This is a genomic window from Bradyrhizobium erythrophlei, assembly GCF_042430365.1.
GTDB classification, from domain to species: Bacteria; Pseudomonadota; Alphaproteobacteria; order Rhizobiales; family Xanthobacteraceae; genus Bradyrhizobium; species Bradyrhizobium erythrophlei.
Genome location: NZ_JBHMET010000208.1, coordinates 1 through 51,425, shown reverse-complemented (window position 1 = coordinate 51,425; position 51,425 = coordinate 1). Strand labels below are relative to the sequence as shown.

Here is a 51,425-nt window from a genome sequence, read left to right as displayed (position 1 = left end):
ACCACCTGCCCAAACACACAGCAATGCTTCAATTTCTGGGTTTTTCAGCAGACTGCTAGGTCGTAAGACCGTATGTCCGCCTCTCTGGGGGCTGATTTCATGCGCGATGATGTTCGTCTCGACGCCGTCCCAGTTCTATGTGATGCGCTTCCTGCTGGGAGCGGCCGAGGCAGGACTTTTCCCAGGCGTCATCTTCTATCTGACCTACTGGTTTCCGGCGAGCCGGCGCGGCCGGGTGACCGGTTATTTCATGATGGGCGCCGCATTCGCGGGCATCATCGGCGGCCCGGTTGCAACCTGGATCATGGTTCATCTGGCAGACCTGTTGAGCTTGAAGGGATGGCAATGGCTGTTCCTCATCGAAGGAATCCCTGCTGTTGTGCTGGGCATCACCGCCTACTTCTACCTGAGCGATGACCCCAAACAGGCAGGCTGGCTGTCAGACAGGGAGAAGGGAATTGTTCAAGCCGCTCTGGCCGCTGAAGACGACGGACGTTCGACGAGCCATGACCACGGACTGCGCGACGCGTTCGCCAATCCAAAGTTGTATGTCGGCATTCTGAGCTATTTCACGGTTGTGGTGTCGTTCAACGCAATTGCGTTCTGGACACCGACAATCTTCAAGGATGTCGGCGTCAAGTACCTGTCCGACGTCGGGCTGTATTCCAGCCTCGTCTTTTTCTCGGGCGCGCTCGGCAACTATTTCATCGGATTCAGCTCTGACCGTTACCTCGAGCGCCGGTGGCATTTTGCGGTGTGTGCCGCCGTAATCGCAGCCTGCTTCGCTCTGCTACCGCTGGCGGCGCACAATGTCGCTTCCGTGCTTGGACTGTTGATGATTGCGGCGGCCGCGTCTTATGGCGGATTCGTGGTGTTCTGGACGATGCCGCCCAGCTTTCTGAGCCAGGCTTCCAAGGCTGGCGGAATCGCGCTGATCACGGCACTCGGCGGGTTTGGAAAATTCGTCAGCCCGACCGTCATCGGATGGACCAAATCCGTGACGGGCAGCATCTATCTCGGCTTTACCATTCTCGGACTCATTTCCATCATTGGCGCGGCCATCATTGTTCTCGGCATTGCGCCGACGATTGCCGGCGAAAGAAGGAAGAGCCGAAGCAACGCGTATGGCCGCGAAGACTCCCGAAAGCCGAGTGAGGACGGGCACTATTGCTTTGCCACTGCGCTAGGCTAGACCGATCTATCCTCTGCCAACGCCGCAATAGCCGCGTCCGGACCCAAGATGCCGCGCTACAGCGCTGATAGGAAATCGCGCGCCATTTAGAACAAAATTCCGAACGTTTATGCAATTGAAATTGCTAGATAATTATCGATTTCCGGTTCAGAGGACTACATGCGCGCGACGCGCGAGTGTTCCCGCCGCGCCGCCTTCGACGGCGAGTTGCATGACACGCTCAGAACGGCGCCCTCCGCTAGGCGCTCATGCCGAGGTCGCTTTCTTGTAGGTTTTGTTCCGCTATATTCCTTGTATGGAAAGAAGCATCGGGATGCAGGACGCGTCTGCGGGGATGTCGTTCGGCGGCGCCGAGCGGCGACACCTTTCGGTGGTATTTTGCGACCTGGTCGGCTCGACCGCCTTGTCCACCCAGCTCGATCCCGAAGAACTGGCGGATCTGATCGGCCAGTATCAGCGCGTCTGCACCGACGCGATCCAGAGCTTTGAGGGCTTCGTCGCGCGCTATCTTGGCGATGGCGTGCTGGCCTATTTCGGCTATCCGCGGGCCCATGAAGACGACTCGGAGCGAGCCGTCCATGCGGCGCTGGAGGTCATCGAGGCCGTGGGCAAGCTGGTGTCGCGGGGCAAGCCGCTGCAGGTGCGCGTCGGGATCGCGAGCGGCCAGGTCGTCGTCGGGCAGATCGGCCGCCAATCGCACGACGTCACCGGTGAAACCGCCAATCTCGCAGCACGGCTCCAGAGCGTCGCCCGCCACAATCAGGTGATCATCTCCGAGGCGACCCATCTGCTGGTAGGCAATTCGTTCGAGTGCGCGGCGCTCGACCCGGTCGAGCTCGCGGGCTTTCCGCGCGCCGTCAACACTTGGCGGGTGATCGGCCGCCGCGAACATCTCGACCGGTTCGACCTGCGCCGCGCTGCCGGGCTCACGCCCTATGTCAATCATGTTCCCGAACTCGAGGCGCTCGAGCAGGCGTGGCGCCGGACCGAGGCGCATCAGGGCCAGGTCGTGGTGCTATCGGGCGAGGCCGGCATCGGGAAATCGCGGCTGTTGCAGGAATTCAACGAAAGGATCGCGAGCGCGACCGCCGTTCGCATCCGCTGGCATGGCTCGCCCTATCTGCAGAACAGCCCGTTGTGGCCGGTGATCCAATATTTCCAGTCCGCTGCGGGCTTCAAGCCGGACGATGATGCGCCAGTCAAGCGCGAGAAACTCGACGCGCTGCTGGCAAGTGGTCCTGCATTGCCGGCCATGTCGGCAGCGGCGATCGCAGCCACACTGTCGCTGCCGCCTGCCGACACCGATCCGCCGCTCGATCCCGATCCGCAACAGCGCAAGCGCGCCACCTTCGCCGCGAAGGCCGACTGGATCACGCAGCACTGCGCGCGAGCCCCCGTGGTGCTGGCCTGCGAGGACCTGCATTGGTTCGACCCGACCACCCGCGAGTTGCTCGACCAGTTGATCGCGCAGGCCACCAGCCTGCCGCTGATGCTGATCCTGACCCAGCGTCCGGAGTCCGAACCGCCGCGGGGAGACGACCCCCATGTCACCCGGATCAATCTCGGACGACTGCGCCAAGACGAGTCGCTGGCGATCGCCGAGCATCTGGTGGCTCATCAGCAGATGCCGGCGGAATTGCTGCACCGGATCGTTGCCCGTGGCGACGGCATTCCACTGTTCATCGAGGAACTGACCAAGACGGCGTCGGAGGCCGGCTTTGCCGAGCGCACGACATCGGCGACCATCCCTGTGACGCTTCAGGATTCCCTCGTCGCGCGATTGGATCGCCTGCCCGGAGCGAAGGAAGTCGCCCAGGTCGGGGCCGCCATCGGCCGCGAATTCTCGTTGACCCTGCTCCACGCCGTGCTGGGGCAGCCCTCGCAGGAAGAAGTGCGCGGCAGACTCGAACAATTGGTCAGGGCCGACCTGCTGCACATGCGCGCCGAGCAGGCCGATCGTATCTTCGTGTTCCGGCACGCGCTGTTGCAGGATGCGGCCTATGAGACGCTGTTGTGGTCGCGCCGTCGCGAAATTCACGAGCGGATCGCCGATGCGTTGGAGCGACTGTTCCCCGACATTCGCGACAACCAGCCCGAAGTGCTGGCGCAGCATTGGGACCGGGCCGGCAGGGCACGGATAGCGATCAGCCACTGGGAGCGCGCGGCCGATCGCGCTATCGAACGTTCGGCCTCCACGGAGGCAAGCGCACATCTGCGCCGCGCGTTGCATCTGATCGAAGGCCTACCCGAGGACGCGGCGCGGGATGCCCTCGAACTGCCGATCGTGCTCAAGCATGGCGCCGTGATGCGGGCGATCCAGGGACCGCACGGCGAAGGGGCGGGACAATCGTTCGAGCGCGCCCGCGAGTTGAGCCGGCGCACCGGCGACAGGCAGGCGCTGATCCAGGCACTCGCCGGGCTGTTCGGCTATCATCTGGTCGGCGCCCGCAACGAGGCCACCGGTGAGATCGCCCGCGAGCTGCTCGCGATGGCCGAAGCAAGCGGTGACCGGTTTTCGCTGATGCTCGGCCATCGCGCGGTCGGAATGCTCGCGTTGCACACCGGCGAGCCGATAAAAGCCCGCGTCCATCTCGAACGCGCCATGAGCCTGTACGACGCCGAGGCGGACGGCCCGCTGGCCTTCGTCTATGGGACAGATCACGGGCAAACTATTTCGAGCTTCCTCGCCGTGACCCTGTGGGTGCTGGGTCTGCCTGATGCAGCAATTGCGCAGGAAGGCTGGGGTGTCGCACAGGGCAGGCGCCTCAATCACCGCTACAGTCAGGCGCAGACCGACATGTTCCGGATCATTCGCTGCGCGTTCGCGCGTGACTGGGACGCTGTGGCCGAGATCGCCAGGCAGACCTACGACGTCGGCATCCGGAATTCGTTCGGGCTTCCGACCTGGATGGCGCAATTCCACCTGGCGTTCTGCAGGACGGTGCATGGAGACAGGGATGCCGAGGTGCTCGACACCATGCAGGCCGTGCTGCAGACCCGCCGCGGCACGAACTATTATCCGCTCTATCTGTTGATGACGGCCGAGGCGCTGGCCACATGCGGCAACCTCGCCGCAGCGATCGAGATGATCGTCAAGGCGAGAGAGGTCGCCGAATCGACGGATGAACGACTGCTCGCGCCGGAGCTGTTGCGGTTCCACGCCACGCTGCTGCGCGACAGCGACATGACCCAGGCCGAAACGCTGCTGCGCGCAGCGCTCGCGGACGCCCGCCAGCAGGGCGCGCGCGGCTGGGAATTGCGCGCCGCCGTCAGCCTTGCCGATCTGCTGGCGGCAACCGGACGCAAAGCGGAGGCGCGCGACACCGTCGCCGCCGTCCGCGCGGCGTTCAATCAGGGCGCCACGACGCCCGACTTGCGGATGGCCGACGAGCTGTTGGCGTCGCTGGACCAGTAGGTGGGCCGTCGTCATCAACCAGCACATCGTGACGGATCAGCCAGTCGAGCAGCGCACGCGCGGTCACCGCGGGCATCATCGAACCCCACTGCGCCAGAATGTCCGGGACGCGATGCGCGTGCTCGATCGACGCGATCGCGCCGGACAGGGCGATGCCTTCGGCAAAGGCGGTGGGCTCGCCCAGCCGCGGATGGGTCAGCGCCGGGCGGCGCCGCACCACGTCACCCTCGATCACGGGATGATCGACCAGATGCGCATCGGGGGATAGCCGCACACGCGACGGCAAGGTTCGGCGGCCGGGCTCGATGCCGGGCGATATCGGGTGCGCGGCGACCCGCTCGCGCCAGAACGGCGAAGCCCTGCTCCCCGCTTCGGCGTAGAAAGCCGCCGATGTCTCGCGATGCCGTGTTGCAATCGCATGTGTCGCTCGGCGATAGAATTCGATGGCGGCCTCGTGATCGCCGCCGGACAGGATCGTATTGGCGACCGCGCTGCCCTGCAAGGCCGACCGAGCCGCGCTCTGCACGCCCTGCGAGGACAAGGGATCCATCGCGACGCAAAGGTCGCCGATCCGAATCATGGTCGGCGTCACGGGCTCGATGGCCACCCGGCAACTCGCATCGCGCGCGTGAACCGGATCGATCAGGACTCCCGCATCGCATCCCGAAAACAGCTTCGCGCCGCGCAAGATCGCGCGGTAGCGCGCCTCGCGCGACGCAGGACTCAAGCCGGTGCAATCGGCCGTCCGCTGGAAAACCTGGACCACCAACGAGCCGTCGGCGAGCGGCGCGCCCCAGAGCCAGGCGTCGGCGGCCGCTTCGATGCGCATTTGAGGCTGTGCCGCGAACGCAACGCCGCGCCAGCGCGCGCACAGCGCGACCGTCGCTGCACCAAGCAGCCGGCTGCCGGCTGCACGGCGCCCTCGTGCGTCGACGAGGAAACGGGCCGCAACCCGCACGACACCCGCACCGGTTTCGACCTCGAGATCCCAGCCCTCGGGCGTTTCGTCTCGGCGACGCAGCCGCGCCGGACACATGACATTGACGCCTGCCTCAGCCGCAATGTCGATGAGCGCTGGATCGAACCGGCCGCGGTCGACCATGACTACGCTGGTCGGCCGTGCCGTCGCGTCGCCATCACCCCATCTCTGCATGATCTCGTCACAGCGCAGCGCGTCCCGCTCGGTGACGGCGGAGTCGAAGCCAAGCTGGTGCAGAAGACGCAGCGTCGTCACCGGCAACGCCTCGCCGACGACCGGATGCAACGGTCCGCGGGCTTCGATCAGACAGGTACGAAAGCCCATCCGGCGGAGCTGCCGCGCAGCGATCGCGCCGGCCGGTCCGCCGCCAATGACGGCAATGTCTGTGCTCAGGCGATCCAGCGTGCGCTTCCCATCCGTGCGAAGAAGTCCGGTCGGCGGTCAGAGATGCGGACATAGGCCTGCAGGCAGAAGGTGAGCCATCCACGGATCAGATCGCAGGCCGGGCGGCCGCGATAGATCACCTCGTGGTGACATCCGCCGCCGCAGAGATACCTGGCCCAGCAGGAGCGACAGGGGTCCTGCCGGTGCACGTGTCGGTCGGCGAGCCAGGCATTCCGCCGGCCGCGGTCGGGTCCGTCGGTGACCGTACCCATGCGGCCTGCGTCATCCTCGACAAAGCGGTGACAGGCGAACAAACCGCCTTCGGCCGAAACACCCATATAGCCGGCGCCCGCACCGCACGGATAGGGCCGGTGGGTCCCGCGATGCAGCTCGCGCAACGCGTCGAGGAGATTGGCGAAGGGATAATGCTCGCCGGCGGCGATCCGGTCTTCGCATCGCTCGCCGCAGTCGATCAATTCATGAAGCAGGGTTTCGAGATCGCCCCGCTGCATCTCGAGCGCCGATGATGGCGAGCTCAGCATCGGCGAGAAGCCGACCATGCCGAATCTCAGGCCGATCAACTCGTCGAGGGTGCGGCGCAGCTCCAGATTGAGCGGCGTCACCGTAACACGCGCCGACATCTGCATGCGGCCCGGCTTCTCCAGAAGCGGCGTGATCCGTTCCAAGATGCGCTCAAAACTGCCGCGGCCACCGCGGAACGGCCGCTGGCGGTCATGCGCTTCGCCGACCCCGTCGAGGCTGACCGTCACCGAAAACGCATGCTCGTCGAATAGGTCACGATCCTCGGTGCCAAGCAGCGTGCCGTTGGTGGTGATCGAGAAGCCCACGCCGACATCGCGCCGTTCAGCTTCCGCAGCGGCAAACCGGGTGGTCTGCGCAATCAGCGGCCGATTAATCAGCGGCTCGCCGCCGAGGAAGGCGATGTTGACCCTGTCGCCTGGCGCTGCCTGATCGAGCAGCCGCAACACGGCGTCGCGAGCGACCGGCCATTCCATGCGTTTTGACGGTGCGCCGAAGCTGCCGCCTTGCGCATAACAATAGCCGCACGCGAGGTTGCAGGTCTGCGTCACGGCCAGCGACAGCGAGCGCAGCGGCGGATCGCTGATCGGTGAAGCGTCGATATGCGGGGGCCCGCCGAGACCGTAACGCGCAAGCAAGGCGTCGATCGCCGTATCGCCGGCGAAAATCGCGCTCGTCAGCTCCGCGTCGAGCCCAGCCGGCAGGTCGTAGATGCGGCTGCCGTCCACCACCAGCAGGTGGGCACCCGAGGCGGTCTCGAAACGCTGAACCGAGGCCGACACGGCGTCAGCTCCGCGGATCGAGGAACGGGATTCCGAGACCTCGCCGTGCGAGTTGCTCGGCGCTCGCCTGCAGCCGCACCATCGCCACACGGGCGTCGGTGATGCCCTTGTCGGCGCCCGGCATGTCGTCGCGCGCTTCCGCGTTGTAGGCACCGGCAAGGCACTGACGAATGGCGTCGAACTCGGCGCGCGCGGCGAGCGTTTGCGGCGTACTCTGACGCGTCACGGAACGCAGATACGGGTATCCGCCGCGCGTATCTCGCGGATATTTGCTCAGGATGCGCTGCACGTTGCAGAAATTCCTGTAGTGTTCGCTGCCTTCGCCGTCGATGCGCAGAGCGATCTCGAAAACGGCGCGCGGATATTGTTCGTCCCTGAGCGTGGCGACGCATTTTTCGTAGACGCCGGTCAGATAGCCGCTCGGACGTTCGAGCTGGATGAAGTCCTTGAGCACATCCGGCGTGAGCGGCGCCAGCCTTGTCGCCCGATCGGCGATCCTGATCCGGTCCGACCAGGTCACGACCGGCGTGTAGCGCCAGCCGCCCGGGTTGATGCCGTGGCGATCGAGCAGCCACAGCATCTGATTGACCCAACGCAAGTGCGTCATCTCGCCGACCGCCACCATCAGGATCGACTGACGGACCGCGCGCAGATCGTCGGCCAGCGAGGGCCACGCCGGATCGATGGCCTCGTCTGGATGCCGCAGCGAGAACAGCGCGTAGAGATATTCGATGGCGAGCGCCATTTCCATCCCCGCGAGTTCGTTCGCCAGTTCCTTGATCAGCCAGGCCGCATCCTGATGGGGCTCGCCCCACTTTGGAAGCGGTGGCCGGTACGGGCGGTCGATTTCATATCCCTCCAGAACGAAGGGCAGCTTCTCCCAGCTCTGATTGATCTCGTAGTGATCGATCTGGTACACGCGATTCTCGGCGATTGTTGCGGAAGCCGAGACTTCCGACGATCCGTCGCGACGGCGTAGCCAGTCGAGGCGCAGCGCAGCGGCCGGATCGCGCACGTCTGAGGGATTGTCGCTCATCAAGTGACCGCCGGTGACCACGTCCGGATGGTTGGAGGCCCAGTAGTGGCAGGCGCAATCCCGAAAATCGTGGGTCCAGGGATTGCACATCGACTGGGTGAACTCGCCGGGCCGGAACGCCTCGTCGAACAGGCCGGCCGCGTTGACATATTGTCGGCGGTAGCCGCTCAGCACGACGACCTGCGCCGGCCCTGGCGCCGGCGGATCGCGCCGCTCAATTCCGATCTCGACGTGGCCGGCTTCGAGCCCACGCACCAGCCGCCAGACCGTATAGCCGTCGAGATAGTTGCCTTGTGTATCGCGCATCGGCATGCGCTTGCCGTTCTGCTCGATCCAGTCGAGATACCAGCGGCCCGACATGAAGGTCGTGGCGAGCGGGCCGCCATATTGATCGAGCAGGTTCTGCACCCACGGCTCGCGGCTCGTTTCCGGCAGCATCGGGTCGAGCAGATAATCGGTATAGAGCAGCCGCGCGCCCTGCTGGTTCGGAATGGCATCGGGCGCCGGGTATTTCGGCGCCACGATGAACTGGAACACGAGCCCGGGAAAGAACCGACAGTCCAGAATACGCACGTCGAACTCGAGTCCGGGAAAACAGTTGGCGACGCCGGATTCCATCATGGTCGTGACCGGATTGCCGATCACCTTGCTGGCCGCCAGGGCCGCACGCGCGGTGAGATTGCGCGGAAAGATCTTGTCTCCACTCATCGCCTGCCTCCCGGGTTGATCGCGCTTGCCTCGCTGCATTCCGGCGGGGCCGTCGACCGCAGATACGCGATCAGGCCGATCAGCAAATGATACTGTCGCCACGACAGCGAGAGCGGCTGCAGGTTGGCGTCGCGCATATAGGGCGGCATCCGCATGTCATGCAGCTGATCGCGGAAGACACGGGGGTCGCGAAAATGCGGATCGGCCTCCGCGTTGGGCTCAACCGGCATTTCGCGCAGCCGGCCGAACGGCGGCCGGATCACGCGCTCGACCGCGTCGGCGCGTCGGCGCAGGAAGTCGACCAGCACGGCTTCATCCTTGAGCGCCGCATGCACGTGCGTGATCACGGCCGTATAGGGTAGCGGCAATTCAGGGCCGGCCCCGCTGAAGCGCGACGGCGCCTGCGGTGCGAGGGTGAGGAGACGATCGACATAGGGCGTGTCCTGCGCGGTCATGCTCTCCCCGCCGGCGCGCGGCTCGTCGCGACCGGGCGGCCCGACATGCTTGCCGAGGCGAACCCGATTTTCCTGCAGCGCGCGGGTGCGGATCGCATCCAGGTTGAACAGGCTCGCCGTCTCGAACGCGCGATGGAAGAGATCGACGATCTCCTCCTTGCTGACGGCGAAAGTCTCGTCGTCTACGGGCGGCAGCGGCAGCAATTCGCGATCGGCGATGTCGTCGGCGATGCTGAAGAACGGCCGGCGATCGGGCGCGAAGTCCGGCGGCGAGGCGAACACCCGCGCGGCGGCGCGGAAGCGTCGGCCATGCACGGCAAGCGTCGCGACGATCAATCCGTCGCTGGTATCGTCCACGCATCCCCATGACTGGAAATTACCGACGGCGGCGCCATCGTAGCCATCCTGCGGTTGCGGGTCCTCGAAGTGGCCGTTCATCATGATGTACTTCGACCACACGGTGTCCGGATTGAGGATGCGCCGCTCCGGCGGCACGATCTCGTGGACGCGGCCGAACTGGATTCCTGCGGCCTCGTAGACGCCGGGCATTACCTGCGGAGCCGGTCCGTTGACGGCCGTGGGCGGGCCGTAGACGAGGCCCGTGGGCGGTGTGAAGCGTACGCGCAGAATGCTGCGGTCGACGCCCCAGCTCTCATCCTTGTTTGGGACCGCCCGTATGACCTGAAAGGTTCCGAGCGGGATCGGGTGCTCCGGCCGCACCAGGGGCTCCTGTCCGGCGGTATGCGGGCTGAACGCCAGCAGTTTGTGCCGTTGGTGATTGTCGCCCGCGACCACGACACGCGCCGAGAAGGCGCAGGCGGGATCGCCCGCCCGGCGGGCGGCCTTGTGGTTGGCGAGCGTGATCTCGTAGGATACGTTGCGCGGCGACGCGCCGAGATGCTTCAGCAGGTCGAGCGTAACCGGGACTTCGACAGTCCCGCCCTCGCGCGACTGCATCTTGGCCCACAATTCGAAAAACGGCGCGACTGGCCTGATCCGGCCATGCTCGTCCTTGAAATCGATCTCGTCGGGCAGATAGGACGCGACCGAGCCGTCTGGCTCGACGCGCAGCGACAATGCGGGCGTGATGATCGTCTCGTTGGCATCATGGCGGGTATTGGCTTCAGCCCAGCAAAAGCTCGCAAGCGGTGCGTCGCTGCTGCCGAGCCGGCCGATCGCCATCGGCGGCAGGAAGAAAAGTTCGAGCATGCTGTCCACGGATTCGCCCCCTTCAATCGATCAAAAAATGCCTGCTGCAAGCATTTCCTTTCCCTGACGCGCGATCCCGTCGGACGTCAGCGACGCCGCGATATCCCGCTTAGTCCGGGTCCGACTCCGACTCGATGCCGTCGAGAAAGCCGGGCAATGTGCTGACCGGATCGGCCGCGGGCCCGGACGGATCGGCGGAAACGCCCTGGACACTGCGGAAGAACGTTCCCGGATCGTATTTGCGCTTGACCGCCAGCAGGTCGTCGAAGGCGTGGCCCCAATAGCGTCGCCGATAATCGGTCTGGGCCAGCCGCGGATAGTTCTGATAGGACTGGCCGTTACAGAAGCGCTCCATGAAGCACATGAAGCGATTGAGGAACGCGACGGCTTCGACACGTTCAGCCTCGTTCATCCAGAACACGTTGAGATAGACGTCCATGTCGACGCGGCGGTGCACGAAGGCCATGTCGTGCTCGCGACGCTCCGCGATCGCGCCGCCGTAGTGCTCCATCGCCAGCATGCTCGAGTTGTTCGGCGTCTCCAGGAATTGCTCAATGATCTCCTGCCAGTCGTCCGGCCCAAGCGGCCGAGCCACATATCCGCTCTGCTTGTCCTCGCGCGCGAGGTCCGGGACCTGCGGCAGGTCGGGCGTCGTGCTGACGAGGTAATGCATCATCTCGGCATAGGAGCCGCTGCGGTCGTTAATCCACTCGGCGCCGGGCACCTCGAGCAACGGCTGCAGTAGCGCCTTGCCACGTTCGGCCGGGCCAACGTACATGCCGCGGATGATCAGATAGGGCATGTCGCCCTGCCAGCCGAGGAAGGTCATGTAGCCGAGCTCTTTGGGCGACTTGCGGGTGAGCTCGCTCTGGATGGTCGACAGCAGTCGCGCCGCGTGGACGGTACCGTCCGAACCCGCGAGCAGCGGCCATTGCAGGCGGAAGGCCCAGACGCTCTTCACCTGGTGCAGGCGGTAGGTGATTTCGAGCAGGATGCCGAAATTGCCGCCGGTGCCGCCGCGTACCGCCCAGAACAGATCACGGTTGACCTTGTCGTCGGCGACGACGATGCGCCCGTCGGCAAGCATGACGCGGATCGCCACCACGTTGTCGCAGTTCATGCCGAAGCAACGCGACGTGTAGCCGAAGCCGCCGCCCTGCATGAAGCCGGCCACGCAAACATCGTGGCAGCTCCCGCCAGGAACGTGCAGATGATAGATGTCGAGCGCGGCGTTGAGATGCCCCATATTGGTGCCGGCGCCGACCACGGCCGTGTGTGCCTTGGGATCGACGATGACGTAGCGCAGCCGGCTGAGGTCGATCACCATGTCGTCGTTGACCGACAGGCCGGCGGTGCTGTGGCCGCCCGAACGCACCGCGACGGTCAGATCGCAGCGCAGCGCAAAGGCAAGGCACTGGCGAATATCGGAAAAGACCTCGCAATAGACGATGAGCTGCGGAAAGCTCTGGAAGGTATTGTTGGCAAGCTGACGGTCCTGCTGGTAGCTGGCATCGGTGGGCAGGACAATGTCGCCCTGGACCTTCATTGTCAGGGCTGCAAGGTCGTCCTTCGTAAATCGGGGGTCCAGAGAGATTCCACTCGCCCAACCCTGGACACGAAGCGTCTTTTCTCTCTCCCTGCGCCCCAGCGATTTCATGACCGCCTCCCCCCGCACCCGCCGACCAGACTACATCATCCGCAAGTCGGCCGGAACAGTGTGAACCGGTTCACATTGTTCAAATGATTTTCGCCGGGCCGCGATGCGGCTACGTCGCGACGATGGGTTTTACGAGCGTCAATGACTTCGTGCGCCTGGCGCCGCCGAAGCCAGTCATTTCTGAGCAAGAAGATTGCTTCCCGCCGGCGGCCTTGCAGTGATCGACGGTCACGACGGCATGGGCCAGGTGCTCGCGGCAAAGGCCGCGGAGGAGGCGGTCCAGCGCGCGAAGGCCCACGGCATCGCCGCGGTCGGCGTGGGCAATTCCGACCATTTCGGGACCGCTCTCTGTTTCACGCTGCCCCGCACGCAGGCTGCATCGGCCTCCTGTCGACGAACGCCAGCCCCGCCATAGCCCCGTGGGGCGGACGGAAGAAGACGGAGGGCACAAATCCCTGGTCCTGGGTAGTCCCGCCGGCTCCCCCGCGCCGATGGAAGCACTGATCGCGCAGATCAAATCCGTGCCGTTGGCTCAGGACGTCAGGCCGCTTCATCCAGGGTGTCGAGATACTCCCGGACGGATCGGGCGTCCTGGCAAGGACGTCCCAGTCCACCTCGTCAGACCCAGCAGCTGCGCGCTGCCTGTTGGCATCGGCGGCGATCAGGCTGGCATCGACGGCAAAGGCGGTCCCGTCAACCAATCCTTCGGTCATGCAGCGCTGGACCACTATCTCAAATAGCTAGCGCAGCAGATCGCAATCGCGGTAGCGGCCGTGCCTGTTCTTGGAGAAGGTCGAGTGGTCCGGCCTCGAGGTGCGCGGTTTACCTTCGATGTGGTTCGGACATCTCGCCGCCCAAGTGCCCATGGCGTCGGATCGGCGGCTGCACTAACATGGCTTAACACTGGCGGCAGGCTGATCAGCACCAAGAGAAGCCTGCACATAAAAAATTTGCCAAGAGTTGCCAAGACCTCAGGGAGGGTTTCGTCGTGACGACAGATCGCCTCTTGGTCCGTTCGAGCGCGCGCGGGTGGGAGTCTCCGGCCGGGGCCGGGCTCTATTGCAGGTCCGGTTCCGGTCGTGGTCCCTGGGGCCGCGCATGAACATCGCCGAAAGTGCCGAGCGCATCACAGCAGTGACCGTCCAGATGTCGGTCGAGAGCGTATCGAAGCGCTTCGGCGGTGTCACTGCTGTCGACGGCGTATCGGTCGACGTTCCCAAGGGACGGATCCTGTCCATCATCGGCCCCAACGGCGCGGGGAAGACCTCGCTCTTGAACATGATCTCGGGCTTCTACAAGCCGGACACAGGGCGCATCACGCTCGAGGGGCGGGACATCACCTCCAAGCGACCCAGCGCGGTAGCGGCGCTGGGCATCGCGCGCACGTTCCAGAACATCGCTCTGTTCAGCGGCTTGAGCGTAATCGACAATCTGATGCTGGGCCGGCATGTACGCATGAGCTCGGGTGTGTTCTCAAGCGTGGTCTACTGGGGTCTTGCCCAGCGCGAGGAGATTCGCCACCGCGAAGCGTGCGAGGAGATAATCGAGTTCTTGAAGTTGCAGGATCTGCGCAAGCAGCCGACGGCGGCGCTGGCCTACGGCCTGCGCAAGCGAGTCGAGCTGGGGCGGGCGTTGGCGCAGGACCCCGAGGTGCTGCTGCTGGACGAGCCGATGGGCGGCATGAACCAGGACGAGAAGGAGGACATGGCGCGCTACGTGCTGGACGTGAATCAGGAGCGCGGCGTGACCGTCGTGTTGATCGAGCACGACATGGGCGTGGTGATGGACATTTCCAACGACGTGGTTGTGCTGGATCGCGGCCGCAAGATCGCGGAAGGGTCGCCGGCGGCGGTGCAAAGCGACCCGGCGGTGATCGCGGCCTACCTTGGCGCGGCAAGGAGGGGCAAAGCATGAAGCTCATCGAGCAAGCTGCAACCAACACACTGCCCAAGCTGCTCGCACGCAATGCGCTGACGCATCCGCGCCAGCCGGGCATCCGCGAGAAGGATCGCGGCATCTGGAAAACCTACAACTGGCGCGACTGCCAGACGCATGTGCAGGCCTTCGCGCTGGGGCTTGCTGCGAACGGATTCGGCCGGGGCGACAAGCTCTCGGTGCTGGGCGACAACCGCGCGCGGCTCTACTGGGCGCAACTGGCCAGCCAGGCCATGGGCGGCATGGCCGTACCGCTGTATCAGGACTCGATTGCCAGCGAGCTGGTCCACGTGCTCGAGCACGCCGACGTATCCGTGGTGGTGGCCGAGGACCAGGAGCAGGTCGATAAGGTGCTGTCCGTGCGCGAACAGCTGCCGAAGCTCCGGCTTATCATCTTCGAGGACACGTTAGGGATGAGCGGTTATCGCGATCCCATGCTCAAGTCGTTCACGGAGATGGAAGGAGCGGGCTGCGCCTTCCAGGAGGCCAACCCCAGGCATTACGAGATGGAATTGGCGAGGGGCAGGGCGGACGATGTGGCGCTGGTGGCCTACACGTCTGGCACAACCGGCCGCTCCAAGGGAGCGCTGCTTTCGCATGGAAACCTGATCGCCGTGTCGGAAAGCTTTGTCGCGGTCGAATCGGTCGAGCGCGGTGACAACTGGCTTTGCTACCTGCCGATGGCCTGGGCGGGCGATTCCATCTTCTCTCTTAGCGCCAGCCTTGTCGCCGTCGCGACGTGCAACTGCCCGGAAGGCCCGGAGACAGTGCAGCGCGACCTGCGCGAGCTTGGCCCCAACGCCCTGCTCGGGCCGCCGCGAATTTGGGAGAACATGCTGACCGCACTGGAAGTGCGGGCTGCCGACGCGTCCCGGCTCAAGCGGACGGTCTACACCTACTTTCGCGATGTCGCCGTGCGGCGTGAGTTGCTGAAGGAGGACGCCAGGGCGATTCCGTTCGGCACCAGGCTCGCCTACCGCATCGGCGAGTTCGTCGTCTACGGCCCGGTGCGTGACCAGCTCGGCCTGCGACGCGCGCGCTGGTGCTTGACGGGCGGCGCTCCCCTGGGCCCCGACACGTTCCGGTTCTTCCGCTCTTTCGGCGTCAATCTGAAGCAGGTCTATGGCGCCACGGAAGCCAGCGTGCTCGTCGCCTGGCAGATCGACGGCGAAGCCGATCCGAATACGGTGGGACGCACGCCGCCGGGCACCGAGGTGCGTATAGGCGACCGCGGCGAGGTGCAGGTACGCGGACCGGGCGTGTTCAAGGGCTACTACAAGCAGGACGAAGCCACGCGCGACACTCTCACTGCCGACGGCTGGCTGAAGACGGGCGATGCGGGGTTCATCGATCCGCGCGGCCATCTCGCCATTATCGACCGGGCCAAGGACGTGGGCAAACTGGCGGACGGCACACCCTTCGCGCCGGCCTTTATCGAGAACAAGCTGAAATTCAGCCCGTTCATCCGCGAGGCGGTGGCGTTCGGCGACCAGCAACCGTTCGTCGCGGCGATGATCGCGATCGACATGAGCACAGTCGGCAAATGGGCCGAGCAGCGTGGATTGCCCTATACCAGCTACATCGATCTCAGCAGCAAGCCCGACGTCGCGATGCTGATCCTTGGCGAGGTGCGCAAGATCAACAGCACTCTACCAGACGCTCTCAGCGTCAGGCGCGTCGTGCTCTTGAACAAGGAGCTGGATGCCGACGACGCCGAAATTACGAGAACGCGCAAGGTGCGCCGCGGCTTCATTGCGGAGAAGTATGCGCCCGTGATCAGCGCATTCTACGACGCCGGCACGCAGGCGCAGCTTACCATGGACATCACCTTCGAGGACGGCCGCAAGAGCAAACTAACCTCGACCTTGCTTGTGCACGACATAGGTCCGTTTGCCGGCGCCCGGCAGGAGGCCGCCTGACGATGGGACGTAGCTGCTCGCATGGTTGGAGGAATTCCCATGTGGGATGAGGCGCAATTCGCGCTGTCGCTGGTCGTGAGCGGGCTTTCGATCGGGCTGATGTACTCGCTGATCGCACTCGGTTTTGTGCTGGTCTACAAGGCGACCGACGCGATCAACTTCGCCCAGGGCGAGTTCGTCATGCTGGCGGGCTTCGTCGCCGCGGTTACGCTCAGCGCCAAGGGCATGCCGGCGATCGCAGCGGTCGCGACAGCAGTCGCCGTCATGGTGCTGTTCAGCTTCGCGCTGGAGCGCATCGTGCTGCGGCCGCTGCTTGGAAGGCCTGTCATCGCTGTGATCATGGCCACCATCGGCCTCGGCGCTATGCTGCGCGGCCTGCCCCCAATCACCGTGGGCGGCGAAACGCGCGCGCTGCCGCTGCCGATCGGGGATACGCCCGTCGCCCTCGGGCCGGCGACCTTGCCGCCGATTCAGATCGCGGGCGTCGTCGTCACCTTCGCGCTGCTAGGCATCTTCTCCTGGTTCTTCCTCAAGAGCCGTATGGGCATTGCCATGCGTGCGGTGGCCGACAACCAACAAGTGGCGATGGCGATGGGCATCAACGTCGAGCGCTACTTTGCGCTGGCCTGGGCGCTGGCCGGCATCGTCTCGGCGCTGGGCGGGGTGATCTGGGGCAGCATGCTGGGCGTCGATGTGCACCTCGCGCTGATCGGCCTCAAGGTGTTCCCGGTGGTGATCCTGGGCGGCCTCGACTCGATTGTCGGCGCCGTGGTGGGCGGTGTCATCATCGGCGTGGTGGAGAGCCTGGCCGCCGGTTACCTCGACCCCTATGTCGGGGGCGGCACCAAGGATTTTGCGCCATACGTGGTGATGATCATCGCCCTGATGTTCAGACCCTACGGCATTTTCGGAACACGGCGGATCGAACGGGTTTGAGCCATGCTGCATCGCGAGTCCGGCGTCTTCAAGACCAGCTATGCCGCCGACATGGCGCTCTATCCGCTGCCCATTGCGCGCTGGACGATCCTGGCGATCATGGTGCTGTTCGCGGTGATCCTGCCGGTGTCGCTGCACGAGTACTACCTGTCGATCATCAACCTGTCTCTGATCGCCATCGTCGGCGCGCTGGGTCTCAACATCCTCGTCGGCTACACCGGCCAGATTTCGGTCGGGCACGCAGCCTTCATGTCGGTGGGCGCCTACACGGCGGCGAATCTGGCGGTGAAGCTCGGGCTGCCGTTCTGGATTACGCTCCCGGCCGGCGGCCTGATGGCGGCGCTGGTCGGGGCGATCGTCGGCATTCCGAGCCTGCGCATCAAGGGTCTTTATCTCGCCATCGCCACGCTGGCAGGCCAGCTCATCATCGAGTGGATCATCAATCACACGCCGGCCATCTCCGGCGGCGCGCAGGCCTCGATCCAGGTGCCGCGGCCCACCCTGTGGGGATATGAGCTCAGATCGCAGGGACAGCTCTATTTCTTCCTGCTGTTCTTCGCGGCCCTGGCCATCGTCGCCACGCTCAACCTGATACGCAGCCGCATCGGTCGCGCCTTCGTCGCCATCCGCGACCAGGATATTGCCGCCGAGATCATCGGTATCAACATCTACCGCTACAAGCTCTTGTCGTTCGCCATCTCGTCGTTCTATGCGGGCGTGTGCGGCGTGCTCTACACGTACTACCTGGGCATCGCCAACTATGAGCAGTTCCAGATCGTGGTGTCGATTGACTACCTGGCGATGATCATCATCGGCGGACTGGGCTCCGTGCTGGGCTCCATTCTGGGCGCCGTCTTCGTGACCATGCTGCCGATCGTGCTCCGTCTGGCGATGGAGCCGCTGGCCGGCCTTTTTTTCAGCCCCGGCGAGATGTCGAGCGTGATCGCCAGCACGCGACTGGTGCTGTTCGGCGGTCTCATCATCTTTTTCCTGGTGGTGGAGCCGGAAGGCCTGAACAGGCTGTGGCGCAACATCCGTAACTACTTTCGCGTTTGGCCGTTTTCATACTGAGCGACTGCAACGACAAACCTGAGGAGGAAGCCCATGAAACATACCCGATGTTGGCTCGGCGCGGCTTTTGCCGCGGGAGCGGTCGCGTTGGCGGCCGGTGCCGCTTTCGCACAGGACAAGGAGGTGGTGTTCGGCCTGCAGTGCGACCGCACCGGCGCCACCCAGACCGTGGGGATTTTCCTTTGCCCCGGCTATCACGACTATATTGCGCTCTTGAACAGCAAGGGCGGGATCGAGGGATACAAGATCCGCGTGGTCGAGATCGACCACGAGTACAAAGTGCCGCCGGCGATGGAGGCGCACGAGCGCTTCAAGTTGGAAGGCGCGATCCTGGAGAGCCTCTACGGCACGCCCCAGACCGCCGCGCTGACCAAGAAGCTGGAGGAGGACAAGCTCCTCGGCACGTCGCCCGGCTTCGGCACCGCCGCCGCCACCGACGGCAAGAAGTTTCCCTACGTCTTCCCGATCGCGGCGAGCTACTGGTCGCAGGGCGCGGCGGCCGTCGCCTTCGCGAAGAACGAGCTGGGCGGCAGCCTCAAGGGCAAGAAGATCGCGTATCTGTTCTATGACAATCCGGCCGGCAAGGAGCCGCTCGTCATTCTCGAGGATCTGGCGAAGAGCGAGGGCTTCGAGCTGAGGACCTTCGCCGTGCCGGCACCGGGCGTCGAAATGGCCGCGCAGATCCTCGACATCACCGGCCGCTACAGGCCAGACTTCGTGATCGCGCACCTGTTCGGCCGCTCGCCGTCGGTGTCGATCAAGGAGCTCAAGGGCAAAGGCTATCCTTTGAGCAAGGTGGTCTCGCTCGTGTGGGGCGCTTCGGAAGCCGACATCAAGGCGGCCGGCGGCTATGCTGTGGCCGAGGGCTACCACACGCTCCAGTTCGCCGGCGTGGGCGGGGACTTCCAGGTAATCAAGGACATCAACGCGATGTACCAGTCCCAGGGCAAGCCGGTGCCGGCCGCGCAGGAGGTCAGCGTGTACTACAATCGCGGCGTTATGATCGCGGCGATCCACGCGGAGGCGACGCGCAACGCCATCAAGGCCAAGGGCGGTGCCAGGCCGACAAGCGAGGACGTGAAGAAGGGCATGGAGTCCGTCAATGGCTTCACGCTGGGCGGCATGGTTCCGCCGATGGAGATTACCGAGGCCGACCACGAGGGTGGCGGTTGGGTGCAGGTATGGACGGTCAAGGGTGGCAAGCTCGTCAAGAACGGCGACTGGTTCCGGGCCTACCGCGACGTGCTCAACAAGCATCTCGCGGCGACCAACTAGAACCGCAACCGAGCCGCCGCGCCAGCCCTCGAGCTTGTCGTAAGGGCTGGCGATCCAGGACTTAAGGGCCGGCTCCCGTCGCCGGCCCCGGTTCGGCGCGCTGGCGCGGGCGCGATGACGGTGGCGAGGACGGGAAGGACTTTGGCATGCTCTCGATCAACAACATCGAGGTCGTCTACGACAACATCATTCTGGTGCTGAAGGGCGTGTCGCTGGAGGTGAAGTCCGGCTCCATCACGACGCTCCTCGGCGGCAACGGAGCCGGCAAGACCACCACGCTGAAGGCGGTGTCCGGCGTGCTGCGCACCGAGCGCGGCACGGTCACCAAGGGCACCATCACGCTGGACGGCAAACGCATCGACCGCATGCCCGCCTTCGACGTGACGAAGCTCGGCATCTCTCAGGTATTCGAGGGCCGGCGCGTCTTCGAGCACCTCACCACGGAGGAGAACCTGATCGCCGGCGCACATATTGAGCGCGACGCGGCGAAGGTGCGCAGCGGGATCGAGCGCGTGTATGCCTACTTCCCCGCCCTGAAGAACCGGCGCGCGCAGGTGTCAGGGTATCTCTCGGGTGGCGAGCAGCAGATGCTGGCGAACGGTCGTGCGCTGATGTCGGAGCCGAAAGTCATCCTGCTGGACGAGCCCTCGCTCGGCCTGGCGCCGATGCTGGTCGAGGAGATCTTCGGCATCGTGCGCCGTCTGGTGAGCGAGGAGAAACTCGCCGTGCTGCTGGTCGAGCAAAATGCCACCATGGCGCTTGAGGTCGCGGATCATGGCTACGTCATGGAGACCGGCCGTATCGTTCTGGAGGGCAGCGCCGAACAGTTGCGTTCGAACTCCGACATTCGTGAATTCTACCTGGGACTGAACGAGGCCGGCTCACGTAAATCCTATCGCGACGTGAAGCGCTACAAGCGGCGCAAGCGCTGGCTCTCCTGATCAGCGTATGCGCAGAACGCCGTTTCTTCACCCACCCCCCGCGAAGCGGCGGGGAGGGTCGACGGACATCGCACAAGCGATGGCCGACGGGTGCGGGGCGCTGAGCTTCAACGCTGGCGCCGCTACCCTTGTGTGTACCGAAATCCTAAACCCGGACGTAGTGATGATGAAGTCCGCCCAGGATGGCGTGTGATTTGATGCTTCCGGTTCGCTGAATTTGGCGAGAGGCCGGCGCATCTTTGTTCAACGATCGGTGCGTTCTGATCCTGTTGTAATAGTCGGCATAGGCTTTCAGAACCCGGCGCAGATGCGCCTCGCCCAAGACAATGATGTGGTCCACACACTCACGCCGGATCGATCCGATCAACCGTTCGGTAAAGCCGTTCTGCCAAGGTGAGGCCGGTGCGGTGGGTTTGTCCCGAATGCCCATGGCGCGCAATCGGCGCGTGACGACGGTGCCATAGATTTGATCCCGATCGCGGACCATGTAACCCGGAGCCCCGTCCCAGGGAAAAGCCTCGGTGATCTGACGTGCAACCCACTCCGCCGTCGGGTTGGCTGTGACGTTGATCCAGACAAGGTCTCTGCGATGCAGCCGAACGATGACGAAGGCATAGAGCAGGTCAAAGCCAATGGCCGGGACAACAAACAAGTCCATGGCGGCAACCTCCGGAGCATGATTACGCAGAAAAGTGCGCCATCCCTGGCTGGGCCGTCCTCGCCGCTTGACCATATACTTGGCAACACTCGATTGAGCGACCTCAAACCCAAGCTTGAGCAGTTCGCCATGAATACGCGGCGCTCCCCATAGCGGATTTTCTAGGCTCATCCGCCGGATCAACCCGCGAAGATCCGTCTCGATTTGTGGCCGCCCGCCTCGCATGTGCGACTTCCAGCGCCAATAACCGCGAAAGCCGGCCCGATGCCAACGCACCAGCGTCTCGGAACGGATAATCGTGAGAACCTGCAGGATTGACGGAAACCAGCGATACAGCTGGATAAAGAACCAGCGGTCGTTGTTCGTGAGCCGGACGCGACCAGGCAGCCTACGCCCCAAGACAATCAACTGATGTCGAAGCACCGCGTTCTCAGCTTCAAGCCGCAACTTCGACTTGAATGGCGAGGCCAGGAGGGCGAGAACGAAACAGAGCAGCCCGATCATTCCGCCAGCTTAGGCGATTCCATCACGTCATCAACTCGGATAAGGTTTTCGGTACACACAGGTGTATTTTGGCGAACCCTATTGCTACCGAGCGCAGGCTGGTTGCTGTCTTCGCGGCTGACGTTGAGGGCTATAGCCGCCTCATGGGGGCTGATGAGGTCGGGACGCTCCAGCGGCTGACGGAGCGCCGTGCGATCCTCGATAAGGCCATTGCGGACCACAGGGGGCGCATAGCAAACACGGCGGGCGATAGCGTCCTTGCGGAGTTCGGCAGCGCCGTTGACGCCGTAGAGTGTGCGGTGGAAGCGCAAACCGTGCTGGCCGAAGCCAACTGCAACCTACCACCAGAGAAACGCATCAATTTTCGCGTTGGCGTTCATGTCGGTGACGTGATGGTGCGCGCGGGTGATCTCTTTGGCGACGTCGTGAACATTGCGGCGCGGTTGCAGACCTTGGCGAAGCCTGGGGGCGTTTGTGTCTCTGGTGCGACGCACGAGCAGGTTAGGAAGGTTCTGCCGCTCGCGTTCACCGACTTAGGTGCTCAGCAGGTCAAGAACATCGAAGAGCCGATCCGTGCATTTGCTGCAACGAGGCTTGGTGACGTTCCTGCCGTTCCGGTGCCTACTGCCGAACTTACAAAGCTGCTACCGCTCCCTGACAAACCGTCGATCGCCGTGCTGCCGTTCCAGAACATGTCGGGTGATGTTGAGCAGGAGTATTTTGCCGACGGACTGGTCGAAGATATCATCACCGCACTGTCGCGCTTCAAGTCGCTATTTGTAATCGCGCGCAATTCAAGCTTTTCCTACAAGGGCAACTCACCGGACGTCCGGCAGGTCGGTCGTGAGCTCGGCGTGCGCTATGTGCTTGAGGGTAGCGTTCGAAAGTCGACGAACCGGGTTCGCATCACCGGACAGCTCGTCGATTCACTCTCCGGTGCTCATCTCTGGGCCGACCACTTCGACGGCACGCTTGAGGATGTTTTCGTGCTGCAGGATCGGGTGACCGAAACTGTCGTCAACGCAATCGCCCCGCGCGTGGAGCAGGCCGAAATTGAGCGCAGCAAGAGCAAGGCAACAGACCGACTTGACGCCTACGATTATTACCTGCGCGGCATTGCGCGGCAGAACCTGATCATGGGTCCTGCTGTCAACCAACCCGAGGTCTCCTTGGCTGGCGCTCGCGAGGCGCGCGCGTTGTTTTTGAAGGCGACTGAACTCGACCCAGACTTTGCGCGTGCCTACGGCAGCGCTGCACAGTGCTGCCTAATTGAAAGCCAGAATGTAGGAGCAACGGCCGATCGCGCGGCCATAGTTGCGGAGACGGTGCGCTTATCTCGACGTGCAGTAGTCGTGGCCAGAGACGATGCCTTGGCCCTTAGCAATGCGGCTCAGGCTCTTGCCTATGTTGCCGGCGAGATAGACGAGGGAACGACCCTGGTCGAACGCGCCATTGCACTCAATCCGAACCTTGCAGTGGCATGGAACTTCGGCGGCTGGATCAAGATTTTTCGGGGCGAACCGGAAGAGGCCATCGAACGTTTTGCGAGGGCCACGCGGCTCAATCCTCTCGATCCTCTCATCTTCCTCCTGCAGTTGGGGACGGCGTGCGGTCATCTCTTCGCGGGCGATGACAATGAAGCGGCAGTTTGGGCGGAGAGGGCGCTTAGAGAACGTCCCAGAGTCATCATTGGGTTGCGCCTAGCGGCTGCGTGCTTCGCCCATGGCGGGCGTGTCGAAGAGGCCAAGAGAGCCGCGGCCCTGTTGCGCGAACTCGCACCCAGCTTTCGCATCGCTCAGGTTCGGACCCTGTTCCCGCTACGCCGACCAGGCGACCTGGAGAAGTACAGCGAAGGTCTCCGGCTTGCAGGCCTTCCCGAATGAGTCCCGAGGCGCCGCCACACAGCGTCCGACTGGTCGAGTCGTCGGAGCAACAATCATGTCTAGAATGCTTCCGCCACTTTGGCGGTTCTACTTTTAGCGCTGAGCAAGCTTCGAAAAGGACGATACACAGGCCGACCTGACGGCCATATCAGGGAGGGCTGACACGATTGGGGACGAATGAGCAAAGCAATACTCCAATCGCTGTGTCGGGGTAGTGGCGACAGCATGTACACAAGGAAAGCGCACGCAACACGGGAGGCCCCAAGGCGTGGTCAGGGATGATAACCGGACGCCCGCGAGGGACAGGCCGGGCGCCGTGGGGATGCGGAGAGGTTCGTAGTACCGCTGAAGTCGAGTAGCGGCGTAGTGTCTTGCCGTCCTCTTCATTGGTATAGCGATAGGACAGCCGCTCGCCGGGGCGGGACAAAGATAGATATCGTCCGCGCCGACATAGACGAAGTCCCGCCCTTCCGACTTGAGTTGGAGGTCATTGGCTTTGGCGGCGTGACCGAGATGCGCGCCCCTTAGCTCGGCATCACGATGAGCCGCCGCAGGCGGACCACCGCTGGCATGCCCCCGCAAACGGTGCGGCGCTAACCCTCATGCCGAAAGCGGAGCAGAAGGGTAAAATCCCCTAGTTCCACACCCGAGGAGCAACAACATGACCCCACACACATCCCCGAGGAATTTTCCACCAGGTTGATCGACTGGAGACCGTTCGTGATCATGGGCAACACGATGCCGCCCCGAGATCCTGATGAGGACGAAGAGGACGAGGACCGCACCGACGAACCGCCGGTCGTGCGCGAGCCGGACCAAGACTAGCTAACGCGCTCTGCCATCGTTCGCGCGCTCTTTAAGAGATTAGAGCGGACCAAGGCGGCTTCCTTGAGCGCGAGATGGGCATGCAGGTAGGTTCGCGTCGTTTCGACCGACTCATGACCGAGCCACAGCGCGATCACCGAGCCGGCCAATCACCGGTCTACTTCGTTATCGGCACAGGATGGCCGGAGTTCTAAAGGTGATTTGCCCGACGGATCCGTCCCGACGAGCAGGGCATCGTTCGGATCTGGCCGCCCCGCCGGCGATGCGTCACACCGGCAGCGGCTCGCCCTGCGGCGCCCCCGTGCCCGAGGCACGGCGCGCCGGATGGACGCCGTTGCGCGCCGTGGACGTCGCGTCGCGATCGAGGATCGCGGCCAGCGCCGCGTTGACCTCCTCGATGCGGCCAAGCTTGGATAGCACCTGCCCCAGACCGCTGAAGGCCTCGGGCAAATCCGGCTGCAGCCTGACCACCTCCCGATAGGCGTTCGCGGCCTCGAAATGGTGACCGAGCGCCTCGCAGGACTGCGCAAGGCAGAGCCACGACTTGTACAGGTCGGGCCTCAGGGTCGTCAGCGTTGTAAACAGGCGCTTCGCCGCCACATGGTCACCTTCGGTCGCGCGCAACTGTCCAAGGCGATGGATCGCGTCGGCGTTCTTCGGCTCGACGTCAAGGATTTGCTTATAACCCAGCGCGGCTTGCGCCAGCTTGTGCGCCTGATGAAGTTCGGTCGCTTCCTTCAGCGCCAGTCCGACCGTTCGTCTATCGATCGTGTTGCCGAGGTTGCGTCCGTCCTTCGTGCCGATCGCGAAGCACCGGATACGGCGTTCCTTTGCGCCGAACGAGTATTTATAGGATTCATTGCCGCGCAGGAAATCGTACTCGGTGAATCCGTTTGCGATCGCGTGCCGTATGGTGTGGGCATGCAGGATCAGGCCGGACGGCGGCCCGTCGAAACTCTCGTCGCGACCGGACATGTAAAACAGCAGCTCCCGCTTGCGGGCGTCGATCAGGATCGCAAGCGCGGCGAGCGGACGGTCGCCCTGCCAGAAGGTCGGCAGATACAGCAAATCGGATTTAAAGCATTGTGTGAGCATCATCCGGTTGGACTTGACCAGCCCGTGGATGTTATCGCCCTTGCGCGGGCCCCACCGCGTTTCCCAGAACTTGAGCAGCGTATCGATATCTCGTTCGATCGTCTCTGACGTTGCTAGGGTGATGCGATACGCGCCATCCGCGTCGACGAGCTTCAACAGGCGCCTGATCTTCTGCCGGGTGTTGGCGCTCAACGTGTCGAGATAGGAATTCCAGTCCGTCGGCAAGGTGACGAACGGACACCGGGCAAGGTCGATGCCGTCATCCTGGACGCGGTTGATTTCCTTGACCTGGAAATTCGCCTTTGAAAAATGCGCCAAGATCAGGCGGAAACGCGCGTCCGAGACACGAAAATTTTCCAGATTCAGGCGCGCCCAATTCATCTGCTTCAGATGACGGGCAAATGCCGGAACCACATGATGTTCCGCCGCGGGGATCGACAGGATGCCGGTGTAGTCAGCGGCGAAATTGCCGGCCATGTTCAGTTCGTTGTGGAAGGGAATATCGCCTGTCTCGAGCCGGATCCGCAGCGGCAGGAAGCCGACATAGGGAGCATCCGCCGCATCAGTCGCCCGGGCCGCCAGGATGATCCACGGCCCCGAGACCTGCACGAGCCAGCCTCGCAGCCATCGCCACGAGAGGAAGAACTGGGCCTCCGGATCCGCGTCATAGACCGCGTTCCAGTTCGCTTCCATCCGCTCGAATGACGGCAATGTCTCAATGACCTCGATACGCACGGCGACCCTCACTCACTGCGTTGGGAATGCGGACGGATCCGATCGCTCCGCCCGGAATCCCTCACCGAAAAAGCCTCATCGCTCGCGGAAAGCCCGCATCATGCTGTCGTGAATCGGCTTCACGATATATTGGAGGAACGTCCGCTCTTGCGTCTTGATGAACACCTCGACGGGCATTCCCGGCGTCGGGCTGAAGTTCGAAATGTTCATCGCCTCGGCCCTGTTGAGCTTGACGCGCACAATGTAAATGTCGGTCGGCCCGACCTGCTGGGACTTGCGCTCGTCGGCGAGCGTGTCCGCCGAGAGGTAGATCACGTCGCCCGAGATCATCGGCGTGACGCGTTGGTTCAGTGCCGTGAGGCGCACCATGGCGTGCTGGCCATGCTTGACGCTGTCGATATCCTGCGGGCGGACCCGCGCCTCGATAATCAACTCCTCCTGGCTCGGCAGAATCTCCATGATGGTCTTGCTGGGTTCGACCACCCCGCCCTGGGTGTGATAGCGCAGCTTGACGACGACGCCTCTGACGGGGGCCGTGATCCGGACGCGATCGAGCACACCCTTTGCGGCCAGAACGCGCTCGCGCACATCGGCCAACTCTCCGCGCACTTCATGCATCTGTTCGACCGCGGTCTTGATTGCAGTCTTGCGTACGCCGTTGATCTGCTCGTTGGAGCGGGCGATACGCTCCTTGGCATCCCCGATCTCGCCGAGGATCCGCCCGACTTCGCCCTCCAGATTGGCCTTGGTCCGCTGCAGCACCAACAACTCCGGCTTGCGGACCAGGCCAGTCTGCAGCAGGTACTTTTTGGTCTGGATCTCGTCGTCGAGCAGCTTGATCTGCTCCCTGACCCCTTCGAGCTGAACCCTGGACCCCTGGATCCGTTCGTTCAACGCGTTGATGCCTTCCACGATGCCGGCAATATCGCTGTTGACGTTGTTCTTGCGGGCAATGAAGGTCAGCCTCTGGCTTTCCAGGATGTCGGCGATCTCCGGATCGCTCGCGGCCTGGAGGATGTCTTCGGGAAAGCGGACCTCCGGCTCTTCGCGCATTTCGGCCTGCAGACGGATGTCCATCGCCGTCAAGCGCGCGCGGCGCAGAATCAACCGGCGCAATTCGGCCTTGGGCGTCGTGTCCTCGAGCTCGACCAACATCTGGCCCGGATCGACGATATCGCCCTCGCGCACAAAGATCGCACGAATCACGCCGCCTTCGAGATGCTGGATGATCTTGTTCTGTCCGGTGGCAACGAACACGCCCGAGGCGACGACCGCGCCCGCAATCGGCGCCATGTTGCCCCACACGCCGAAGCCGGCCACCATGAGCACCATGACGAGAATTCCGGCGATGGTAGGAACGCGCGTCCTGCGCGGAAGCGTTGCGTACCAGGATGCTTCGATCGCTGGTTGCTCCGGCATGACTAGCTGGTTCGACATCGGTGCGTCTCCGCAATTTAACGGGTGGACTCAATCCGAACGGTCGACATCGGCCGCTCCACATTAATTCAGCGCCGGCGGGCCGTCTCCGGACCCGTTCGGCTTGCGGCCGGTGATGAGCGGGATGATCTCGTCGCGCGTCCCGAAGGCCTGGACCGTTCCGCTGTTGATGATCATGATCTTGTCGACGCTCATCAGCAGTGCGGCGCGCTGCGTCACCGTCACGACGGTGATGTGCCGTTCCTTGGCGCGTAACAGCGCCTTGGCCAGCGCGCGCTCGCCATTGGCATCCAGATTGGAATTTGGCTCGTCCAGGACCATCAGCCGCGGATTGCCGTAGAAGGCGCGCGCCAGCCCGATGCGCTGCCGCTGGCCGCCCGACAGCGGGGCCCCGTCCATGCCGACGATGGTCTCATAGCCCTGCGCGAAGCTCGAGATCATCTCGTGGACATCGGCAAGCTCCGCCGCATCGAAGATGTCCTCGTCGCGCGCGCCCTCGCGCATCCGGGCAATATTGGCCTTGATCGAGGCGGGAAAGAGCTGAACGTCCTGGGGGAGGTAGCCGCAGCTTTCGCCGAACTGGCGCGGATCCCAATTCCTGAGATCCATCATGTCGAGCCGTATGCTGCCGGCGGTCGGGATGATCGATCCGACCAGCATGCGCGCCAGCATGGTTTTCCCGGCGCCGGAGTCGCCCACGATCGCAAGTGACTCACCCGGCTGCAGCTGGAAGCTGATGCCGTTCAGGATCACCCTCTTGTTCGGCGGCGGTACGTAGAGAACGCGCTCGACGCTGAGCAGCCCCTGCGGGCGCGGCAGCCGCAACCGTTCGAGGTTCAAGGGCGAGCTCTGCAGCAGCGCCTTCACGCGGCCGTAGGCGGATCGTGCCTGCACGAAATTACGCCAGCCCTCGATGGTGCCTTCGAGGGGGGCGAGCGCGCGGCTGGCCACGATCGAGGCGGCGATGATCATGCCGCCGGTCAGCTGCCCCTCCAGGGCCAACCACGCGCCCCAGCCAAGCATCGCGATCTGGGTCGAGAGACGGAGAAACTTGGACAGGCCGGTCATCAGGATGTTGAGGTCCTGCGCCACGACCTGCTCTTTAAGGGATTCGACGGTTTCGCGGCCCCAGATCTGAACGCCTTCGGGGATCATCCCCATGGCGTTGATCACCTGCGCGTTGCGCGCCATCGCCTCGGCCTGGAGGTTGGCCCGCGTCCCGAACGCGTTCGCCCGCATGAACGGGATCGCCGTGATCTTCTGGTTGAGCAGCGCGACGCCGAACAGCAGCGCGCCGGCTGACAGGACGATCAGGCCAAGGTGTGGATGAATGAGGAAAACGACGGCAAAATAGAGCGGCGCCACCGGCGCATCGAACATCGTGAGCAGCACCGGGCCGGTGATGAAGTTGCGCAGGTTCTGCAGATCCGCGAGCGTCTGGAACTCGCGGCTCGATCCGGCCTGCGCGGCCTTGGCCGCGGCGCTGAGGACCGGGCCGCCCAGCCTCGCTTCGGTGTCGACCGCAACGCGCATCAGGATGATGCGGCGGAGCATGTCCATCACGACATGGGCGGCAATCGCGCCGACCGCGATCATGGTGAGCATCACCAGCGTGTCAGTGCTGCGGCTCGTCAGCACGCGGTCCGACATGTTGAACAGATAGACCGGGATCGCGAGCACCAGCAGGTTGACCATCACCGAGAAAATCCCGACGGTCACCATGTTGCGCCGCGCGCCGGCGAGGCCCTTGTCAAGGACGTCGCGGAATTCGTTGTCACCCGAGCGGCGGTGCAGCGGCTGGGCACCGCCACCGCGTCCGTTGCCACCCCCGCCGCCATTTGGCGCGCCACCGCCACCGCCTCCGCCGGACACGGCGGGTTTGGCCGCACCGTTGCCGGTCGACACCCGACCCGACGCCGGCCGCGCTTCGCTGCGCGGGGCAGGCTGCGTCGTCGTCCTTTCGAGCACGGGCGGTTGGTCCGCCTGCGCGGTGGACACGGTCGCGGAAGCCACAGTCGCCGCACTCGCGGATGCTGTTTCGGGGGGCGCGGGATCCAAAGGTGCGGACCTCCGGCGTTCCTCGGGCGGCGAAGAAGCGACCGATGCACTGCGGTCTTCCGAGCGCTCACGACGGCCTGGGAATGGAAGGACGCTGGCGGACCGGGCTTTGTCGACGTCGTTCTGGATGGCCTGCAGGACCTTGTTGATGCGCTGCTCGTCACCGCCAGTCATCGCCCCGCCCTCCTTCTCAGCCTTTGACCGGCTTGTTCCGCCTAATGCATGACATTCGCCATCGCGTCGTCGTGGTGCAACGGGTGCGCCACCGGATGCGGGTGCGGCTCACCGCTCTGCTTGTCGTCGACGAATGCGATCAACTCGGGCACCAGCGTGTTGGTGTCGTGGACGATCATTTGCTTGCTGTCGGTCGGCAGCAGATTCGCCTGCACCAGGATGGTGTCGTTGTAGGCGTGCCCGCCGACATAGGCCTCGGTAGGGCCCGCAGCCACGATCGCGCCGTAGTTGGTCAGGCTGTTGTGCCCCACCGTCGCCGACAACGTGCCCTTGTCGTTCGGATGAAGCTCGAGCGCCGCATGCGAAGGCGCATGAAGCAGCTGCACGATGAGATTGATGTTCGATACGACGTTGACCTGCCAGAGCGCGTTGATGTCGTAAAAGTCGCCCGTGATGTACAGCACGTTGAATGTGCCGCCCGAGCCCGGGATGAGAGTGCCGTTCGCCGGATCAAGCGACGCATCGCCGTTTCCGAGCGAGCTGACCAGGCCATCCAGCCCCTTGTTCATGGGCAGGAACTTGTCGCCGCCGTAGTCGTGGATCGTCGCCGCATTGAGCAGGGCATTCTGGCCGGCGGCGACGGAATGCGCCGGATCTGTGCCGTACATGTGCTGCGTCACGTCGTTGTAGTTCAGCAGGATGTTGTTCTGGAAAATCACGTTCATGCCGTGATAGGCGCCCGCGACGACGATCAGATCGTAGTGGATCGACCCGTCAAACAGCTGTGCGATGTTTCCCTGCTGGTTCGCCCCGGTGACAATGTCGTAATGATTGTGCCCGCCTTCCTGAACCACGATGTTGTTGTTCATCAGGTAGTTTGTCTGAGTGGCGGTGTGAATGCTGTAGTAATTGCCGTGCACGACATCGACATGCCAGTGCGGGCCGGCGAACGTCGCGTGCACCGAGCTCCAGACGCCGGGATGGTGGATAAAGTCGGCAATGTTGGTGGTGGTGTCGTGACCGACCGCGACATGCGACGCGTGACCGTGCGGGGCGGTGACGTAAGTACCGCCCATTGTCGAGTTGGTCTGGAAGATGGCGTCAGTGTGATAGTAGTTGCCCAGCACGATCATGGTGTGCGCGGACGCGCTGAGATCGACAATCTGGGCGCCGTTGAAGACGTCATTGCTTCCGGCGTCGACCCAAACGCCGAGCCCATGGCCGGTCGCGTGATGGTGCGTCGCTCCCAGGAGCGGATGCGGCGCATCCGGTGCTGGGTTCTGCAGCACGCCGTTCAGGTAATAGCCGGGGGTTACGGAATGCGCAGGAGGCGTCGCCCCCGGCTCGGACTGCTCCTTGTCGAAATGCTGGATGAAGGCGGTGACGCCGGCATTGTCCTGGGGGATCCACCACTGAGTCGGGATCTGGTGATTGGCATTGTCCGCCATCTGCTGGAGCACCAGCTCGGTGTGAACGTTGAGCTGCATCATTTGAGAAGTGACGATCGCGCTAAGATCCGATGTTCCGCAGCCGGCGAGAATGATGTTCGTCTCCGACAGCATGTTCAATTGATGGATCTGGACGAAAGTCTGCTCACCGCCGGGCGCATGGACGACGTCCAGGCGGAAGCCGCCCCCGCCGCCGCCACCGCCGCCCACCGAAATTGGCGGCTGCGGCAGCCTTCCCGCCGCTCCGGAGTCGTCATCGATCGGCGCCGGGAGCAGGGGTTTTACCAGGTGCAGCCTGTCGCCGACGGGATCCTTGACCGCTTCGATCCACGGCGGAGCGATCGGCGCCGTGTGGAATTCGTCGAGATCAGGCGTGACGTCGAAGTTAGGAAGTTTCGTCGCATAGTCGTCCAGCGGCTTCTCATGCGCTGGGTCTTCGTAGACCAGGCGATCCCGGGCAATGTCGTCGATGATGCGGAAATGAGCAACAAAATGCCAAATCAATTCGGTTACGCCGCCGGGTACCATGGGCGCCTCCCGTGCTCAGGGCTCGGAACCGGAAATTAGAACATGCGACTGTTTGCTATCAGAAGTTGCTTACATGTCGGAAAAAACCCGCGCGGCGGAAGCCGCGCGGGTTGATGTCCGGTGTCAACTGCCAAGATTATGGCTGTCGTGGAAATCATGGCCTGCCACATTCATGGTCAGGCTGTTGAACTGGATGTTCGCACCCTGCGTGATGGTCTGATCGAACGCATTCTGGGTCAGGACCGTGTCGGCATGAGCAGCGAGGCCGTTCGCGGTGGTGCCGGCGGTCACGTTGCCCATATGCGAGTCGACCTGCATGTCGCCGCCGTGGGCCTTGGCATCCATCTTGAAGTCGTCACCGCCGCTGCTGAACGAGACGCTCGGATGGTCCACCTTGTTGTCGTTGATCAGATTGTTGATCTGGTTGATGTCGAACGCGTTGCCGCCGCCGTTGATGGTCTGGTAGACCGCCTCGGGGATGACGACCGAACCGGCGACGTTGTGGAGATCATGAAGGTCGATGACCGGACTGCTGAGACCGGTGGCCTTGAGATCGAGATCAACCTTGATGTCGACATTGACCTTGTTGTCGACGACGTTCTCGATCTTGTTGTCGACCTTGTTGTCGACGTCGTTCTTGAGCTTGTTGTCGACCTTGTTCTCGTTCTCGTTCTTGTTCTCGTTGGAGCTCTTGTTGTCATTCCAGTTGCCGTTCCAGTTGCCGTTCTTGTTGTCGTTGTCGCTATTCGACTCGAGCGACTGAACAGCAATCTGGCCTTGCGCCTGGCCTTGGCCTTGGCCCTGACCCTGCAGCTGGCCCTGGAGCTGAGCTTGGAGATTGGCCTGCGCCTGCTTCTGGTCTTGGTCTTGGTCCTGATCTTGGTTCTGATTTTGCTTCGGCTTCCAACCCATGATGCACTCCTGCGACAGTTGAGAGCATCGTCGCCACAGGAGATCGCTGATCTTCTACGTCTGCGATCACCCAAGCTTCCGATGCGGTGAACGTCGGATTTCCCGACTGCGATCCCCCCGCAATTTTTTGCGGGACTCCGCATCATCAGCGTTGCGCGTCTAAAAGTCGCGGACTAGCCACAACTGTGGGTAGCGATCGCCCTTTCTGGATTAACCCGGAATGGCTATTCGGTTGCGGTCGCAACGGCCTTGCTGCGCTGTCCGGTCGGCCACTCCCAATCCTTCCGGCGCGCCTCTCGAACGAGGCAGCTGTTCCCCGACAGGTCGGACATCACGCGTCGCTCGGGGGATGGCACGAAGCCAAATTGGACAGCTTCCCCGCATCGCCGCATAGCAATACAGGAGCTGAGGCAAAACGTGGGAGGCGAGCCAACCATAGGCGAGTTGTCCACCGAAAGCGTAGTCCGGCGCGTCCCGAGGCACGGGCGACTGCAGCGTCCGATCAGCTCGAGGGCTTTTCGATCGAACGCACATGACTTTCGAGCCGGGGCAGGAAATCCCAGATCTCGCGGTTGATGCGCGTCATATCCTTCGTGGCCTTGATCATGCTCTTCAGCCGGGCGTCGTCCATCGGCTTCCTCTCGCCGAACGAAAGGCTGTCCTTGCTTTGAACAATTCGCATCGATTGGGTGTGCGTGATCTGGCCGCTGGCGTCGACGACATACATGCAGTGATTGAACTCGTTGCGGACAACGGTCACTTCGTTGAAGCGGTCGATGATCTTCGAAAGCGCCTTGTCCAGGGCCTTGTCCCTTATCGTGATCTTGGCAAGGCGCTGGATCAGGTCGAGGCGCGCACGCGTCGTGTTGAGGGTCGCAAAGGTGAGCGCCGCGGACTCCACGTCCACTCGCATCAGGATCATGAGGACGTAGATGAACAGGCTTTCATTGTTGGACCAGCTCGAAACCAGGTTTCCGATCAGCGCCAGGATCATCGTCCGGCGGTCGGCCGTCGACGGCGCCAGTGCTGCGATAGCGTCGAAGTCGGGCTTCGGCGGAAGGCGGCTGGGCGGCATGGCTGTGGTCCTGTCTGATTGCGAGGGGCGCGAGGCCTGCCACGCAGCGCTGCGCTCCGACGTGAAGTCACTGACGTGCAAATCGCCTCAAATATACGATCCGGGGAACTAGCCAGCAAGGCGACAAAGCGCTTACATTACGTTGCATTAGCCATCGGCAAGGAATGCCGGCATGTGGCGTTGGGCACGCGAACTGTCGAGGACGCGCAGGGCCCGCAGGGCTGCGGTCGCCGCGATCGCTCCGATCGTGGAAGGAAGTCGGTATCGTCTCGGCGGGATACCCGACCTGGCGTGGTCCGATCCCTACATCATCGGTTTCATCGTGATGCTGATCAGCATCATCGCGCGCGTGGAGAGCGGCAGGATCGCCGGAAACTCGCTAAATCTCGTTCAGCGCGGAGTGTGGGAAGACATCACCGCAATGACGCCCGACGCGATGGCCGAAGACCTGCTCGCGTTCACCGCGGACCGCAATGGGGATTTCGAGCTGGGCTGCCGCAACGCGGCAACCTTCAGCTTAATCCTATTTGGCGCGCAATCCCTCGTCGACGGCGTAGGCATGGATTACGCGGAGCAGGTGCGCGATCCGTTCGAAGCCGACTTCGCACAATCGCACGCGCAACGTGAGGACGTGTCGTCGGCATGGAGGCAATTCTTCGACGCGCATATTTCGGAAAGCTCAAGTCAGGGCGAGCTGCATCAATTCGACTAGCTCTAAATGAGGTAGACACTTGGGCTGAGGCTGCAGGAAGAAATCGGCCGATGCGCGTCGCGCACGCAGCGCTTTCTTATCGTCGACAAATGCGCTGACCGATTGCCATTTGGCGAGACGGTCGCGCGCAGCGTCGACCTCTCCACAAGAGAAGAATATTCTCCAAAGATCAGTATGGGTGGCTGCACACCCAGGTAACACTGCAGCAGAAGGCGCTGCGGGACGGCACCACCAAGACCGCGCGCGTGGTTCAGGTGATCTATCAGTCCCGGAAGGGCTTTGTCGGGCAGGACAGCTTCCACCTATCGCCGCATCTCGGGCGATCCCACCGATCCCGACAACAACCAGGAATACACCATTGCAGTCACCGTCAGCTCGATGGTGAAGAGCGGGGGAGATTTGAGTGCAATTTGTTCCGGCGCCAATAGCCATTCTTCCGTCGACCTTCGACCGATGACAGAAGGAGAATTCCATCATCAGTCAGGGATATGTCGTCCGGGCCGCGTGGCCCCGCGACGTCCGCTCTTCAAGGGATTGTGTTGCAAAACTCGGTGGATTTTGTGGACGAAGGCCAGCCGCGAGTTTTGGCCGTCGCCTTGTGTCCCGCTCCCCAGTAAGGGGAGTTCGGAGCTTTACGCATCGACGGCAGCGCCTGACGCAGAACCTAGCGAAGAACTCATGATGCGCGAAAACCGCCGCGTCAAAATGGCGGTCCAAATCAACGTTCACGAAAAGACCGAAGCGACGACGTGGTTCTTGAATGGAAGAGATGACGTTCGGTCGTCTTACTATATGGAGGACCCTGCGACCGCGTTCGATATTCAGGGCCTGGAGCTCGATTGGGTGGGAGTTTGCTGCGATGCCGATTTTCGGTCGGTCGACGGCAGGTGGCAGTTCTATCGGTTTTCCGGCACGCGCTGGCAGAACGTCAATGACGATAACCGTAGCCATCCAATGGCAAGCTCACGACATCCGCAGCGATGCTGCGTTACGTCACAGCTTTGCTCGGCATCTCCTCGGCTTCTTCTTTCGCTAACAGCAACAGCATCTCAATCCCCATTTCACCTTCCTGAGGTGACCTGATGAATTTGATTTCCTCTGCACGTTCTTGAAGTGCCACAATCACCGCGAGAGCTTGGTTAGCGGTCGGTGCTTCAGTTGCCGAGATGCCCTCTCGTTGGTTCTTCGGTACAAAGCCGATGGTGTAGGACATTGCTCCCTCCCTGCCGAACGTTAGCCCGCTAGTACATCGCAAGAATGCCATGATTTCTACGGCACCCTGCCTTCACCGATACGGCGCAATCTCCCGCGTCTCGGTCAACTGGATCAAGTGCGGCTCGGGCGGCGCGTAACGGCCTTTTGCAGCATGATCGGCATTTCAGGGACGCTCAAGCGAATAGACAACAGCCCGGCCTCTCATAACTTGGTCCCCAAGCCTCCCATCAGTTTTGCCTCGTCAGATGCTTCAGCATGATGTTGCACGCTTCCTCGGCCTCGGTGAACGTTTTGAAGGGCGAGCTGCCGATCTTGATCGCGCCACTAGTCTGATAAAGGGGTCGCCATGACGCCACATAGCCGGGCTGCCCGTGAAAGCCGGCGCCGGCGGGGCTCTCGAAGGTGATCACGAACGAAAGGCCGTCGCTGCTTGTGCTCCAGATTTCCATGTCCTCGACGGCACGGTGGAATTGCAGGGCCATCAGCAAAGGTGCTCCGTAGATCGTTAACCGAACATCAAGGTGTTTCCAAGCGCAACATTCCCCCGGGGGATAGAGATTCCCTTCACGGAGTACTCCGTTTGTATCGGGAAGATCATCCCGACTTAGTTGAAGCTCGTTGTCTCGGGTACGACACGCATCAACGGTCGCCCTGGACATTGTTGCGGCCGAAGTCAACGCCGATCCACGAGCTTGAGCGGCACATGCGGTGCCGGGACCGCTCGGAAGTGCGGGTCTATCCCTACAAGCGCAGCCATCTGGTCGCGCTGCGGACGATAAAGATTTCGGCGAGCGAGCTGGTGGCCGGGTCAGTGGTGAAAGTTCATCCGAAAATACCGCTCTCGCTGTTGCATTCACGCAACCCCCTTTCTCCTCCGCAGCGATAGTCTTCATTCGGATCGGAGGTGGCGCATGTTCGACGTGTACCTAAACCATAAGCGTGATCTGCTGGTCGTGAGACAGGGATCGTCGATACCTCTAAGTGGTACGTCAGGGAGGTGGCGCAAAACAAAGCGCAAGGTGGTCCGCGTCAGCGACGAGATCAGGTCGGCCGTTCAGAGGCAGGGTTATTACATGCGGAAGCTGAGCGAGTTGAAGAAGAATCACCACCCGTCGGTCAAGGGCTACCAACCCGCTCAACGAGCCGTTCCGGCGTTGCTGTGAGCGGCTGCGACCCGATCTCAGGATGGCCCAACAGCAACCATGTGAAGATCCCCGCTACCAGGACTCCTGCACTCGTAAGCAGAACGTCTCGCTTCATGTCGGATTACCTCCCCGCCAACGAAGAGGCCGCTGGCGCTGGGCAGCGGCCTCCCGGCCCGGACTTGAAAATCTCTTCGAGATAAAATCCTGCCCCGGGACCGCTCTTATCAAGCGCCGGCACGATGCCTTTGTGGAGTCGGAATGCTGGTTGCGCTAAAGGGAACAATTATGACGTTGCGGCTGAGCCACAGATGACGTGTGCAGTCAAAGGGACGCGGTTTCTGTCGAGGTACTAAGGTGCGCTGGCGCCAGCAGCGCTGAGGGGCGCCATGTTCAACGAATGGAATATGTGGGATTGGGCCTTCGTGGCGCCTTGCCGTGGCAATCTGGCTCGGCGCGTTGAGCGTCAAGCTCGGAGTCGAGCACTATCGAGCTACGCACGGCGCGACGGAGTTCAGCAGTTCGCAGCGATCCAAATAGCTAAACCTACTTGCGCCTTCCTCCTGCCTCCGCTTGGAGGTTCCCGGCGCGGGAGATGGCAAAGCAGACCTCAGGCTGGGCCCGGGAATTCGACGATCCGATCGTGCTGCCGAATGGCCGACGGCTTGTCCTGCTCCGCGACGCGGCAAATTACATCACCGATCTGCCGCGAGCTGAGGCCGAGTTGCGAGAGTGGCAAGCGGCCATTGAGGCTCTACCACCATTACGGCAGCGCGGTCGATCAGTGTATCGATCTTCGCACTGATGCTGTCGCCAAGATTCACCACATCGGCAGCGGTGACCGGCACGAAGCCGGCAGCTTCCGCGAGCGGAAACACGTTCTCTCGATAAAAAGGCAGCACATCCAGTGGCGTTGCGAATAAGCAAAGCCGCGTCATGGCGTCACGTGGGAGCAGGAACTGCTCCAACGGCTTTTCCTCGGTAGCCTTTAGTGTTGGGCCCGCATGCTCGCGGCGGTATTCGCGCAGTTCGGCGAAAGCTTCAGCGAGAACGATGCCATAGCGCTCGCGGGTGCCCGGTAAATTGACGACCTTGACCCCGCGGCGCTCGAAGCGTGCGATGTCGCCTGGCTTGGCGCCGATCATGATGGCGTAGGCCATGCGGCGAGCCTTGCCAAGGCGACTCCCCACCACGTGCCAGATTTGTCGAAAGTCCGGGTCATCAAGACTGTATCCGATAAATACCGCCGTTTTCGTGATGAGCAGGTTGGAGAGGTAGGTTGCTATCAGCGGATAGTTGGAAAGAAAGCCATCGTAATCGGCCTCGGTCACCACAAGCCGCTTGGGATGCCGTACATCTCCGTGCAATTTGAGCAGCAACGTGCCCGTTGCGCCAAAGTTAATGGAGAGTTGGTCCTCATCCACCACGGGGTGAACTGTGCGGTTGTCCTGCCGCTCCAAGTCATATTGCTTTTCCAGCAAGAAATCGAAATTCGTTGTGCAGATGATATCGAACGGAAGGCTGCAGAATTCCTTATGCGCGGGACCCGGTTGAACGCGATCGAGATGCAGCAGTTCGGCGAGCCGTTCTATGAGTCGAGTTCGGCCGAACTCGTGCTCGTAAGCCGAGATACCGTCGAGGACGCTTGTTGGGGAATAGTCTTGAAGCTCGTCAGCGAAACTCTTACCTAGCTCATGCCACAGCGGCATTTTGACAGACGGCGGCAGCTTGGCGTTGAGCGACATACCCGCGCCAACAACGGGTAGCCAACGACCATTCACGAGGTCTTCTAGAAGGGGCTTCGGGAAATGAGCGAGATACTTGGGTGCCACTCTTAACTCAGGGTTTATATCCGTGGGGAGGGTATCCCATAAGGCGATAAGGCTGGGCTCGAATCAAGGCCCGATGCAGGGCAATCCCGCCCTACTTGGGTTCGTTCGCCGGGTCATGGGTGACATACGCCGAGCATAAGACCGTAGAAGGTCCATGTTCGTTGTTGGTCCCAAAGCGGACATCCCTTATTCGGACAGCCGGTCGGCTTTGACAAATTGCTGGCATGACTGCTGCTCCGAGAGGGGCGGACGAGGGATGGGGGTGGTCATTTCCTTAGGGACCCGCGGCTCGCGGACCGGCCTCACTCTCACTCAGGGATTTTTGCTGATTCCGCTCGATGTCGCCCACCGTTCCGGAATGATCTCGCCCACCGTTCCGATTTGATGTCGCCCACCATTCCGAGATGATCTCGCCCACCATTCCGGGATGATGTCGCCCGGGGTGACGAGGCCTCTTCTGGCTCCGCTACGGTCCCGCCTTTCGGCTTTGCGAAGGGGGACCTGGATGCCGACGGAGAGGTTTGCGATGCGCCATGTGCGCGATGTGATCAGATTGAAGTCGGCCGGGGTGCCGACCCGCGAGATTGCGCGGCGGGTGGGGACGGCGCCTTCGACGGTGCGGTTGACGATCCGCCGGTTCGAGGCGGCGGGGCTGACCTGGCCGTTGCCCGACGACGTCACCCGACACGGTGCTGGAGGCCCGGCCGTTCGCCAGCGCCGGAGCCGGTCCGGGCACCCGGCGGGGCCAGCGGCGGCAGGCCGAGCCGGACTGGGCGGCGGTGCATCGCGAGCTCAAGCGCAAGCACGTGACGCTGTCGATTCTGTGGGAGGAGTACATCGCGGGCGAACCCGGCGGGTATCGCTATTCCCGCTTCTGCGAGCTCTACCGGGCCTGGGAAGGCCGGCTGTCGGTGACGATGCGCCAGTCGCATGCCGCCGGCGACAAGCTGTTCGTCGACTATGCCGGCGACGGCGTGCCGGTGGTGGTCGACCGGTTCACCGGCGAACGGCGCACCGCGCAGATCTTCGTCGCGGTGCTCGGCGCATCGAGCTTCACCTACGCGCAGGCGACCTGGACGCAGGGGCTCGCCGACTGGATCAGCGGCCATGTCGGCGCCTTCGAGGCAAGGGTAGCAATGGGCCAACATGGGACATTCGAAACGAAGAGGCCGCCGACTGTGTCGGCCTCTGTCCGAATGTTTCTGCCTTGTGCCGAGCGGTGTAGGCCGCGATCGCGGTTGCTCAATCCGAACGCGACGGACTGCCGTTACAACTCGACGGGCTTCGGAAGCATTCGTTTAACGCTGAAAATGGGAAGCTGTCTCGTTTTTGTTCTATCCGGTCTAAAATGGCCCGTTCTCTACGGGGTCCGAGGATGTCCATTCGAAGTTTCCTCAAGCAGAGGGCGGTCGAAGTCGTTGTGAGCGGTAACTATGTGCTGCCGAACTGGTACGACCAGAGCGGCAAGCTGCGCAACTTCGCCTGCCGGACCAGCCGCGTGTCGCCGTTCCGGATGATCGTCGACGTGCCTGTTGTGGGCAGGATTGGCGACACAGTCTCCTGCTACTTCGCCGACTTCGGAAAGCTCAGCGGCGCGATCGCCGATGCGGACGCGGAGAGCTTCCTGATCGAGATGTCGATGACGGCGGAAAACCGCAGGAAGATCTCGGACCAGCTCACCTGGCTGGAGAAGAAGCAGAAGGATCCCAGCGCCAAGGACGCGAGAAAGGATGCGCGCATCATCCCGGTCGTCCCGCATTCGACGATCACCCTGGCGGACGGCAGCTTCCACCGCTGCTTTGTCATCAACGTGTCAGTCTCTGGCGTCGCCGTGTCCGCCGACCTGCAGCCGCCGGTCGGAACGCCGTTGGCGGTCGGCGCCTGCGTCGGACGCGTCGTGAGAACATTGCCGGACGGGTTCGCCGTCCGGTTTGTCGAGCTGCAGAAACGGCACGAGGTCGAGCGATTGGTCACCCGGAGGGGGCTGAACCTCGATCTCGACGTCGACGGGCCGCGCCGCGTGGCATAACCCGGCCAGGGGATGACGCTGGAAGCGTTCGAGGGCACTCGGGCACTCGCCCACGCACGCGAGCGCGATCTTCAACAAAAATTTCCATCAAGGCCGGAGAATTCCGCTTAGTCCCCGAGAGCGCCGCAAAAAGCGGACATGCCAATATCGACGTGATGGGCCAACAGCAGGCCATGCGCCGGAGAAAAAGTTCAAGAATGTCAATCCTGACAAGCGGGACTTCTCGTGAATGACTTTCTCCATTGGTCTATTTGGTGCCAGCGTATTGCACCGATCGCATGGCCTAGCCAAAAGGCCTTTTCCACCTGATCGTGACTGAGTTCAAGCAGAGTCGAATAATGAGTGACTTCTTCGGCTATCTTGGTACCTACGATTTTTTCCGCGACCGTCGTTGAAGGAAACCACTCAGTTTGCAGCGCTTCACTAAGATCCGGCTCTTGAGCACGCACAAAAAGCGGCTTTGGTAACGGGCCGTGAGGGCCTTCACCACTTAGCAGACTGTGGATCAGTCGGTCTTGAAACGCATACGCGATGTCCTGGCTACGCGTAAGCAATTCCCACACGCTGACGGTGTTCGGCAAGGCGCCCGAGACAACTTCAGCGCTAGCGTCCGAAATAATAAGGTAGTCCGGCTTTGGCGCTAGATCGGACCGTTCAGTAATATTCAGAAATTTCTCAAGACCCGTGTAGCCTAAGTTCTCCACCACGCCACCATCGACCAACCTGCGGTCGGTAACGCCGGAACCGGAGTCATCCGCCGGCCAAGCAATGTTTTTCGGCTGGAATACTCCCGGAAAGGCGCCCGAAGCGGCAACGATATCGGCGATGCGGGTGTTATCGAGTTGCGGAAAGGCTGCACTTCTTCCCTTGAAAAACACTTCGCGCGCATTTGATGGCCGCTCGAGGTCACTTGCATTCACCAAAAGCTGCGGGCTCGTGGTCGTATCTGCCAAGACTTTGTTTCCAAAAAAAGCGCGGCTGAAGAAGCTTGCATAGGTCTCGCCGCTGATCGACTGACCCGACCAGTTGCCAATCTGTCGCCAATTTGAAAGTACCTCATCGGGAAGTCCAGGTTGCTGACGTTGTAGCCTTTCCTTGAACAGACGGGGCGTGTAGCCAAGCCCGTAGTACGCTCCGATGATCGAGCCACCTGAAACGGTCGCTAGGTACCGGATTGGTACACATTTTTCGTCAAGGGCTGCCAGTACGCCAGCATGAATCATTGCTGCGCGATATCCTCCACCTGATAACGCGACTGCGATTGTGAGTGGCCTGTGATCCCCGGTCTGCCAGCCGGGTTGCTTGGACCATTCGGCGCGCTTCATCAATTCTGCTTTTCGGGCAGCTTCAAGGTTAGCGTCCGAGGGCATGCCATTGAATATCGGTTTGACGTACGTAACCGATAAACATGCCAGCGTCCAAGCGATACCAAACGCGACGACGGTCAAACCAACAAACAATGTCACCCATGGTATGGATCTATCCCGAAGGCTCCAAAATGTGGTCGACACCGCAAGGCTCGACAATGCTGCTATTGTGAATACGGCTATGTTTTCGAAGGACCGTAAACGAGAATCCGGCTCCACCTCCACTCTTTGATCAAAGGCGTTCGCCAGGAAGAGCAAAAATAGGAGAGTGCAGATCGCGCCGATCCACGTCGCCAATAACCAATGAGGCATCCCGCGATAGCCGTCTTCTGTGCTGTCCTGAATTAAGCGTTGAAATTTGGCGTGCAATGCAAGGAAAGCCCATACCCACGGAACCCAAAACCATGCTGATGCGCCGAACTGCAGTAGCGCAATCATACCAATTGCGCCGAATAGCAATCTTACCGCTCTAAACTGCCATTCGCGCGGCTGATTGAAGTGCGGGGTGAATTTCGGAAAAAGATACTCGCCTATAAGAGACCGGGCTTTTCTGAGTAGCCGCCGAGCTGCTATCGCACAGCGAATTGCGAGCCTTCGAAAGGGGCCAGTTGTCGTTGAGTCGCTGCGCATCAGTGCCTGGTAAACAACTCCAGCAGTTAGACCTATCGCAGCTAAGAGGATTGTCCTGTACAGACCACTGGTCTGAGCGACAAGCGCGGCCGTGAAAATAATGAGAACGCCCAGAAGGACTTGATACATGTCTTTGCTCCGTGACTCTGAAAGAGTGCTGCGCACTGCCGGTCACTGCAGAATCGATGAGAGCGATCAATTTCTGCTGCTTCATGGGGGCACACTTCGGCAGAGGACAATACCGAACGCAGTCATGAACGCCCTGGCCGAGGCGTCACCGGGCGCGAGTAGAAAGCAATACACGGATCAGAGGAGGCCGGTTTAGCTGTGCCGCACGGACGGCTCGCGGCCACCCAGCCGCTCCGACGCCCATTCACTCTAATGAAATCGCGTCGTCTCATGCAGCGAGCTCGAAGGTCAGGTTCAGAGCACCTTGTGGATGATCTTAAAGCATATTGCACCAAAGGGCAGCACCAAAGGTTCTGTGCGCCACCGCAAAATGACCGCTCTGGGTCCAAACTGCGACTTGGCGGGGAGGGCAGCTTCTAGAGCCAAGCGGACTTAGCGCGGTGCAGCTGCTTGCGATCCTGGCGTGCGCCCAGGTTAGCCCACACGGGGCCTTTGGCCGACTTCTTCAATAACCTCTGATTTGCGAACGCGCACGCACGCACGGCAGCCGTTTGCATCGGTCTGCAGCTCAGGCCTATTCGCAGGTCGGCTACCGGAGGAAATGCTGACACGCGTGGCCCATGCTGGGCACTTCCGTTTGTGGGCCCGGAGCGGACATATGTCGGATCGAAATCCCGCAGTGCAGCGGTCTTCTGCCGCGTGATGTGCTATCGTGATTGGACAGACCGCCCGCCCGCGTCGTCGGTTGCGGCGCCTGTTAGTGGTTGCGTCTTGCTGTAGCGAGGAGCCCTGCTGTAGGATCGAAGGACAACCAATGAAGAAGCGAATATCTTGATCTTAGGCCTTCGTACGAGCCCCAAAACGTCGGGCTCGTAATCGTTGCTGAATCTCCACCAGCAACTGGGCTGTATTTTCATGACTCCAAAGGAAAGCCTACCGCGTCTCGTCCCACGTAAGCGAACGGAATTCGTTCCCCGAGAGGCGCGGTACAAGGAACAGAAACTTGCGAAGGCCGAGGCGCGGAGCTTCTCAACGCAATCTGGCCGTAGAGCAATATCAAAGGCTAGCTGGTGACTCTGCGATGGCTCCAAAGGGTCTTAGTTTGGATCAGGTTTATGCGGCGGGTCGACGAACGGCGGCATATTTTGGGGCCGCAGGCGCGATACTTGTATGCTCTTTGGTCGCGTTAGTCCTCCCGCCGTTTAACCTAGATACCCCTCGCGTCTGGTACACGCTGAGCCTCGCTCTTGTCATAGCGCTCACTCGGATTGCTATCGTCCGTCGGACAGAAGCTCTCCGCGACGACCGGACGAGTGACGCAGTGGCAGCCGGGGCTCTCGTCCTGTTTAGCTTTGTGCTCTTGGGCGGAGTGGTTAGTCCCTACATCACCTCGTTATGGCTTGGCCTGCCCGTCGCAATCCTAGGGCTGTTGGCGGCCTTCGTTATTTACGCCCTCATCGCGCAAGGCTGGGACTCTCCAGCCCGAACGGCCGCAGTCGCCGTTGGAACTACTGTTGCAATCGTTGGAGCCGCCTGGCTTTGCGTTGCGGCTTTAGGGTTTGCCATTGACATCGTTCGTCTCGGCCAAACTGGCGAGGGATGGCCGCGCAACGAAGCTGTTCTTCATCAACGTCAGGCGGCCTTGGACGAATGGGACAAGCTTGGCGCACCGACCGTCGCAGTGACTGTGTCGGGTGGCGGCTATCGCGCTGCGGCCTTCCACGCAGGCGTGCTGTCGCTGCTTGAAGAGGCCGGGATCCCGATACGCCTCTTGTCTACTGTGTCTGGCGGTTCGATCGTTGGAGGCGCATATGCGATTGGGTGGACCCCGCAGGCCTTCATCGCACGCTTGAAAGAACGGCCGCGGATCGTCGACGATTTTATGAACCCATTCGCAGCGTACTCTCTTCTATTGGGAGCGGCGGGCACAGGCGACGTATTGAACTATCATCTGTCCCGGGTCTTCTTTGGGCTCACTGGCATTGAGGACACTGGCCCGCCCTTGATAGTCATCAATACGACCGAATTTAGATCCGGTGAACGGATAAGTTTTTGGCCCGGTGATGGAAGGCCAGTTCTGAACAAACCTTTAAAATTGGGAACGGCGGTTGCGGCTTCTGCAGCCTTTCCGGGTGCGTTTAGTCCGATTAAGGTCGACGGCATCTCCTATTATATGGATGGCGGGGTACGCGAGAACCTCGGACTTGAGGGGCTTGAGCAATTTCTGAATGAGCGCCGCGCCGCGCCGACTCCTCGTATATTACTAATTTCAGATGCGACGGCTGGGCTTACGGTCCCCTACGTCGATCAACGGCCGTCGCTTTCTGCGGCGGCCTTTCGTGCAATGGATATTCTTTACGCCGATCACTATCAGGAAGAAATTGACAGATATATGGAAGCTGGCGTAGCGATCGAAGCCAAACGACGGGCTGAAGCGAAAAAGCAAGACCAAATATTCTTTGGCATTCCTGATCTGCGGCCCACACCGGTGCCGGCCGATACGTTCTGGCGACGCCGTGATGGCGATGTTCGCGTATTTTTGTTTAGTCTATCCCGCCAGGTCACGGCGGACGAAGACGTGAGCGCTTTGCTTCGGTATGCGGCAGCCCTCGACACTCTGGAAGAGCTCTCCGAAGATGATCTTGAAATTGCATTCTGGGCCGGACGGTGGATTGCCAACAGTCAGCTTGAGAGTCTCTGTGGGTCGGTAGGGCCTGGGCGCTGCCGTTCGGTCGGCAAAATCATGATGCCTTCGACCCGCCTCCAAGAACTCGCTCGGCAGGTGCTGATGAGGCGGGGTTTGGAGCAATAAGGTGGCCATATCCATCAGGGCATCCGACCGTGGCTGCGCCGGTCTTGGGAAACGGCATGGGGCCCCGAGCGGCGGCGCTGGCCGTATTGATTGTCACAGACCAATCGGTGCAATCCAAACGCGCCGCTCTGCTGCACCTGCTCACGGCGGCTCATGGCCCCTTCGCGGACCTGCCGATGGGCGGCGCTGATGTCTGGTTCTGAGGTCAATGCGGACGTTGCGCGCTTGGGTGCGCGCGGTGGGCTCTCGAGGACTCGCCTTGTTCGCCCAATGGCCGAGTTCTTCCATAACAAGGGATCTGCGACTCCTATTTGTAGAACCCCGTTAGGAAGGTCACACCTCTCCTCATTAGACATGTCACTTTTTCCCAGGCGCGGTGCCTTGGGAGTTTGGTGTGATGACGGTGCTGTCGATGAGCCGGACGGAGATCGACCGGATGAGCGTGTTGCGGGATCTGGCAGCGGGCAGGATCAAGGTGACGGAAGCCGCGACGCTGATGAAATCGAACCGGACGCAGCAACGACGAGACGGAAATGCCGAGGGCTTTATTGGGCCGTCCGGAAGCCGACGGCGTTGAGCCCGCGATGTCGGCGAAAAAATCCGACTTCCAGTAATAGCGGCGGCCGAACGGCTGGCCGGAATCGAGCATGGTCTGATGCGTGCGCGATGAACGGCCTTCATCGTGATCGTGTCGGCAGCCTTTGCGACATATTGCATCGCCGCAAGACCTCGGTCGCGAACGGGGGCAGAGCGGAAGTTGACGGATAGCCGAGTGTCGCGCAGAGCGACGCTCGTGACCCAACTCGGACATGGGCAGAAGGACCACTAGCCTCGCGTAAGAACAATATCGAAATTCAAGACACGATGTTCCGGCCGGTCTTCCAATGAAGCCAGCGTTGCGACTAGCAGATCCGGATACAGCGCGGACACCAATAGCCTGTCGCAGGCATTGAGCGGTTCGCCGGGAAAATACATCTGCGTAACGAGCCGCTCGAATTGGCCATGGACCTCAAAGTGAATATGAGGTGGCCGTATCCAGTCTGGACCTGCTGGGTAAGCGCCGGGCTTTACGGTCTTGATCCGATAAACGCCGTCCCCATTCGACCGAATACAGACGCAACCGACGAAGTTCGGGTCGAGCGGCGCAGGGTTGGAGTCGTTGCAATGCGCATAGCGGCCAAAGGTATTGGCCTGCCACACCGTGAGTTTTGCCCCCCGGACAGGTTTGCCATCAAGATTGAGAATACGCCCGGTGACTTCGATAACTTCCCCTTGCGCAAGCCCATCGGCTCCCTTGATTGCAGTCAGGTCGTCCTGCGTGGCCGGCCTGCGCCCGGTCGGAAAGTAGGGACCTAGAATCTGGTCCGGCGTCCGATGCCTCCTATCACTCTTGCGCATTCCTTGCCTCAAGGCCGGGCTCGTTGGGGTATTCACGACACGCGTCAATCCTCTGGCGAAAAGCCGGACGCCTGAACAATCGGCCCCCACCGGTCAAAATCGGATTTGATCAGCTGCGCAAATTCTCCGGGTGTGCCGCTAACGGCGTTAACCGAAAGCTTGGCCAAGCCGGTTTTGAAAATGTCGGCGTTCACCACCGCTCGGATCGCGTCATTGAGGTGGTTCACGTCTTCGACTGGCGTCTTTGCCGGAAGGAGAACGCCGAACCACTCCTCGGCCTCAAGCGCCGGGTACCCGGCCTCCCTGACCGTCGGTACGTCGGGAAGCGGCAGGCTACGCTTCGGTCCGGTTGTTGCCAGCGCCCGAATGCCTCCAGACTGCACGTGCGGAAGCGCGGTGCCGATGGGATAGATTGTTGCGGCGATTCGACCGCCGAGAAGGTCCTGAATTCCGTTCGGGCCTCCGTATGGCAGATGCACGAATTCGAAACCGCCGGCCTTGGCCAGCCTCACGCCGGTAAAATGCAGCATCGATCCTGCAGCAGCCGTGCCGTACGTCGCCTGCTGGGGATTGGCCAGGCACCATTTCACGAAATCGGCCAGCGTCCTTACATTGGCCGGCACCATCGGACCCACTGTGATCAGAAACGGAAAGGAGCAGACCGTCGTGATCGGCGTGAAATCCTTTAACGCATCGTAGCCAAGCGTTTTGTAGACGTGTGGGAATACGACGACCATGGAAGCGGGGGTCAGTACCATGACCGAACCGTCGGCGGGGCTGTTTTTCAGCGCGCCAAGCGCGAGTCGGCCGCCTGCTCCGGGACGGTTGTCCACGATGAACGAAGACGAGTAGCCCTTCATCCCCTCGACAAGCATTCTCGCAATCACGTCGATCGCGCCCCCAGCACCGAAACCCACCAGCATGCGCGAAGCGGAGTGCCCGGTCTGGGCGTCTGCCATGCGCATCACATCGGGCAACACGGTGAGGCCACCTGCGCATGTCAGCAATAAAAGGCGTCGTTTCGTGATCATGTGACCCTCCTTAAACGAACTCTCGTTGTCCGGCGGATGATCGTCGGTTCGCACTGTCAACTCTGGTCGGCTCGACCATTATCTGGTAGTCCTAAAATCGCGACATCCCTGTAACTATGAGGTTAAGGCTTACATGGATTGGTCAGACCGAATTGGCAGTCGCATCAAGCTGCGCGACCTTCACATCCTCATGGCGATCGCCGGTACCGGCAGTATGGCGAAGGCGGCCGCTAAGCTGAGAATTTCCCATCCCGCCATCTCCAAGACGATCTCCGATATGGAAGGTACACTTGGAGTGCGGTTGCTGGATCGCGGATCACAGGGCGCCGAACTGACGGCCTATGGAGAGGTGCTGCTTCGATGCGGCATAAATATCTTCGACGAAATGCGGCAGGGGCTTCGTTCGCTCGAACATTTGTCTGATCCAAACTCGGGCGAAGTTAGGCTTGGATGTACCGAAATTGTCATACACAGCCTGGCACCGACCATCGTGCGGAGATTTTCGCAGAACTATCCCGGCGTTCAGCTTGACGTGAAGCTCACAAATCCAGGCGAATATCAAATCCTGGAATTGCGAGAGCGTAAAATTGATCTGCTGATCACGCGAGCCACGGGACAGCGCCTGGAAGACGACTTCCATTCCGAGGTCTTGTTCGATGAACCTTTTGTCTTCGTTGTGGGAGCGCAGAGCGAATTTGCGCGCAAACGCCGAGTTGCTCTCAAGGATATCATCAAAAGCAACTGGGTCTTGCCATCCTACGACAGCGCTCCAGGCGTCCTCATCGCCGGGGTATTTCGAGCTAATGACTTTCAACCGCCGAGGCCAGCTATCAAAACCGTGTCTATCCAGCTCACAAAATCGCTTATTGCGAGCGGGGAATTTGTTGGAATTCTTCCGACATCCGTCGCAACGCTCGACGCTCATCAAGCAGCTTTGAAGGTTCTCCCGTTTAAATCCTCTGGTCCTCGAATTACGGCGGAGATCGTATTTTTGAAGAATCGGACGCTGAGCCCGGCGGTAGAGTTGTTTATCAATTGCGCGCGGGAAGTCGCGAGATCGCTTGTTCGATCGCCCGGAGCGTGAAGCAATCCGGGTGTTCCCTAATTCAGCAATTCACCGGCTAGATCGCCTGCCTCGTTTTCAGTCTGTATCACTTCTTCCACCCGGCGAATGTCCGTTGGCCCATCGCGACATATTGCGCCGCCACAGGACCTCGGCCGCGAACGGGGCAAAGCGGAAGTTGGCGGACAGCCGAGTGTGGCAGATGGCGACGCTCGTGACCCAGACCTGACATTAGGCCTACCCCCGGGTAGCGTCCTATGCTTTCATATCTCGGACGGATCTACCGATCTCGGGAGGCCGATCTTGATCGGCAATCGTGTGGAGCGGCGGCTTGCTACAATCCTGGCTGCGGATGTTGCCGGCTATAGCCGTCTCATGGCGGTGGACGAGGAAGCGACCCTGGGGACTCTGGACGCGTATCGTCGCACGTTATCAGATCTGATAGGCGAGCACGCTGGACGGATTTTCGGCGGCGCCGGAGACAGCGTGATTGCAGAGTTTAGCAGCCCAGTGCAGGCCGTGCGCTCTGCAGTGGCCATCCAACGCGCGCTTGCTCGTCACAACGCCGATCTTCCCAGCGAGCGGAGGATGGAATTCCGAATTGGCGTCAATTTGGGCGACGTGATGGTGGAGAGCGACAACCTGTTCGGCGACGGAGTGAATGTTGCTGCGCGGTTGGAAGGCGTCGCTGAGCCGGGTGGAATTTGCGTCTCTGGTGCAGTCCGCGATCAGATCGAAGGCAAGCTGAACTTCCCCCTTATGCCGATCGGACAACGATCGTTAAAGAACATCAGTCGCCCGGTTTCGATCTATTCCGTCGACTGGCGGCTCCAGCATCCGGCGGCCACGGGCGTTTTGGGGGGCGAGCTTGCGCTTCCGGACAAACCGTCGATTGCGGTGCTGCCTTTCTCGAACATAAGCGGAGATCCCGAGCAGGAGTATTTCGCGGATGGTATTACAGAAGACATCATCACCGCCCTATCTCATCACCGGTGGTTCTTTGTCATCGCGCGAAATTCGACGTTCGTCTACAAGGGGCGCGCCGTCGACGTGAAGCAGGTCGGTCGCGAGCTTGGCGTGCGATACGTCCTCGAAGGTAGTGTAAGACGGGCCAGTCAGCGGGTCCGGATTACGGCTCAGCTAATCGAAGCGGAAACCGGAAACCACCTGTGGGCCGAGCGGTTCGACCGCGACATGGCCGACATTTTTGCTATCCAGGACGAGATCACACAGAGCGTGGTCGCCGCGATCGAGCCGGAGATGCTGCTGATGGAAGGCAGACGCGCCTTTCGCAAGAGCATCGGCAACTTGGATGCGTTCGACTGCTGCATGCGCGCGATGTGGCATTTTTCACAAATCACGCCCGAGAACTACGACGAGGCCGTTGCTCTGTTGCGGCGGGCGATCAGCCTCGATCCGACTTTCGCCCAGGCACACATGGCGCTTGCACGCACGCTGAACGCCCGGGTTTGGCACGGCTGGACCAGCGATCTCGCGAGCGACGCATCCGAAGCTCATGCGGCTGCGACGCGCTCGGTTACGATCGATGACCGCGATCCCTACTGCCACTACGCGTTGTGCTGGACGAGTTTGGTAAAGCGAATGCACGCGCAGGCGCTTGGGGAGGCGCAGCGTTCGATCGACCTCAACCCGAATTTCGCGCTCGGGTTCTTCGTCCTTGGCCAGGTTCGGGTCTATATCGGGCACTTCAGAGAAGCTCTCGACGCTCTGCTGCGCTTCCTCCGTCTGAGCCCGAACGATCCTCAAGCCGGTGCCTTTCTGGGCACCGTCGCGCTGGCTTATTACCACCAGGAGAACTACGAGGAGGCGGTCCACTATTGTCAGCTTGCGATCGGCACGCGGCGTTTCTACCCGGGGCTCAAGCCCCTTCTCGCAAGCCTTGGCCAACTCGGACGCGTAGAGGAAGCGCGGCCGTTACTGCATGATTTCATCTCGCGGCCGGCGGACCCGCAGCAGCTGTTCGACGTTACGACACCTTACCTTGACATGAAGCACCGGGAACACCTCGTAGACGGCTTGCGTCGTGCGGGCGTAACTAACTTGCGGTGATGCGCATTTATTGGAATGGGGTCGAGCCTCTTGAGGCAAACGCTCTCTGCCACCGGGGAAAGCAGTCGCTCCGAAACGTCAGCCTTGCGCCATGACCGGCAATGTTCGCCAGGTCAGGTTCTGGCCCTTCGCGACCAATTGCACCGCCGCAGGATCTCGGTCGCGAACTGGGCATAGATGGTGTAACGGGCCGCCGGCTGGCCGCGGTGGTTAAGGCGGCGAGAAGGAG

The 51,425-nt window shown here is 61.8% G+C and carries 39 protein-coding genes and 3 pseudogenes; 20 read left to right on the top strand and 22 right to left on the bottom strand.

Going from position 1 to position 51,425, the window contains the following annotated elements; translation table 11 throughout:
* Both ACFFWD_RS29560 and ACFFWD_RS29555 read left to right on the top strand, forming a co-directional pair.
* Nucleotides 1–1,192: MFS transporter (locus ACFFWD_RS29560; protein WP_376971340.1), on the top strand; the 1,192-nt coding region annotated here is incomplete at its 5' end.
* Between the two features lie 313 nt (nucleotides 1,193–1,505).
* A complete protein-coding gene (locus tag ACFFWD_RS29555) occupies nucleotides 1,506–4,607 on the top strand; it encodes an adenylate/guanylate cyclase domain-containing protein (protein ID WP_376971338.1) in 3,102 nt (1,033 codons plus the stop codon).
* Here ACFFWD_RS29555 and qhpG read toward each other — a convergent pair.
* The 5 genes from qhpG to ACFFWD_RS29530 all read right to left on the bottom strand — a co-directional run bounded on the left by qhpG (nucleotide 4,540) and on the right by ACFFWD_RS29530 (nucleotide 12,246).
* A complete protein-coding gene (gene qhpG / locus ACFFWD_RS29550) occupies nucleotides 4,540–5,967 on the bottom strand; it encodes a flavin-dependent monooxygenase QhpG (RefSeq protein WP_376971344.1) in 1,428 nt (475 codons plus the stop codon). The genes ACFFWD_RS29555 and qhpG overlap by 68 nt on opposite strands.
* 8 nt (nucleotides 5,968–5,975) lie before the next feature.
* Complete coding sequence (locus tag ACFFWD_RS29545) at nucleotides 5,976–7,292, bottom strand: radical SAM protein (RefSeq protein ID WP_376971336.1); 1,317 nt, start codon at nucleotides 7,290–7,292, stop codon at nucleotides 5,976–5,978.
* A 4-nt stretch (nucleotides 7,293–7,296) separates the two neighbouring features.
* Nucleotides 7,297–9,036, bottom strand: a complete 1,740-nt coding sequence (locus ACFFWD_RS29540; RefSeq protein ID WP_376971334.1) for a ferritin-like domain-containing protein — start codon at nucleotides 9,034–9,036, stop codon at nucleotides 7,297–7,299.
* The gene (locus ACFFWD_RS29535; RefSeq protein ID WP_376971332.1) at nucleotides 9,033–10,700 is read right to left on the bottom strand and encodes a hypothetical protein; all 1,668 of its coding nucleotides are present in this window, start codon (nucleotides 10,698–10,700) and stop codon (nucleotides 9,033–9,035) included. The genes ACFFWD_RS29540 and ACFFWD_RS29535 overlap by 4 nt, the downstream gene beginning before the upstream one ends.
* A gap of 109 nt (nucleotides 10,701–10,809) precedes the next feature.
* Nucleotides 10,810–12,246: an FAD-binding oxidoreductase gene (locus ACFFWD_RS29530; RefSeq protein WP_376971330.1), complete on the bottom strand. Its 1,437-nt coding sequence runs from the start codon at nucleotides 12,244–12,246 to the stop codon at nucleotides 10,810–10,812.
* Between the two features lie 304 nt (nucleotides 12,247–12,550).
* Between ACFFWD_RS29530 and ACFFWD_RS29525 the strand changes: the two genes are divergently transcribed.
* On the top strand, nucleotides 12,551–12,772 hold the full coding sequence (locus ACFFWD_RS29525; protein ID WP_376971328.1) for an Ldh family oxidoreductase: 222 nt from the start codon (nucleotides 12,551–12,553) through the stop codon (nucleotides 12,770–12,772).
* Nucleotides 12,773–12,900: 128 nt separating this feature from the next.
* Here ACFFWD_RS29525 and ACFFWD_RS29520 read toward each other — a convergent pair.
* A pseudogene (locus ACFFWD_RS29520) lies at nucleotides 12,901–13,163 on the bottom strand (IS5/IS1182 family transposase); the annotation flags it as partial.
* 292 nt (nucleotides 13,164–13,455) lie between these two features.
* Here ACFFWD_RS29520 and ACFFWD_RS29515 point away from each other — a divergent pair.
* The 6 genes from ACFFWD_RS29515 (at nucleotide 13,456) to ACFFWD_RS29490 (ending at nucleotide 20,434) form a co-directional block, all read left to right on the top strand.
* The gene (locus ACFFWD_RS29515) at nucleotides 13,456–14,271 is read left to right on the top strand and encodes an ABC transporter ATP-binding protein (RefSeq protein WP_376971326.1); all 816 of its coding nucleotides are present in this window, start codon (nucleotides 13,456–13,458) and stop codon (nucleotides 14,269–14,271) included.
* Nucleotides 14,268–16,211, top strand: coding sequence for an AMP-binding protein (locus tag ACFFWD_RS29510; RefSeq protein ID WP_376971324.1), 1,944 nt, complete (start codon nucleotides 14,268–14,270; stop codon nucleotides 16,209–16,211). Before ACFFWD_RS29515 ends, ACFFWD_RS29510 begins: the two co-directional genes overlap by 4 nt.
* Before the next feature lie 21 nt (nucleotides 16,212–16,232).
* A complete protein-coding gene (locus ACFFWD_RS29505; protein WP_376971322.1) occupies nucleotides 16,233–17,147 on the top strand; it encodes a branched-chain amino acid ABC transporter permease in 915 nt (304 codons plus the stop codon).
* A gap of 51 nt (nucleotides 17,148–17,198) precedes the next feature.
* Nucleotides 17,199–18,218 carry a branched-chain amino acid ABC transporter permease gene (locus ACFFWD_RS29500; RefSeq protein ID WP_376971320.1) on the top strand — a complete coding sequence of 340 codons (1,020 nt, stop codon included), beginning with the start codon at nucleotides 17,199–17,201 and terminating at the stop codon, nucleotides 18,216–18,218.
* Between the two features lie 33 nt (nucleotides 18,219–18,251).
* Entirely contained in the window at nucleotides 18,252–19,493 is a 1,242-nt protein-coding gene (locus ACFFWD_RS29495; RefSeq protein ID WP_376971318.1) for an ABC transporter substrate-binding protein, read from the top strand.
* 146 nt (nucleotides 19,494–19,639) lie between these two features.
* On the top strand, nucleotides 19,640–20,434 hold the full coding sequence (locus ACFFWD_RS29490; RefSeq protein ID WP_376971316.1) for an ABC transporter ATP-binding protein: 795 nt from the start codon (nucleotides 19,640–19,642) through the stop codon (nucleotides 20,432–20,434).
* 145 nt (nucleotides 20,435–20,579) lie between these two features.
* On the opposite strand, the gene ACFFWD_RS29485 is transcribed toward ACFFWD_RS29490, so the two are convergent.
* Nucleotides 20,580–21,596: an integrase core domain-containing protein gene (locus ACFFWD_RS29485; RefSeq protein ID WP_376971314.1), complete on the bottom strand. Its 1,017-nt coding sequence runs from the start codon at nucleotides 21,594–21,596 to the stop codon at nucleotides 20,580–20,582.
* A gap of 68 nt (nucleotides 21,597–21,664) precedes the next feature.
* Here ACFFWD_RS29485 and ACFFWD_RS29480 point away from each other — a divergent pair, with 68 nt between their 5' ends.
* Nucleotides 21,665–23,479, top strand: coding sequence for an adenylate/guanylate cyclase domain-containing protein (locus ACFFWD_RS29480; RefSeq protein WP_376971311.1), 1,815 nt, complete (start codon nucleotides 21,665–21,667; stop codon nucleotides 23,477–23,479).
* Nucleotides 23,480–23,822: 343 nt separating this feature from the next.
* Here the strand turns inward: ACFFWD_RS29480 and ACFFWD_RS45270 are convergent.
* The 8 genes and pseudogenes from ACFFWD_RS45270 to ACFFWD_RS29445 form a co-directional block, all read right to left on the bottom strand.
* Nucleotides 23,823–24,000, bottom strand: a pseudogene (locus ACFFWD_RS45270) (IS5/IS1182 family transposase); the annotation flags it as partial.
* A 300-nt stretch (nucleotides 24,001–24,300) separates the two neighbouring features.
* Nucleotides 24,301–24,444 (bottom strand): annotated as a pseudogene (locus ACFFWD_RS29475) (integrase); the annotation flags it as partial.
* Nucleotides 24,445–24,571: 127 nt separating this feature from the next.
* Nucleotides 24,572–26,134, bottom strand: a complete 1,563-nt coding sequence (locus ACFFWD_RS29470; RefSeq protein ID WP_376971309.1) for a GNAT family N-acetyltransferase — start codon at nucleotides 26,132–26,134, stop codon at nucleotides 24,572–24,574.
* 75 nt (nucleotides 26,135–26,209) lie between these two features.
* Nucleotides 26,210–27,571, bottom strand: a complete 1,362-nt coding sequence (locus tag ACFFWD_RS29465) for an HlyD family type I secretion periplasmic adaptor subunit (RefSeq protein ID WP_376971307.1) — start codon at nucleotides 27,569–27,571, stop codon at nucleotides 26,210–26,212.
* 63 nt (nucleotides 27,572–27,634) lie between these two features.
* Complete coding sequence (locus tag ACFFWD_RS29460; protein ID WP_376971305.1) at nucleotides 27,635–29,584, bottom strand: type I secretion system permease/ATPase; 1,950 nt, start codon at nucleotides 29,582–29,584, stop codon at nucleotides 27,635–27,637.
* Between the two features lie 260 nt (nucleotides 29,585–29,844).
* Entirely contained in the window at nucleotides 29,845–31,779 is a 1,935-nt protein-coding gene (locus ACFFWD_RS29455; protein WP_376971303.1) for a hypothetical protein, read from the bottom strand.
* A gap of 123 nt (nucleotides 31,780–31,902) precedes the next feature.
* A complete protein-coding gene (locus ACFFWD_RS29450; protein WP_376971301.1) occupies nucleotides 31,903–32,691 on the bottom strand; it encodes a hypothetical protein in 789 nt (262 codons plus the stop codon).
* A 502-nt stretch (nucleotides 32,692–33,193) separates the two neighbouring features.
* Nucleotides 33,194–33,766 carry a hypothetical protein gene (locus ACFFWD_RS29445; protein ID WP_376971299.1) on the bottom strand — a complete coding sequence of 191 codons (573 nt, stop codon included), beginning with the start codon at nucleotides 33,764–33,766 and terminating at the stop codon, nucleotides 33,194–33,196.
* Nucleotides 33,767–34,091: 325 nt separating this feature from the next.
* Between ACFFWD_RS29445 and ACFFWD_RS29440 the strand changes: the two genes are divergently transcribed.
* Both ACFFWD_RS29440 and ACFFWD_RS29435 read left to right on the top strand, forming a co-directional pair.
* Entirely contained in the window at nucleotides 34,092–34,478 is a 387-nt protein-coding gene (locus ACFFWD_RS29440) for a hypothetical protein (protein WP_376971297.1), read from the top strand.
* 378 nt (nucleotides 34,479–34,856) lie between these two features.
* On the top strand, nucleotides 34,857–35,561 hold the full coding sequence (locus ACFFWD_RS29435) for a DNA/RNA helicase domain-containing protein (protein WP_376971342.1): 705 nt from the start codon (nucleotides 34,857–34,859) through the stop codon (nucleotides 35,559–35,561).
* On the opposite strand, the gene ACFFWD_RS29430 is transcribed toward ACFFWD_RS29435, so the two are convergent.
* Nucleotides 35,467–35,691 carry a hypothetical protein gene (locus tag ACFFWD_RS29430; protein ID WP_376971295.1) on the bottom strand — a complete coding sequence of 75 codons (225 nt, stop codon included), beginning with the start codon at nucleotides 35,689–35,691 and terminating at the stop codon, nucleotides 35,467–35,469. The genes ACFFWD_RS29435 and ACFFWD_RS29430 overlap by 95 nt on opposite strands.
* A 229-nt stretch (nucleotides 35,692–35,920) precedes the next feature.
* Complete coding sequence (locus tag ACFFWD_RS29425; protein WP_376971293.1) at nucleotides 35,921–36,175, bottom strand: hypothetical protein; 255 nt, start codon at nucleotides 36,173–36,175, stop codon at nucleotides 35,921–35,923.
* A gap of 429 nt (nucleotides 36,176–36,604) precedes the next feature.
* On the opposite strand from ACFFWD_RS29425, the gene ACFFWD_RS29420 reads away from it, so the two are divergent.
* A complete protein-coding gene (locus ACFFWD_RS29420) occupies nucleotides 36,605–36,856 on the top strand; it encodes a hypothetical protein (protein WP_376971291.1) in 252 nt (83 codons plus the stop codon).
* A 674-nt stretch (nucleotides 36,857–37,530) separates the two neighbouring features.
* Here ACFFWD_RS29420 and ACFFWD_RS29415 read toward each other — a convergent pair.
* The gene (locus ACFFWD_RS29415; RefSeq protein WP_376971289.1) at nucleotides 37,531–38,667 is read right to left on the bottom strand and encodes an SIR2 family protein; all 1,137 of its coding nucleotides are present in this window, start codon (nucleotides 38,665–38,667) and stop codon (nucleotides 37,531–37,533) included.
* A gap of 312 nt (nucleotides 38,668–38,979) precedes the next feature.
* The gene (locus ACFFWD_RS29410) at nucleotides 38,980–39,348 is read right to left on the bottom strand and encodes a hypothetical protein (protein WP_376971346.1); all 369 of its coding nucleotides are present in this window, start codon (nucleotides 39,346–39,348) and stop codon (nucleotides 38,980–38,982) included.
* Here ACFFWD_RS29410 and ACFFWD_RS29405 point away from each other — a divergent pair.
* Together ACFFWD_RS29405 and ACFFWD_RS29400 are read left to right on the top strand one after the other, a co-directional pair.
* A complete protein-coding gene (locus ACFFWD_RS29405; RefSeq protein WP_512699840.1) occupies nucleotides 39,236–39,892 on the top strand; it encodes a hypothetical protein in 657 nt (218 codons plus the stop codon). The genes ACFFWD_RS29410 and ACFFWD_RS29405 overlap by 113 nt on opposite strands.
* A gap of 150 nt (nucleotides 39,893–40,042) precedes the next feature.
* Complete coding sequence (locus tag ACFFWD_RS29400) at nucleotides 40,043–40,696, top strand: PilZ domain-containing protein (protein WP_376971287.1); 654 nt, start codon at nucleotides 40,043–40,045, stop codon at nucleotides 40,694–40,696.
* A gap of 200 nt (nucleotides 40,697–40,896) precedes the next feature.
* Here ACFFWD_RS29400 and ACFFWD_RS29395 read toward each other — a convergent pair whose 3' ends face one another.
* On the bottom strand, nucleotides 40,897–42,822 hold the full coding sequence (locus tag ACFFWD_RS29395; protein WP_376971285.1) for a patatin-like phospholipase family protein: 1,926 nt from the start codon (nucleotides 42,820–42,822) through the stop codon (nucleotides 40,897–40,899).
* Between the two features lie 1,321 nt (nucleotides 42,823–44,143).
* Here ACFFWD_RS29395 and ACFFWD_RS29390 point away from each other — a divergent pair.
* The 3 genes from ACFFWD_RS29390 to ACFFWD_RS29380 all read left to right on the top strand — a co-directional run bounded on the left by ACFFWD_RS29390 (nucleotide 44,144) and on the right by ACFFWD_RS29380 (nucleotide 46,211).
* A complete protein-coding gene (locus ACFFWD_RS29390) occupies nucleotides 44,144–45,634 on the top strand; it encodes a patatin-like phospholipase family protein (RefSeq protein ID WP_376971283.1) in 1,491 nt (496 codons plus the stop codon).
* 29 nt (nucleotides 45,635–45,663) lie between these two features.
* Entirely contained in the window at nucleotides 45,664–45,837 is a 174-nt protein-coding gene (locus ACFFWD_RS29385) for a hypothetical protein (protein ID WP_376971281.1), read from the top strand.
* Between the two features lie 194 nt (nucleotides 45,838–46,031).
* Nucleotides 46,032–46,211 (top strand): hypothetical protein, encoded by a 180-nt coding sequence (locus ACFFWD_RS29380; RefSeq protein ID WP_376971279.1) that lies wholly within the window; start codon nucleotides 46,032–46,034, stop codon nucleotides 46,209–46,211.
* Nucleotides 46,212–46,459: 248 nt separating this feature from the next.
* Here the strand turns inward: ACFFWD_RS29380 and ACFFWD_RS29375 are convergent, their stop codons facing one another.
* Together ACFFWD_RS29375 and ACFFWD_RS29370 are read right to left on the bottom strand one after the other, a co-directional pair.
* Complete coding sequence (locus tag ACFFWD_RS29375) at nucleotides 46,460–47,032, bottom strand: dioxygenase family protein (protein ID WP_376971277.1); 573 nt, start codon at nucleotides 47,030–47,032, stop codon at nucleotides 46,460–46,462.
* 44 nt (nucleotides 47,033–47,076) lie between these two features.
* Entirely contained in the window at nucleotides 47,077–48,063 is a 987-nt protein-coding gene (locus tag ACFFWD_RS29370; protein WP_376971275.1) for a tripartite tricarboxylate transporter substrate-binding protein, read from the bottom strand.
* A 133-nt stretch (nucleotides 48,064–48,196) separates the two neighbouring features.
* On the opposite strand from ACFFWD_RS29370, the gene ACFFWD_RS29365 reads away from it, so the two are divergent.
* Both ACFFWD_RS29365 and ACFFWD_RS29360 read left to right on the top strand, forming a co-directional pair.
* Nucleotides 48,197–49,147, top strand: a complete 951-nt coding sequence (locus ACFFWD_RS29365; RefSeq protein ID WP_376971273.1) for a LysR family transcriptional regulator — start codon at nucleotides 48,197–48,199, stop codon at nucleotides 49,145–49,147.
* 282 nt (nucleotides 49,148–49,429) lie between these two features.
* Nucleotides 49,430–51,196, top strand: a complete 1,767-nt coding sequence (locus tag ACFFWD_RS29360; RefSeq protein ID WP_376971271.1) for an adenylate/guanylate cyclase domain-containing protein — start codon at nucleotides 49,430–49,432, stop codon at nucleotides 51,194–51,196.
* The last annotated feature ends 229 nt before the right edge of the window (nucleotides 51,197–51,425 follow it).

Excerpts from the sequence above, each read along its gene's own strand:
- ACFFWD_RS29555 (WP_376971338.1), top strand. The coding sequence starts at position 1,506 with ATGCAGGACGCGTCTGCGGGGATGTCGTTCGGCGGCGCCGAGCGGCGA.
- ACFFWD_RS29540 (WP_376971334.1), bottom strand. The coding sequence starts at position 9,036 with ATGAGTGGAGACAAGATCTTTCCGCGCAATCTCACCGCGCGTGCGGCC.
- ACFFWD_RS29535 (WP_376971332.1), bottom strand. The coding sequence starts at position 10,700 with ATGCTCGAACTTTTCTTCCTGCCGCCGATGGCGATCGGCCGGCTCGGC.
- ACFFWD_RS29530 (WP_376971330.1), bottom strand. The coding sequence starts at position 12,246 with ATGAAGGTCCAGGGCGACATTGTCCTGCCCACCGATGCCAGCTACCAG.
- ACFFWD_RS29515 (WP_376971326.1), top strand. The coding sequence starts at position 13,456 with ATGAACATCGCCGAAAGTGCCGAGCGCATCACAGCAGTGACCGTCCAG.
- ACFFWD_RS29510 (WP_376971324.1), top strand. The coding sequence starts at position 14,268 with ATGAAGCTCATCGAGCAAGCTGCAACCAACACACTGCCCAAGCTGCTC.
- ACFFWD_RS29505 (WP_376971322.1), top strand. The coding sequence starts at position 16,233 with ATGGTTGGAGGAATTCCCATGTGGGATGAGGCGCAATTCGCGCTGTCG.
- ACFFWD_RS29500 (WP_376971320.1), top strand. The coding sequence starts at position 17,199 with ATGGCGCTCTATCCGCTGCCCATTGCGCGCTGGACGATCCTGGCGATC.
- ACFFWD_RS29495 (WP_376971318.1), top strand. The coding sequence starts at position 18,252 with ATGAAACATACCCGATGTTGGCTCGGCGCGGCTTTTGCCGCGGGAGCG.
- ACFFWD_RS29490 (WP_376971316.1), top strand. The coding sequence starts at position 19,640 with ATGCTCTCGATCAACAACATCGAGGTCGTCTACGACAACATCATTCTG.
- ACFFWD_RS29485 (WP_376971314.1), bottom strand. The coding sequence starts at position 21,596 with ATGATCGGGCTGCTCTGTTTCGTTCTCGCCCTCCTGGCCTCGCCATTC.
- ACFFWD_RS29465 (WP_376971307.1), bottom strand. The coding sequence starts at position 27,571 with ATGTCGAACCAGCTAGTCATGCCGGAGCAACCAGCGATCGAAGCATCC.
- ACFFWD_RS29455 (WP_376971303.1), bottom strand. The coding sequence starts at position 31,779 with ATGGTACCCGGCGGCGTAACCGAATTGATTTGGCATTTTGTTGCTCAT.
- ACFFWD_RS29450 (WP_376971301.1), bottom strand. The coding sequence starts at position 32,691 with ATGGGTTGGAAGCCGAAGCAAAATCAGAACCAAGATCAGGACCAAGAC.
- ACFFWD_RS29445 (WP_376971299.1), bottom strand. The coding sequence starts at position 33,766 with ATGCCGCCCAGCCGCCTTCCGCCGAAGCCCGACTTCGACGCTATCGCA.
- ACFFWD_RS29440 (WP_376971297.1), top strand. The coding sequence starts at position 34,092 with ATGCTGATCAGCATCATCGCGCGCGTGGAGAGCGGCAGGATCGCCGGA.
- ACFFWD_RS29435 (WP_376971342.1), top strand. The coding sequence starts at position 34,857 with ATGGTGAAGAGCGGGGGAGATTTGAGTGCAATTTGTTCCGGCGCCAAT.
- ACFFWD_RS29430 (WP_376971295.1), bottom strand. The coding sequence starts at position 35,691 with ATGTCCTACACCATCGGCTTTGTACCGAAGAACCAACGAGAGGGCATC.
- ACFFWD_RS29425 (WP_376971293.1), bottom strand. The coding sequence starts at position 36,175 with ATGGCCCTGCAATTCCACCGTGCCGTCGAGGACATGGAAATCTGGAGC.
- ACFFWD_RS29420 (WP_376971291.1), top strand. The coding sequence starts at position 36,605 with ATGTTCGACGTGTACCTAAACCATAAGCGTGATCTGCTGGTCGTGAGA.
- ACFFWD_RS29400 (WP_376971287.1), top strand. The coding sequence starts at position 40,043 with ATGTCCATTCGAAGTTTCCTCAAGCAGAGGGCGGTCGAAGTCGTTGTG.
- ACFFWD_RS29395 (WP_376971285.1), bottom strand. The coding sequence starts at position 42,822 with ATGTATCAAGTCCTTCTGGGCGTTCTCATTATTTTCACGGCCGCGCTT.
- ACFFWD_RS29380 (WP_376971279.1), top strand. The coding sequence starts at position 46,032 with ATGACGGTGCTGTCGATGAGCCGGACGGAGATCGACCGGATGAGCGTG.
- ACFFWD_RS29375 (WP_376971277.1), bottom strand. The coding sequence starts at position 47,032 with ATGCGCAAGAGTGATAGGAGGCATCGGACGCCGGACCAGATTCTAGGT.
- ACFFWD_RS29370 (WP_376971275.1), bottom strand. The coding sequence starts at position 48,063 with ATGATCACGAAACGACGCCTTTTATTGCTGACATGCGCAGGTGGCCTC.
- ACFFWD_RS29365 (WP_376971273.1), top strand. The coding sequence starts at position 48,197 with ATGGATTGGTCAGACCGAATTGGCAGTCGCATCAAGCTGCGCGACCTT.